Source organism: Denitrificimonas caeni (assembly GCF_905120345.1).
GTDB lineage: Bacteria > Pseudomonadota > Gammaproteobacteria > Pseudomonadales > Pseudomonadaceae > Denitrificimonas > Denitrificimonas caeni_A.
Genome location: NZ_CAJHOA010000001.1, coordinates 632,387 through 689,447, shown reverse-complemented (window position 1 = coordinate 689,447; position 57,061 = coordinate 632,387). Strand labels below are relative to the sequence as shown.

Genomic DNA, 57,061 nt, shown 5'->3' with positions numbered 1-57,061 from the left:
TTAGGGAAGCCGTGTGCACCTTTGGCATCAGAGCCGTGACATACCGAACAGTTAGAGGCAAATAAACGACCACCCATTTTCAGGGCTAGATCATCTTTTGCTACGTCTTCAATCGGCATTGCTGCGTATTTAGCAAAAATAGGGCCGTATTTTGCATCAGCCTTAGTTATTTCGCGGTCATACTGTTTAGTTGAGGTCCAGCCACCTTCGTAGCCTGGCAGAATACCTTTCCAGTTACCCATACCAGGATAAAGAACAAGGTAACCAACAGCGAAGATTATCGTACCGACAAATAGCATAAACCACCAGCGAGGTAGCGGGTTGTCATACTCTTCAATGCCGTCATAAACATGACCCACTGTTTGATCAGTAATGTCGCTGCGTTGCCCTTTACGCGTGGCAAAAATCAGCCACGCCAAGGCTAGTAAAGTACCGGTCGTAAGAATTACGACGTACCAACTCCAGAAAGAAGTCATTGGTTATTGCTCCTGGATGTGTCTGTATTCAGCTCGTTAGAAGGCGGCTCTTCGTCAGCGAAGGGTAAATTTGCAGCTTCATCAAAGCTGGATTTGCGCTTGCTGTTATAAGCCCAAAAAACCAACCCTATAAACGCTACAAAAATGAGCACTGTACCTAAGCCGCGAAGAGTTCCGATATCCATGAGCCTTACCGTTTATTCTTAATGTATGTGCCAAGAACTTGCAGGTAAGCCACTACAGCTTCCATTTCAGTCTTGCCCTTAACTGCTGCTACCGCACCATCAATATCTTCATCGGTGTACGGCACGCCCAACCAGCGCATGGCTTTAATTTTAGCCACAGTATCTTTGCCGTCTAAGGTGTTCTCTACTAACCAAGGGTAAGCAGGCATCTTAGATTCAGGCACAACGTTGCGCGGGTTGTACAAGTGAGCACGGTGCCAGTCGTCTGAGTAACGACCGCCAACACGAGCAAGGTCAGGACCTGTACGCTTAGAACCCCATAAAAATGGGTGCTCGTAAACGCTTTCACCAGCGACAGAGTAGTGACCGTAGCGCTCGGTTTCAGCACGGAAAGGGCGGATCATCTGTGAGTGACACTGAACGCAGCCTTCACGGATATAGATATCACGACCTTCCAGTTGCAGAGCAGTATAAGGCTTGAGGCCATCTACAGGCTCGTTCACCATGTCTTGGAAGAACAAAGGAACGATTTGTACAAGACCGCCAATACTGACTGCAATCACCATAAAGAGCGCGAGTAAACCAACGTTTTTTTCAACGCGTTCATGCTGTTTCATTAGTGGGCCTCTCCAACAGTAAAGCGCGCATGTGCAGTCGCTTTTTCAGTATCTGACGCGCGTACTGTGCGCCATGTGTTGTATGCCATGAAGAGCATACCGGTTAAGAAGAAGATACCGCCGATCATGCGTACTAAGAAACCATAGTGACCGGCTTCTAACGCTTCAACGAATGAGTAGGTTAGGGTGCCGTCTTGGTTAATTGCGCGCCACATCAGACCTTGCATAATACCGTTGACCCACATTGAGGCGATATACAACACCGTACCGATCGTTGCCAACCAGAAGTGGGTGTTAATCAGCGCAACACTGTGCATTTCTTCACGGCCAAACAGGCGTGGAATTAAGTGGTACAACGAACCAATGGTTACCATCGCTACCCAACCTAAAGCACCGGCGTGTACGTGGCCGACAGTCCAGTCAGTGTAGTGTGATAAGGCGTTAACAGTTTTAATCGCCATCATCGGACCTTCAAAGGTCGACATGCCGTAGAAGGCAAGCGATACAACCAAGAAGCGTAGGATTGGGTCGGTACGTAATTTATGCCATGCACCAGACAAGGTCATCATCCCGTTGATCATACCACCCCATGATGGGGCCAATAAAATCAAGGACATGGCCATACCCAGTGATTGTGCCCAGTCAGGCAGTGCTGTGTAGTGCAAGTGGTGCGGACCCGCCCAAATGTACACAGTGATCAATGCCCAGAAGTGCACGATAGACAAACGGTACGAGTAAATAGGACGGCCAGCTTGCTTGGGTACGAAGTAGTACATCATGCCCAAGAAACCTGTGGTTAAGAAGAAACCTACAGCGTTATGTCCGTACCACCATTGCACCATGGCATCTGTTGCGCCGGAGTACAGTGAGTATGACTTAAACCAAGTGACTGGAATCGACATATGGTTAACGATGTGCAACATCGCTGTCACGAGGATGAACGCACCGAAGAACCAGTTACCCACATAAATGTGTGATGTCTTACGTTTGGCGATAGTACCAAAGAAGACGATAGCGTAAGCCACCCACACAACAGTGAGAAGAAGGGCGATTGGCCACTCTAGCTCGGCATACTCTTTGGTGGTGGTGTAGCCCAACGGCAACGTAATCGCTGCTGAAAGGATAACTGCCTGCCAGCCCCAAAAGGTGAATGCAGCCAATCTGTCGGAAAACAGTCGGGCCTGTGAGGTGCGTTGAACCACATAGTAAGACGTGGCAAACAATGCGCTACCACCAAAAGCAAAAATAACTGCGTTGGTGTGCAAAGGACGGAGCCGGCCGAAGCTGGTCCATGGAAGGTTAAAGTTCATTTCTGGCCATACTAATTGGGCTGCAATTAGGACGCCAACACTCATACCTACGATACCCCAGACCACCGTCATAATGGCGAACTGGCGTACAACCTTGTAGTTATAAGCATTCTCTTGGATTGCTGTGCTCATGCTAAGACTTCCACGGGTAATGGATTGTTCGGAATTAAATCGCCGACAAGTATGAGGAAAGCATAAAGCCATTGCAATCAGTACGTCTTTTAACGTGACCGAGTACCGGATTTAAAACTACAAATCGATGTCTAACTTTGTTTTGTGTGCGGATCAACCAACGCAAAACGCGATTATGTGATTGTAATTTGCTATCAACTTGCTGACGCAACTCCTATCTTAGCGCAACTGACCCATGAATTAACACTCAGGCTTCGCAATACGACTATATATAATCTGTGATTGAGTGGCTAAGTACCTTGACCAAGGTCAGTAACGGAATCAAAAGTGCTGGCAATATGTCTCAACATATTGCCAGCACTGTGGCGCGTAATTACTCCTTGTCGTTCGATAAGCTGTACACATAAGCGGCAAGAATATGTACTTTATCTTTGCCGAGGTACTGCTCTTGCGCTGGCATTACACCATTGCGGCCATTACGAATAGTTTGTTGCAATTGTGTCATTCCTGAACCGTAAATCCAGCCAGCACTGGCGGTTAAGTTGGGCGAGCCTAATATTGCCATGCCTTCACCGTTAGCGCCGTGACAGGCTGAGCAGTTGGTCGTATAGATCTCTTTACCTGCGGCAGTATCTGCTTCGGTACCTTGAGGTAGTTGTAAGCCTGCGAGGTCTTTACGAACATAAGCTGCGACGTTTTTTACGCCCTCTTCACCGATAATTGCGCCCCAAGCCGGCATTACACCGTTACGGCCTTGCAAAATACTGGCTTGAATTGCAGCCGTATCACCACCCCAGCGCCAATGTTGATCGGCGAGGTTAGGAAAGCCTACTGCGCCTTTTGCATCTGATCCGTGGCAAATTGAGCAGTAGTTAGCAAACAGACGTGAGCCCATCTTTAGTGCTTGTGGGTCTTGGGCAACTTGCTCGATGCTCATTGCTGCATATTTAGCGAAGATAGGCCCGTATTTTTCATCGGCTTTATCCATTTCGCGCTCCCACTGCTTAGTGGACGTCCAACCGCCGTCGTAGCCGGGTAGAACGCCTTTCCAGTTACCCATTCCTGGGTAAAGAACGAGATACATCACTGCGAACAGCAAAGTGCCAACAAACAGCATAAACCACCAACGCGGTAGTGGATTGTCTAACTCCTGAATGCCATCAAATGCATGATCCAAGGTTTGATCGGTGGTGTCTGGGCGTTGCCCTTTGCGCGTTGCAAAAACCAGCCATGTCAACGCTAGTAAGGTGCCAGAGGTGAGTAGCGTAATATACCAACTCCAGAATGAGGTCATTGGTGAGTGCTCCTTGAATGATTTTGTACATCGGCAGTATCGTTACTTGGCTCGTCACCGAAAGGCAGCAGAGCTGCCTCGGCAAAGCTGTCTTTACGTTTACTGCTGTATGCCCAAAATACGAGGCCAATAAAAGCCACTAAAATTAAGATTGTGCCTAAGCCACGCAGTGTTCCAATATCCATCATCATTACCGTTTATTCTTGATGGACGTGCCGAGCACTTGTAAATAGGCGACCAATGCATCCATTTCGGTTTTGTCCTTAACTGCGGTCACTGCACCTTGGATATCCTCTTCTGTATAAGGAACGCCGAGCCAGCTTAATGCTTGCATTTTCGCTACAGTGTTTTTACCGCTCATCTTGTTTTCCACTAACCAAGGATAAGATGGCATTTTTGATTCAGGAACCACGTTGCGCGGGTTAAACAGGTGAGCGCGGTGCCAATCATCTGAATAACGACCACCAACGCGTGCTAAGTCAGGACCTGTACGCTTAGAACCCCATAGGAAAGGGTGGTCATAGACGCTTTCACCAGCGACCGAGTAGTGACCGTAACGTTCGGTTTCAGCGCGGAAGGGACGAATCATTTGTGAGTGGCAGCCGACGCAGCCTTCACGGATATAAATATCACGTCCTTCCAGCTGCAGAGCGGTATAGGGCTTTAAGCCTTCAACCGGTTCGTTGACTATATCTTGGAAAAACAGTGGCACGATTTGTACTAGACCACCAATGCTCACCGCTAAGACCATAAAGAGCGCCAGTAAACCGACGTTCTTTTCAAGTTTCTCGTGATTTTTCATTAGTGTGCTCCCTCTACAGAAAAGCGTGCTGCTGCTGCAACTTCTGCAGGTTTAGCTTGAGCAATAGTTTTCCAAACGTTCCAAGCCATCAGCAACATACCGGTAAAGAAGATTGTGCCACCGATTAAGCGCACCACAAAACCTGGGTGGCTGACGTTGATCGCTTCGGCAAACGAGTAGGTTAAGGTGCCGTCATCATTGATCGCGCGCCACATCAGACCTTGGGCAATACCATTGACCCATAGTGAAGCGATGTACAAAACAGTACCAATAGTGGATAGCCAGAAGTGAGTGTTGATCAGGCTGACGCTGTACATTTGTTTCATGCCGAATAAGCGCGGAATCATATGGTAGAGTGAGCCGATAGACACCATCGCAACCCAGCCTAAGGCACCTGCGTGGACGTGACCGATTGTCCAGTCGGTGTAGTGTGATAAAGCGTTTACAGTTTTAATCGACATCATTGGACCTTCGAAAGTCGACATGCCGTAGAACGCTAAAGAAACCACTAAGAAGCGTAAAATAGGATCGCTACGCAATTTATGCCAAGCGCCTGACAGCGTCATCATTCCGTTGATCATGCCGCCCCATGACGGAGCCAGTAGGATCAATGACATCACCATGCCGAGTGATTGCGCCCAGTCTGGCAAGGCGGTGTAGTGCAGGTGGTGTGGGCCGGCCCAGATATAAACGGCGATAAGCGCCCAGAAGTGCACGATAGATAAACGGTAGGAGTACACAGGACGTTCAGCTTGCTTAGGAACGAAGTAGTACATCATGCCCAAGAAACCAGCGGTCAAGAAGAAACCAACGGCGTTGTGACCGTACCACCATTGCACCATGGCATCAGTGGCACCGGCATACATGGAGTATGACTTGGTCATAGTGACCGGAACTTCCATATTATTGACAATGTGCAACATCGCCACTGTCAAAATAAAAGCACCAAAGAACCAGTTACCTACGTAAATATGTTTAACTTTACGCTTGACTAGAGTACCAAAGAAGACAATCGCATAGCTGACCCAAACGATGGCAATTAGGATATCAATTGGCCATTCGAGTTCTGCGTATTCTTTCGAAGAGGTAAAGCCTAATGGCAGGCTAATAGCGGCTAGTAAGATCACTAGTTGCCAGCCCCAGAAGGTAAATGCTGCTAGCTTTGGCGCAAAGAGCTGCGTTTGACAGGTGCGCTGTACGGCGTAATAAGAGGTTGCAAAGAGTGCGCAACCACCGAAAGCGAAGATCACCGCATTGGTGTGCAAAGGGCGTAAGCGACCATAAGAGGTCCAAGGAAGGTCGAAGTTTAATACGGGCCAAACCAGTTGAGCAGCAATCAGGATGCCAACAGCCATCCCAACAATGCCCCATACCACCGTCATGATGGCAAACTGGCGAACCACCTTGTAGTTGTAGGCGGAACTCGTTGTCGTGTTCATATTTGAAGGTTTCCATTGATGTTTTTGGGCAGATAATCAGCCGTCTTATGGACGTTAAGAGAGCTGTTGTCGGATAAAAGGATGGCTAAAGGCTAATGGCTGGGTATTGATAAGGGTCAACAGACGAATATTTTACTTTTTTGTATAGTGAGGGTGTGATGTCGGTTTTATATGAGAAAGCGCGTGATTCTTGTTGCACTTTGATATTGGCGCATGGTGCGGGGGCGCCAATGGACAGTGCTTTTATGGAGGCTATGACACAGCATTTGCTGCTGCTCAATATCAGTGTCGTGCGCTTTGAATTCCCCTATATGGCCCAGCGTAGGCTGGATGCTGTGCGTCGGCCGCCAAATAAAATGGATGTGCTACAAGATGTTTGGCGCGCTGTTTGCCACCAAGTGCGAACGCAGACCGACGAGCCTATTGTGTTGGCAGGCAAGTCGATGGGTGGACGAGTAGCCAGTATGTTGGTTGATGAGTTACAAGCAGGTGCGCTGATTTGTCTCGGCTATCCTTTCTACCCAATCAAGAAACCAGGCGCACCGCGTATTGAACACTTGATCAATTTACGTACACCTGCGTTAATTATTCAAGGTGAGCGCGATGCCTTAGGCTGCCGAGAGGTGGTGCAGGGCTATACCTTGTCATCGACAATAACGTTTGCGTGGATGGCCATGGCTGATCATGATCTTAAGCCTTTAAAACGCTCAGGTTTTAGCCATGAGCAGTATTTACAGCAGGCTGCTTTGAGCATTGCACGGTTTATAAAAGCTACGCTTAGCTAGGGTGGCTGCACTTTAGATTGGCTTTTCTGTGGTCAGTTGCTGCGCAATATGCAGCAGTTGTTCGCGCATCCAGCGATTGGCAGGGTCTTGATCGGCGCTGCTGTGCCAAAATAAATGACTTTCAATCGGTGCTACACCAGAAATGGGTAATTCTACGCTATGCAGTTGGTGATGCTGGGCAAAACGAGCTGGCGCGGTAATGGTTAAGTCGGTGCTTTGCAGCACGGTATGAGCCATTAAATAGTGTTGTGAGCGCAATACTATATTACGTTGCACCCCCATTTTCCCTAAAGCAAGATCGACAGGACCTAAGCCGCTGCGCCGTGAGGAAATATGGATATGCTGTGCAGCCAAATACTGCTTGAGAGTGATGGCTTTGTGCGCTGATAAGGGGTGATCTTTGCGCATGGCGCAGACGTAGCGGTCTTCAAGCAGTTTCGTATGCAGCAGTTGCGGATCGCTGTTGAGGGGGATATCGATGGCGAAATCAAGGTGACCTGCAGCCAACTCTTTGGCTGTTTCACGGCGACGAGCCAGTAAGCTTTCAATGCGTACATGCGGTGCAACCTTGCTCAAGCGCTGAAAGGTAGCCGGTAAGAGGATGTCTTCAATTAAATCAGTCATGCTTAAACGAAAAGTTTTGTTGGCTTGACTCGGGTCGAAGACGCGGCTGTCATGCACAGAAACACGTAGTAATTGTAAGGCGCCGCGCACGGGGTTAATAATGTTTTTTGCCAGAGGAGTCGGAATCATGCCCTGTGCGGTACGAATAAACAGAGGGTCATCAAAGGTGGTTCGAAGTCGCGCCAATGCATTAGACGCTGCGGGCTGAGTCATTCCCATGATTTGCGCCGCACGGGTTAGGTTGCCTTCGCTATAAATAGCGTCAAAAACAATGAATAAATTCAGATCAATCTTGGTTAAATTCATTTTTATTCCAAAGCAAAACGAGATGCGTGCGGGGCAGCTTTTACTGGGCTATATGCTGGCTTATTTGGGCATTTAGCGGTATTCGCATAAGTATGCAGTGGCGTAGGTTATTTTAATTAAGAAACTACTGTCAGCATCGACAGTAAAATGCTCGCCTGCAGCGAAGTTGCTCCAATGCTCTGCATTCGCCTGTTTTACCTCGGCACTGCCGCTGATAATATGCATAACTTCTACGCTGGACGTGCTGAAGGTGTATTCGCCGGGAGCCATGACACCAACACTGGCAGGGCCTGTGTTATTAGTAAAACTGATAGATTTTACAGCGCCATTGAAGTATTCATTAACGTTTAGCATGGGCAGTACTCTTGAGGGTAAAGATTTATAGCATAACCGTGCTGCGATCTGGCGTCACTGATTGTTGCGCGGTCAGTGGTTAATCCTGTAATGATGCTGCTCAGTACTCGATAAAACTAGGGGTGAAGTATGGCGCGTATTGCGTTTATTGGTTTAGGTGCGATGGGATATCCCATGGCTGGGCATTTGGCAAGTAAGGGGCATGAGGTCGTTGTCTATAATCGCACTCTAGCAACAGCTCAGCGCTGGCAGCAAGAGTACCCCGGAGAGGTGGCGCAAACACCTGCACACGCCGCATTAAATGCCGAGTTTGTGATGTGTTGTGTCGGCAATGATGATGATTTACGTGCAGTGACACTCGGTACTGATGGTGCTTTTATCTCGATGTCTGCAGGCAGTGTGTTTATCGATCACACCACAGCATCTGCACAAGTTGCAAAGCAGTTAGCCGCTGAGGCAAAGGTACGTGGCTTTGCTTTTTTAGATGCACCGGTGTCGGGTGGTCAAGCTGGTGCGCAAAATGGTGTATTAACCATTATGGTTGGTGGTGAGCAGCATGTGTATGAGCGCGTCGAGCCCATTTTGCAGTGTTATGCGCGTATGCAGCGCTTAATGGGAGAAGCGGGGAGTGGTCAATTGACCAAAATGGTTAACCAGATTTGCATTGGTGGGTTATTGCAGGGTTTATCTGAAGCGCTGCACTTTGCGCAAAGCGCAGGCTTGGATGCAGAAGCAGCGATGCAAGTGATTAGTAAGGGGGCGGCACAGTCATGGCAGCTGGAAAATCGTCATCAAACGATGCTAGCAGGTGAGTTTGATTTTGGTTTTGCTGTTGAGTGGATGCGCAAAGACTTTGCTATCGTCTTTGATGAAGCGCGACGCAATGGTGCATCCTTACCGGTGACTGCGTTGGTTGATCAGTTCTATGCTGATGTTGAGGCAATGGGTGGCGCGCGTTGGGATACCTCTAGCCTTATTGCACGATTAAAAGTGAATACATGATGAGCGTTGATAGCATGGTTGTCACAGCTCTGATGAAAAAGCGAGTGGTGCGCTAGTGGAATGTCGGGTGGGTTGTGGTGCCTGCTGTATTGCGCCGTCTATCCATACGCCAATGCCCAATATGCCGCAGGGTAAAAAAGCCGGTGAGCGCTGCTTTAATTTAAATGCAGAAAATTTATGTGACTTGTTTGGGCGGCCTGAGCGACCGGCATTCTGCGGGGTATTTCAGGCAGAAGTAAGTGTCTGTGGTTCGAATCAGGCTGATGCTATTCGTTTGCTAGGCTGGTTGGAGAATGCCACGGCAATAGCACGCTAAATCGTTCTGCCGATAGCATACAAAAAAGGCTGCTCATCACTGGGCAGCCTTTTTTTTGCACCTAAGACAAAATTAACGCTTGTCTAGTGGCGCGTAGTCGCGTTTGTCGTAGCCAGTGTAGAGCTGACGAGGGCGGCTGATTTTGTATGGACTGGAAAGCATTTCAGTCCAATGTGAAATCCAGCCAACAGTACGTGACAGAGCAAAAATTACAGTGAACATACTGGTTGGAATGCCGATTGCTTTCAGGATAATGCCTGAGTAGAAGTCGACGTTCGGGTACAGGTTACGCTCTTTGAAGTACGGATCGTTCAGTGCGTACTCTTCAAGTTTCATCGCTAAATCAAGCTTAGGATCATTAATGCCTAACTCTGCGAGTACTTCGTCGCACGTTTGTTTCATTACTTGCGCGCGAGGGTCGAAGTTTTTGTAAACACGGTGACCAAAGCCCATCAGTTTGAATGGGTCATTTTTGTCTTTCGCTTTAGCAATAAACTTCTCGATGTTGGATGAATCACCAATTTCATCAAGCATAGTCAGAACGGCTTCGTTAGCACCGCCGTGCGCAGGACCCCAAAGAGCAGCAATGCCTGACGCAATACATGCAAATGGGTTGGCGCCAGTGGAGCCGGCTAGACGTACGGTTGATGTTGAGGCATTTTGCTCGTGGTCAGCATGTAGAATGAAAATACGATCCATTGCTTTAACCAGAGACGGGCTGAAGCGCTTAATTTCTGCTGGCGTGTTAAACATCATGTGCAAGAAGTTCTCAGCGTAGCTGAGATCGTTGCGTGGATACATGATGGGCTGACCGATTGAATACTTGTAGGCCATCGCAGCAATGGTTGGCATTTTGGCAATTAAACGGTGTGCAGAAATCTCACGGTGTTTTGGATTGTTGTTGTCCAAAGAGTCGTGATAGAACGCAGATAATGCACCAACGATACCGCACATGATTGCCATTGGATGGGCGTCACGACGAAAACCATTGAGGAATGATTTCAGTTGCTCGTTAACCATCGTGTGTTTGCTGATGGTGTCAACGAACTCTTTCTTCTGTTCCGCAGTCGGTAGCTCACCGTGCAGTAACAAGTAGCAGGTCTCTAAGTAGTCAGACTTGGCTGCCAGTTGCTCAATTGGGTAGCCGCGGTGCAACAAAATACCTTTATCACCGTCAATATAAGTGATTTTTGACTCACATGCCGCTGTCGACATAAAGCCTGGGTCATAAGTGAAAAGATCGCTTGCAATCAGATTACGTACGTCAACTACATCAGGACCAATAGTACCGGTCAGTATTGGCAGCTCTACGGGGGCTTTGCCCTCGATGATTAACTGCGCTTTTTTGTCAGCCATTGTGGCCTCCTAGTTATGCTTGGAATCATCACGGCCCCCCACGCAGGGCCCGCGATATAATAGTGAGATAACAGCTAATGTCAATTTGTACTGCTTCTTACAGTGCAATCTTTGAAAGAACAATTATCTCGATCTAAAAATTTCACGTATAGATATTTACGCTAAATGTCAAAGGCGAGCAATGCGCATTTAGGCGAATGCATTTGCGTTGTCATTTTAGTGTTTTTTGCACTATACTCGGTTGCTGACCGACAGAGGCTTTTGCCTTGCTGACGGTCGTCACTCCGATGGTGACGGGTACTTCTTGTAAGTGCCTTCCCGACAACTCGCCCTGCAGTTTAGGGCTCTCTAAGTGTGAATACGCCGTGAATAGCCAACGACCTGTAAACCTAGATCTTAGGACTATAAAACTCCCAAATACTGCCATTTCTTCCATTTTGCACAGAATTACAGGTGTTATCCTGTTTGTAGGTATTGCTGTGCTGCTCTATGGACTCGATAAATCGCTTGTCTCAGAGCAAGGGTTTGCCGAAGTGAAAGAGTGCTTGACCAGTCCGCTGGCCAAATTTGTTGTTTGGGGTCTTCTCTCTGGACTGATGTACCACTTAACAGCTGGTATCCGCCATTTGATTATGGATTTGGATATCGGTGTATCGCTGGAAAGCGGTAAGTTAGGTGCTAATTTAGTCTTTATTATTTCAGCCATACTGATTGTATTGATGGGAGTCTGGATATGGTAACTAACGTAACGAACTTCTCTCGATCTGGTCTGTATGACTGGATGGCTCAGCGAGTAACAGCTGTGGTATTGGCTGCTTACTCCCTGTTCCTGTTGGGTTATATTTTAGCAAACCCGGGAATGGGCTATGCCGAGTGGCAAGGGCTGTTTGCAAACAGCTGGATGCGCATCTTTAGTTTAATGAGCCTAGTCGCACTAAGCGCACATGCTTGGATCGGACTGTGGTCTGTTACTACTGACTATCTAACGCCCATGACATTAGGCAAATGGGCAACAGGTGTTCGATTTTTAGTCCAAGCACTGTGCGGCGTAATTATGTTCGTACTGTTCGTCTGGGGCGTACAGATTCTGTGGGGAATTTGATTCATGGCCAGTATTCGTACAATTTCTTATGATGCCATTATTATTGGTGGCGGCGGCGCGGGTATGCGTGCGTCACTGCAGTTAGCTCAAGGTGGACATAAAACAGCCGTAGTAACTAAAGTGTTTCCTACGCGCTCGCACACTGTGTCTGCTCAAGGTGGTATTACCTGCGCAATCGCTTCAGATGATCCGAATGATGATTGGCGTTGGCACATGTACGATACCGTTAAAGGTTCCGACTATATCGGTGACCAAGACGCTATCGAATACATGTGTTCTGTAGGCCCAGAAGCTGTTTATGAGCTTGAGCATATGGGTTTGCCGTTCTCACGTACTGAGAAAGGTCGTATTTATCAGCGTCCATTCGGCGGTCAGTCGAAAGACTATGGTCGTGGTGGTCAGGCTGCACGTACCTGTGCCGCCGCTGACCGTACCGGTCATGCGCTGTTGCACACTCTGTATCAAGCCAACTTAAAGCATGGCACTACGTTCTTAAATGAATGGTATGCCGTTGACTTGGTCAAAAACGAAGACGGCGCAGTGGTTGGTGTTATTGCCATCTGCATTGAAACCGGTGAAGTTGTGCATATCCGTGCTAAAGCCGTTGTTTTGGCGACCGGTGGTGCAGGACGTATCTTTGCATCAACCACTAACGCACTGATTAACACTGGTGACGGTGTGGGTATGGCGTTACGTGCTGGTGTGCCTGTGCAAGATATGGAAATGTGGCAGTTCCACCCGACCGGTATTGCTGGCGCGGGTACCTTGGTAACTGAAGGTTGCCGTGGTGAAGGTGGCTACTTAATCAATAAGCATGGCGAGCGTTTCATGGAGCGTTATGCGCCGAACGCTAAAGACCTTGCTGGACGTGATGTTGTTGCACGTTCTATGGTTAAAGAGATTTTAGCGGGTAACGGTTGTGGCCCGAATGGCGACCACGTACTGCTGAAACTTGACCACCTTGGTGAGGAAGTTCTGCACAGTCGTCTACCTGGTATTTGTGAGCTGTCGATTACCTTTGCTCACGTTGACCCAGTGGTTGCGCCGATTCCAGTTGTACCAACCTGTCACTACATGATGGGTGGTATTGCCACTAACATTCATGGTCAAGCCATTGCGCAAGATGCAGAAGGTAACGATAACATCGTTGAAGGTCTGTTTGCTGTAGGTGAAGTGACCTCTGTGTCTGTACACGGTGCGAACCGTCTGGGTGGTAACTCACTGCTTGACTTAGTGGTATTTGGTCGTGCAGCAGGTATCTATCTTGAGAAGAGCCTGCGTGACGGTGTTGAAGCGCGTCCTGCTAGCGAGAGTGATATTGAGAGATCTCTTGCGCGTCTAGCTGCACTCAACGAGCGCACTACAGGCGAAGACGTTGCTCCTTTGCGTAAAGAACTGCAAAACTGCATGCAGAACTACTTTGGTGTATTCCGTACTGGCGAATACATGAAAAAAGGTATTGCTGAGCTTGCGACATTAGGTGAGCGCATCAAAAATGTGAAAATCAACGACAAGAGCAATGCATTTAACACTGCGCGTATTGAAGCTCTTGAGTTGCAAAACCTCTTTGAAGTGGCAGAAGCAACTGCGATTGCTGCAGAAGCTCGTACTGAGTCGCGCGGAGCACACGCTCGTGAAGACTACGAAAGCCGTGATGACGAAAACTGGTTGTGCCACAGCATGTATTTCCCGGCCACTAAAACTGTCGGCAAACGTGCAGTGAACTTCACACTTTCAGCTGCAGTTGAAAAAGATGCTGAACACTTCATACCTCAAGAACGTAAATATTAAGGGTTATTACGATGACGTTGCCTAAAATATTGCAAGTAAGCGTTTACCGCTACAACCCAGATGTTAACTCTGCGCCTTTCATGCAGGACTTCAATGTAGACATTGATGGCAAAGACATGATGGTGCTCGACGTTCTCGCTCTGATTAAAGAGCAGGATGAGAGTATGTCGTATCGTCGCTCATGCCGTGAAGGTGTGTGTGGTTCTGACGGTATGAACATTGCTGGTAAAAACGGCTTAGCTTGTATTACACCATTATCGACTGTAGTCAAAAATGGTAAATTGGTTATACGACCATTGCCTGGTTTGCCAATTATTCGTGACCTCGCTGTAGATATGAGCATCTTCTACAAGCAGTACGAAAAAGTTCAGCCATACTTGCAAAACGATACGCCTGCGCCAGGGATCGAGCGCTTGCAGTCGCCAGCTGATCGTGAAAAATTAGATGGGTTGTATGAGTGCATTTTATGCGCATGCTGCTCAACTGGTTGTCCGTCATTTTGGTGGAACCCTGATAAGTTCTTAGGCCCAGCAGCGTTGCTGCAAGCCTATCGTTTCTTAGCAGATACTCGTGACACTCAGACGCAAGAGCGTTTGGCGCGTCTCGATGACCCGTTCAGCGTATTCCGTTGCCATAATATTATGAACTGTGTCAACGTTTGTCCGAAAGGCCTTAACCCAACACGGGCGATTGGTCATATTCGTGAGATGTTGTTGCAAAGTGGTACTTAATTCATAACAATTAATGTTGTGAATTCTTTAGCCACTTATATGAGTACCTTCATATAAGTGGCTTTAAACGAAGAATTGCTTACAAAGCTTTCTTCAAAACGCAATTGACGACCAGCAGGGGCATCCGGGCTGGTACCCGGACTATCTGCGGGAATCGTAGTGGCTTTACCCAAGTCGCTGTTTGTGACTTAAGGCCATTAAGTTTCCATGCCGGTAGCGTCCCCCTTATCAAGGGTGACCTAGCATGCAAGAAAGCGTAATGCAGCGCATGTGGAGCAGCGCCCACCTATCCGGTGGAAATGCTGCCTATGTGGAAGAGCTATATGAACTCTACCTGCACGATCCGAACTCAGTATCGGAAGAGTGGCGTACTTATTTTCAAAAACTGCCTGCCGATGGTGGTTTAAGTACTGATGTGTCGCACTCTACAGTTCGTGATCAATTTGTCTTATTGGCGAAAAACCAAAGACGAGCTCAGCCAGTTTCTGCTGGCAGCATCAGCACTGAACATGAGAAAAAGCAAGTTGAGGTGCTCCGTTTAATCCAAGCCTATCGTATGCGTGGCCATCAAGCCTCACAGCTTGACCCGTTAGGGTTATGGGTACGCCCGATGCAGGCTGACTTGACTGTACAACATTACGGTTTAACCGATGCTGATCTCGATAGCGTGTTTCGTACTGGCGATTTAAATATCGGCAAAGAAGAAGCCACGTTACGTGAGATTCAGCAGGCATTGCAAGATACATATTGCCGCACTATAGGTGCTGAGTTTACCCATATCGTTGATTCAGAGCAGCGCCGTTGGTTCCAGCAGCGTCTGGAAAGCGTGCGCAGTCGTCCAGGTTTCTCAGCAGAAGTTCGTACGCATATTCTTGAGCGTTTGACTGCCGGTGAAGGTCTGGAAAAATACTTGGGCACTAAATACCCCGGTACTAAGCGCTTTGGTCTTGAAGGTGGCGAAAGTCTGATTCCATTAATGGATGAGATTATTCAGCGTTCAGGTTCGTACGGTGCCAAAGAAATTGTTGTAGGTATGGCACACCGTGGACGTCTTAACGTTCTAGTGAATACCTACGGTAAAAATCCTCGTGATTTATTTGATGAGTTTGATGGTAAACGTGTTGAGGGTTTAGCCTCAGGTGACGTTAAGTACCACCAAGGTTTTTCATCTAACGTCATGACTCCAGGTGGCGAAGTTCACTTGGCACTAAGCTTTAACCCATCGCACCTTGAGATCGTATCTCCAGTTGTTGAAGGATCTGTGCGCGCTCGTCAAGACCGCCGTAATGATCCCGATGGCGATAAAGTTGTTCCAGTGACTATCCATGGTGACTCTGCATTTGCAGGGCAGGGCGTAGTGCTGGAAACTTTCCAAATGTCACAAACCCGTGGTTTCAAAACGGGCGGTACCATTCGCGTTGTAATCAACAACCAAGTGGGCTTCACCACTAGCAAGCCTGAAGATACGCGTTCAACTGAATACGCAACTGATGTTGCGAAAATGATTCAGGCGCCTATTTTACACGTCAACGGTGATGATCCAGAAGCTGTGTTGTTTGTGACTCAACTCGCGATTGATTACCGTATGCAGTTTAAGCGAGACATCGTTATTGACTTGGTTTGTTACCGTCGTCGCGGTCATAACGAAGCGGATGAGCCGAGCGGTACTCAGCCATTAATGTATCAGTTGATCAGCAAGCAGCGCACAACACGTGAACTGTATGCTGATTCATTGGTTCAAGATGGCGTGCAAACGGTTGAGCAAGTTCAGGCGTTAAGTGATGAATATCGTACCGCGCTCGACAACGGTTTACACGTTGTACAAAGCTTAGTTAAAGAGCCGAACAAAGAGTTGTTTGTTGATTGGCGTCCGTATCTAGGTCATAAGTGGACTCCGCGCTTTGATACCCGCTTTGATCTGAAAACCTTGCAAGAACTTGCGCTTAAGTTACAAGAAACGCCGGATGGCTTTGTTGTACAGCGTCAAGTGGCTAAGATTCTTGAAGATCGCCAAAAAATGGCTGCCGGTGGCTTACCAATTAACTGGGGCTTTGCAGAAACAACTGCCTATGCCACTTTGTTATTTGAAGGCTATCCGATTCGTTTCACCGGTCAAGACGTGGGTCGCGGTACCTTCTCGCACCGTCATGCTACTTTGCACAATCAGAAAGATGGTGAAACTTATATTGGTTTGCAAAACCTTTATAAAGATCAGCCTCGCTTTGACTTGTATGACTCCTTCCTCTCCGAAGAAGCAGTTTTAGCATTCGAATACGGCTATGCCAGCACCATGCCTAATGCATTGGTGATCTGGGAAGCGCAGTTTGGTGACTTCGCCAACGGTGCACAGGTTGTAATTGACCAGTTTATTACCAGTGGTGAAACCAAGTGGGGCCGTTTATCTGGCTTAACGATGTTATTACCGCATGGTTACGAAGGACAAGGTCCAGAGCACTCATCGGCTCGTTTAGAGCGCTACTTGCAATTGTGTGCTGAGCACAACATTCAAGTATGTGTGCCGACTACGCCAGCACAGGTTTACCATATGCTGCGTCGTCAAGCGGTGCGTCCATTGCGTAAACCTTTGATCGCTTTAACACCGAAATCTTTGCTACGTCACAAGTTGGCTATCTCAACCTTGGAAGACTTAGCGGAAGGCACATTCCAGAATGTTATTGGTGAAATCGATACGTTGGATGCGGATAAAGTTGATCGTGTGGTGATGTGTAGCGGTAAGGTTTACTACGATTTGTTAGAAAAACGTCGTAATGAAGGCCTGGATAACATAGCGGTTGTACGTATTGAGCAACTGTATCCATTCCCTGAAGATGATTTAGGTGAAGAGCTGGCTAAATACAAAAACCTGAAGCACATTGTTTGGTGTCAAGAAGAGCCAATGAACCAAGGTGCTTGGTATTGCAGTCAGCACCATATGCATCGTGTCGCTCAGACCAATAAGCCAGGTATTCAGTTGCAGTACGCCGGTCGTATTGCCTCTGCCTCACCTGCGTGTGGTTATGCATCAATGCATGCCGAGCAACAAGAGCAATTGTTGCAAGAAGCCTTTACCGTTTAACTCAGCGAGAAAGCCGCACTGTCGATCAGTGCGGCTTTTACGTAACAACCGAATTTATAGGAACAGATTACTATGGCTATTGAAATTAAAGCCCCTGCATTTCCCGAGTCGATCGCTGATGGCACCGTTGCGACATGGCACAAACAAGTGGGTGACGCGGTTAAGCGTGATGAGCTGATCGTTGATATCGAAACTGACAAAGTTGTTATGGAAGTTTTAGCAGAAGCCGATGGCGTACTGACTGAAATCGTAGCGAACGAAGGCGACACTGTATTAAGTGCGCAGTTATTAGGCCGTTTAGACACTGAAGCAGTTGCTTCAGCACCCGCACCTGCAGCGGCTGCTGCAGCAGTAAGCGCAGCTGCTCCTACTGCAGCTGGCGATGACGCTATTTTGTCACCTGCGGCACGTAAAATTGCTGCAGAAAACGCACTGAACCCTGCTGCTATCCCAGGTACAGGTAAAGATGGTCGCGTAACTAAAGAGGATGCGGTTGCAGCAGTGGCTAACAAACCAGCCGCAGCTGCACCTAAGGCAGCTGCTCCTGCGGCAGAAGCACCATTGTTCGCAGCGGGTGATCGCGTTGAAAAACGTGTTCCTATGACGCGATTGCGTACTAAAGTTGCTGAGCGTTTAGTTGAAGCACAATCATCTATGGCGATGTTGACTACGTTTAACGAAGTCAATATGAAGCCAATTATGGAGTTACGTAACAAGTACAAAGACTTGTTTGAAAAGACCCATAACGGTGTGCGTTTAGGCTTTATGTCTTTCTTCGTTAAAGCAGCGGTTGAAGCACTGAAGCGCCAACCTGGTGTGAACTCTTCTATTGATGGTAAAGATATTGTTTACCACGGCTACCAAGATATCGGTGTTGCTGTATCAAGCGACCGTGGTCTAGTTGTACCGGTATTGCGTAACGCAGAGTTTATGAGCCTTGCAGAAATTGAAGGCGGCATTGCTAACTACGGTCGTAAAGCTAAAGACGGTAAACTAACTTTAGAAGAAATGACCGGCGGTACCTTCACTATTTCTAACGGTGGTGTATTCGGTTCTTTATTATCAACGCCAATCGTTAACCCACCACAAACAGCTATTTTGGGTATGCACAAAATCCAAGAGCGGCCAATGGCGGTAGATGGCGAAGTAGTGATTTTACCAATGATGTATTTGGCACTATCCTATGATCACCGTTTAATTGATGGCAAAGAAGCTGTGACTTTCCTTGTCACCATGAAAAACTTGTTAGAAGACCCAGCTCGTTTGTTGCTGGATATCTGATAATTCTGCAGCCGCTTATTTGTTAAGCGGCTGCAGTGCGTGGCTCTATGCCGCATAACGAGGAAATCTCATGAGTCAGAAATTTGATGTAATTGTCATTGGTGCCGGTCCTGGCGGCTACGTTGCGGCGATTAAAGCAGCGCAACTCGGTATGAAAACTGCCTGTATCGAAAAGTATCAAGACAAAGACGGCAAAATGGCATTGGGCGGTACCTGCTTGAACGTAGGTTGCATCCCTTCTAAAGCCTTGCTTGATAGCTCATGGAAATACCATGAAGCGACAGAAGGTTTTGCTGTACACGGTATTTCGGTAAAAGATGTTGCGATGGATGTTCCTGCAATGATCGGCCGTAAAGCTAATATCGTAAAAAACCTGACTGGCGGTATCGCTGGCTTATTTAAAGCCAACGGCGTGACCAGCATTGAAGGCCACGGTAAGTTACTGGCGAACAAACAGGTTGAAGTGACGGCTGCTGACGGCACAGTACAAGTGTACGAAGCTGAAAACGTTATTATTGCAGCGGGTTCACAGCCGATTGATATCCCACCTGCACCCGTTGATCAAGACGTTATTGTTGATTCAACCGGCGCATTAGAATTCCAATCAGTACCGAAAAGACTTGGCGTGATTGGCGCGGGTGTGATTGGTCTTGAGCTGGGTTCTGTATGGGCACGGTTAGGCGCTGAAGTGACTGTTATTGAAGCACAAGATAAGTTCTTGTCGACTGTTGATGAACAAGTCGCTAAAGAAGCATTGAAGATTTTTGCTAAACAAAAATTAGATATTCGTTTGGGCGCGCGCTTAACTGCGACTGACGTTAAAAACGGCGAAGTAACCGTTAGCTTTACGGATGCGCAAGGCGAGCAGCAAATGACTTTTGATAAGTTAATTGTTGCGGTTGGCCGTCGTCCAGTGACGACTAACGTACTCTCAGCTGACAGTGGCGTGACCTTGGATGAGCGTGGTTTTATCTACGTTGATGATATCTGTGCAACCAGCGCACCTGGCGTTTATGCTATTGGTGACGTGGTTCGTGGCCCTATGCTGGCGCATAAAGCGTCAGAAGAAGGCATCATGGTTGTTGAGCGTATTGCGGGTAAGAAAAACCAAGTTAACTACGATCTGATCCCTGGTGTTATCTACACTCACCCTGAAATTGCTGGTGTTGGTAAAACCGAACAGCAGTTGAAAGGTGACGGTGTTTCGATCAATGTTGGTGTGTTCCCATTTGCAGCGAGTGGCCGTGCCATGGCAGCGAATGATACCGCAGGCTTTGTGAAAATCATTGCTGATGCAGCCACAGATCGCGTACTCGGTGTACACGTGATTGGCCCAAGTGCTGCTGAGTTAGTGCAGCAGGGTGCCATTGCGATGGAGTTTGGTTCAAGTTCTGAAGATTTAGCGTTGATGGTGTTCTCACACCCAACCTTATCTGAAGCACTCCACGAAGCGGCGCTCGCCGTCAGTGGGCAAGCGATTCATATCGCTAACCGCAAAAAACGTTGATCAACAAACCGCCCCTTTTAAGGGGCGGTTTTGTATCTACCTTATATAAATAAATCTGCAATTATTTGGGTTTGCGAGCTGATTAAACACTTCAATAGCCGCTACACTCTATGCTCTAGGTAGATCACGCATTATCTAACATTAATGGTAGGGCCTTATGAATCTTCATGAATACCAAGCGAAACAGTTGTTTGCTGAATATGGTTTGCCAGTTTCGACTGGATTTGCTGTGGAAACAGCTGAAGCTGCTGCACAAGCCTGTCACGATATCGGTGGTGAGCGTTGGGTTGTTAAAGCTCAAGTGCATGCAGGCGGACGTGGTAAGGCCGGTGGCGTTAAGTTAGTGACTAGCCCTGAGGATGCTCATGATTTTGCTGCGCAGTGGCTAGGTAAACGCTTAGTTACCTACCAAACCGATGCGAATGGCCAGCCCGTCAGCCGTATTCTGGTTGAAGCCTGCACTGACTTTGTTAAAGAACTATATTTAGGCGCAGTGGTGGATCGTTCTTCACGTCGAGTTGTATTTATGGCTTCGACTGAAGGTGGGGTCGATATTGAAAAAGTAGCTAATGAGACGCCTGAAAAGATTTTGCGGGTGACAATTGATCCGACCATCGGCGCGCAGCCATTCCAAGGCCGTTATTTAGCTTATAAATTAGGCTTGCAAGATGATCAAGTTAAGCAGTTTACAAATATTTTCTTGAGTTTAGCCACACTCTTTGTTGAGCATGATGTGGCTCTACTCGAAGTGAATCCGTTAGTGATTAGAACCGACGGCCATCTGCATTGTTTAGATGCCAAAATTACTATTGATAGCAATGCTTTGTATCGTCAGCCTAAGTTGCGTGCGATGCGAGATCCTGGGCAAGATGATCCACGTGAAGCGCATGCAGCAGAATTTGAGCTGAACTATGTTGCTTTAGATGGCGATATCGGCTGCATGGTTAATGGCGCAGGCTTAGCCATGGGTACCATGGATATCGTGAACCATCATGGTGGTAAACCAGCAAACTTTCTTGATGTTGGCGGCGGCGCCACCAAAGAGCGCGTATCCGAAGCCTTTAAAATTATTCTTTCAGACAGCAATGTTAAAGCCGTTTTCATTAATATTTTTGGCGGTATTGTGCGCTGCGATATGATTGCTGAAGGCGTGATTGGCGCAGTTAAAGAGGTAGGAGTGAAAGTCCCAGTGGTGGTGCGCTTAGAAGGTAATAATGCAGCGCTTGGTAGCAAAGTACTCGCTGAAAGTGGACTGAATATTATTGCTGCTAGCAGTTTAAGTGACGCAGCAATCCGAGTGGTTGCAGCCGCCCGAGGAGAGCAGGAATGAGCATTTTAATTAACAAAGAGACTAAAGTGATTTGCCAAGGTTTTACTGGTGCGCAAGGTACTTTCCACTCTGAGCAAGCCATCGCCTATGGTACAAAGATGGTGGGAGGGGTGACACCGGGCAAGGGTGGAACTATGCATCTAGGCTTACCGGTATTTAATACTGTGCTTGAAGCTGTTGAAGCTACTGCTGCTGATGCATCAGTGATTTATGTGCCAGCACCTTTTTGTAAAGACTCCATTTTAGAAGCCGCTTTTGCCGGAGTTAAATTGATCATCTGTATCACCGAAGGCATTCCGACTTTAGATATGCTGGATGTGAAAGTTAAATGCGATGAGTTGGGTGTGCGTTTAATTGGTCCAAACTGTCCAGGCGTGATTACCCCAGGTGAATGCAAAATTGGTATTCAACCGGGCTTTATTCATATGCCAGGTAAAGTAGGTATTGTTTCCCGCTCAGGTACGCTCACCTATGAAGCTGTCAAACAGACCACCGATGCCGGTTTTGGTCAGTCCACCTGTGTTGGTATTGGTGGTGATCCAATCCCTGGCAGCAGTTTTATTGATATTCTGAAAATGTTTCAAGCCGATCCACAAACTGAAGCCATTGTTATGATTGGCGAGATTGGTGGGAGCGCTGAAGAAGAGGCTGCTTCTTTTATTAAAGCGCATGTGACTAAGCCGGTGGTTGCGTATATCGCAGGAGTGACTGCACCAGAGGGCAAACGTATGGGCCATGCTGGTGCGATTATTTCTGGCGGCAAAGGTACCGCAGACGAGAAGTTTGCCGCCCTACAGGATGCAGGGGTGAAAACCGTGCGTTCATTGGCTGACATTGGTACTGCATTGGCTGAGATCACAGGCTGGAAACATAAGTAAATTTTATGAGGTTTGAAAAGCCACCTTACGGTGGCTTTTTTATTGAGTAAGTGCTTGATGATTTATAGTTTTGATTAATGCAGTTTCTTGATAGCTGCCATTCAAGCGTAACCATTAAATTGTTTCTTGCAAAAATAGGCCATGTTAATAAAACTCACTGATGGAACGTGTTTTAGAGACGACACGAATTGCAGTGGCATCGCAGCGCTAGAATTGAATACGACTGGAAACGTTTCTTGCAGTCGTAGTCGCAGGTGAATAGGCATGCTTTAATAGTTGAATTAAATATCAAGTCAAGGCAATAGCATCACTTGATAGCAGGCGGTATACACTCGCACACGCTACTGCTCGAGGCGTTCTGTAATATAAAGTAATTGAATTAAGTTGGTGTGCGATAAACAATGAAAATTGACCTGATGACTGTGACTGACAACGATGTAACATGCGCGACTTGCAAGGCGAATTGTTGTCGCTTAGAGGTTATGCTTATTACGGATACAGGTGTGCCGGAAAGGTATGTTGAGTTCGATGCTTGGGGCGGTATGAGCATGGCCCGCTTAGATGACGGCTGGTGTGCAGCTTTGGACCGATCGACGATGCTCTGTAGTATTTATGATAAACGTCCGTGGATCTGCCGTGAGTTTGAAATGGGCGGTTATGAATGCCTCTCTGAAAGAAGCGAGTTCTAAGATCAGAGAAGCGCTTGCTGCAAATTAGAGTTGTGTAAGAATTGATAAAAAAAATAGAGTTTGCTTCGTTCCATATTGATGTCGTTTCGCAACTTGACCTCAACGCACTACTGCAAAATATCATTTATAAAGCCACTATAGTTGATAAAAGAGACCTATATGGAATTAAGTACTTGGTTGGTTTATATAAGTGTTATTAGTGTATTGATCTGTAGTCCAGGCCCTTCTGCTGTATTGTGTATGTCTAATGGTTTGCAGTACGGTAACAAAAAGACTATTCCAACCATTCTTGGAGGAGCAATTGCTGCTCTGCTACTGATGACAATTTCAGCGGTTGGGCTTGGGGCTGTTTTAGTTGCCTCTGAAACACTGTTTTTTTTAATAAAAATTATTGGTGCGCTTTATTTGGTTTATTTAGGCTGGACTGCTTGGCAAAACACTAATGTTAAGTTGGTCGGTACGGCAGTTAATAAGCGTACATTAGTAAACTATTCGTTTTTCTCCTTATTTCAAAAAGGATTCATGGTCGGTATTAGTAACCCTAAAGATTTATTGTTCTTTATCGCGTTATTTCCGAGCTTTATGAGTGCCGACTTACCACAGATTCAGCAGTATGTAGTGCTGGCGTGTACTTGGTTTGTCATCGACTGTACGTCGATGTTTATGTATGCAAGACTTGGGTCAAAAATTAGCCCTTGGCTTGCTGAAACCAATAGAATGAACTTAGTGAACCGTTCTGTAGGTAGTCTCTTTATTGTTTTAGGAAGTGCGTTAGCGATCTCTACAGGTATCAGTAAAAAAATATAAAAATCACTTAATCAAACCCTTATCACAGGTAAAGGTAGACGCAATGATAGCTGTTATTTTCGAGGTGTTTCCTGCCGAAGGAAAAGCAAAAGAGTATTTAGATATAGCTGCTGAGCTAAAACCGCAATTAGAAAAAATTGATGGCTTCATTTCGATAGAGCGGTTTTCGAGTCTTGCGCATGAAGAAAAAATATTATCTCTTTCGTTTTGGCGTGATGAAGAAGCCATTAGCGAATGGAGAAACTTAGAAACGCATCGTCTTGCACAAGAAAAAGGGCGAGACGGGGTGTTTAGTAATTACCGTTTAAGAGTTGCAAGCGTTAATCGTGATTACGGGATGGAGAGCCGAGAGCAAGCTCCGTCTGATAGTTTGGACATTCATGGCTAATCTAACAGTCGATAACGTTACTCTAATTTATATCTGTAGGTAGGGTGTTAAGAGTCTACAAATCCAACACAACCCCCCACACTACAGACTAAATTGTCTGGAATACGTCCTAATATTTTCCAGTCTGGAGCTTAAGCGTGTTTTATAAGGTTTGCGATGAGTAATCAATGGTGTCTTTCACCCGTGTCTGTTGCTCGATAGTGGTGCAGTGCGCGATAACAGTCCAGTGACCGGTATCAGTCGCAGTGCGCGTTTTCTCAATCAACGGATCATGGTCGGGACGCAGGGATATTGCGCCTCCGAGGATCAAGCCTAAGAAGGAGAAGAGAAAACCCAGAGCGATAAATGTAAACATCGGACTTGAACGCGTCATGACCGGGCCAATGCTGACTAGAATTGCTGCGATTAATAAACCGAGCACCAAGCCCCCTATACCAAGCACTGTATGCGATTTGACTAAGGTTCGGGCGATACCCTTGCTCTCGGGTTCAATTTTTCGAGCCATATTCGGGTCGTAGGGCTGCACAATACGAATCTGATTGCGCGGTAATTCAGCGTTATCGACCAGTAACTGCGCTGCGCGATCAGCCGACTCTTGGCTGTTATATTGCGCGCTAACTTTGTGAGGAAATTTTTCCCCTAGTAATACATCATGCTCAGACATTCCATGTACCTCATATCGTTGATAACTACAGCATCTGGATAGACGCATCTGTGTGTATCAATAGTATAGACACGCTAAAATGTGCTGAGTTCAAACTCTGCTATTGAGATAGCCACCTGTGCGGTAGTATTTATTCAGTATTCTCTGAGTGCTTAAATTTGATCCTTCTGTGTTGGATCAATCAGCTGAGTGGGGTTTTACATTGAATGTTACTTTTTTGGCGAATTGTTTAACTTGGTGTTAAACACATATTAAATGGAGAGATGAGCAATGATGTTAGAGTCTTACTCGGTAGCCTTTTGGGGCATATTGTTAATAATATTAACTGTAATTGTACAAAGTGTTGTTGCTGCTACTTCAAAAGCTGCACAACCAGGCGCTATACCTGGAAAGATAGACCCATCCTTAAGCCATTATTCTTTTGTTTTTCGTTCAAATCGAACCTTTGCTAATTCATTAGAAAATATTACTGTCATGCTTGGTGCTTCATTTTTAACAATTTTGCTAGGAGCAAACGTGTTTTGGACTGGAGTTATTATTTGGATTATGGTGTTATCTAGAATTATGCATATGGTTCTCTATTATTGCATTGCAACAGAAAAGAACCCGAGCCCAAGAAGTTATTTTTACTTAATCGCTTTGCTAGCTAATATTGTCTTGATAGGTTTATGTGCTGTGACTCTTATCTGACCCGAATCTCGCAGGTGGTCGTTAGCAATGTGTTCAGTTTAACTTTGCTATATATGGCAGTAAACCCACCACTCGTTACAGTTAAGATTGAGGTGTAAGTGGATGTGTTTTCTGCTCTTAAAGAGTCTAGAGTGCCATTTGATAAGTGATAAGATCTGATTAACTCCGACACTTTTTAACCCTTGGGGCAATATGTGCGCCCGGTACTGGAACGCAGCTACTTAGGTTCTTTAATGACTATAACGTTGTGTCCTTGATGCTTGAGTTGGTTATTCAGCTGGCTGAGAATGGCTCTTGGCAACTGTGCGTTATTCTAGGTTTTACTCGCGATGGTAATCAGAGTGGCGTGACCTGTGAACTCTCGCTTAGCTTTTAATTAAAGATCAGCTACGCAGCTTGATAGTGAGTAATGTGCCCGAGTCATCGATTTCCAGTCGATGCTGTCGACCTGCGAGTAGAGCCATCGATGCAGCAAAGGCCAGAATAGATAGCAATAACCAAGTAATGCCTTTGATGCCAATATTAGCATCAAGCATTAGGCCAACAACCAATGGCCCCAGCGCTGCCAAAGTGTAACCACCACCTTGAACCAGAGCGGAAAGTTCGCCAGCGATCTTGCTATTGCCACTGCGCAGTACGATCAGTGTCAGCGCCAGGCTGAATGAGCCTCCCTGACCAAGACCGAGCAGTATAGCTCCGGGCCAACGCAGTGAACTAGGACCGAGCAATACCAGTAAAAGACCGATGCCAACGAGGCTTAGCATGGCTATTAGAGCGGGGCGTTGATCTTTATTCAGCCGTGCAAGCCAAGGTGCGGCAATGGCCGAGAAAAGCTGCGTCAAGATTGATGCGCTCATCAGCCAGCCGGCTTCGCCTTCACTGTAACCTTGCCTAACCAGCAATGTCGGAAGCCAGCCAAAAACGATATAAGCAAGAGAGGATTGACTGCCCATGAATAACATGACTTGCCAAGCGAGCGGGCTGCTGAGTAGAGCACGAGCGTGACCATTTGAAGCGCTAAGCTGAGGGTCTGGCGGCGGTTGCGGCATCATCCAGCACCAAGTAATGAGTGCAGTTATTGCTAAGCTTGTCCAAGACATCAGACTGAGCGACCAACTGCCAAGTGCATCTGCTAATGGAATGCTGAGCCCAGCCCCTAAAGCGCCACCTAAACATAACGCCATGGTATACACGCCGGTCATCAAGTCAGCGCTATCGGCTAATTCACGTTTGAACAGTGCAGGTAGTAACGTACCGAGGATGCCTATGGATGCGCCAATCAGTAGCGTACCTATAAAAAGAGTGGGTGCATGGGTCAGTCCACGTAGGGCAAGCCCGAAACTAAGGATAATAAGACCCAGCGCCAGACTACGTTCAATACCCAGTCGTCGAGCCAGCCAAGGGGAAAAAGGAGCAAACAGCCCAAGGCAAAGCACCGGCAGCGTAGTCAATAATGACAGCGACAGTACCGATAGTTCACCTTCACTTGCTATCCGAGGAAGGAGCGGGGCGAGCGACGATAATGCGGGGCGCAAGTTGAGGCCGACCAGTATCATCAAAAAAATAAACTTTAGACGATTAGGACTTTTACGACTGAGAGTCATGGGCAACATACCACTGCATTAGCTCCTGATAATAGTTGAGCTATTTAACCAAACACTCAAAAAATACGCGTTAACGCGTGCAGCTTAACTTTATGTTAGACCTGCACTGCAACAGGATGCTTGATTATTGTTTGCTGCGCCAGCCCTATTAGGGTTAACCGATCAAGGCAATTGCGAGTGGATTGACGGCTTAAAAATCGACCTTACCACGCAACGACTTGGTCATGCCGCGCTGTGTCTTTTGGTCTGCTCGTTTGCGTCGAGCGTTCTTGCTCGGCTTAGTGGGTCTCCTGGTTTTGCTAATGTAGGTGGCCGCTACTATAAATTGCTGCAAGCGCTCAAAGGCATCGATTTTGTTTTTTTCTTGGGTGCGAAATTGCTGCGCTTTAATGACCAACACGCCTTCTTTAGTAATGCGACTGTCTTTGCTTTCCAATAACAGCTGTTTTTGAAAGTCGCTTAGACTTGACGCATTGATATCAAAGCGTAAATGAATGGCCGACGAGACTTTGTTAACATTTTGCCCGCCCGCACCTTGGGAGCGTATCGCGCTAATGTCTACCTCATGGTCTTCAAGGCTGAGGGTGTTGCTTATAAAAATCATGGTAGGTTTTTGTGCAAAAGAGTCAATGTAGGCTGGCTATCATAGCCTATTATAAAACAGGCTGTTAGCGTGAGAGCTGACGCGAAGCTGTTTCAGGTTAGCATCAGTAAAATATTTGAACGGTAGAAACTAACGGGTTATGTGCTATGACCATCAGGTTTGGCGAGCTGTTTTTATCGTTTAAGGCCGCGGTAAAAGTGCAAATAATCTAACTTTTATTTGTACATTGTGCCTAGTGCTTTAGACTTGTGCGCTTAATTCGATATATAAGCTAAAGGACACCCATGAATACCACAACAGCGACATCATCCCGTTTTAGTGGGCGTGATGTGTTTGCACTGGGTTTTATGACTTTTGCACTGTTTTTAGGCGCTGGAAATATTATTTTTCCTGCCGAGTCAGGTTTAGCTGCAGGTTATACCGTGTGGCAGGCAGCCTTAGGCTTTTTGATTACTGGTGTGGGTTTGCCGCTATTGACGGTGGTCGCTCTTGCGCGAGTAGGAGGGGGCATCACTGCGTTAACACAGCCGTTAGGTAAGGTCGCCAGTGTAGTCTTGGCCGTGGCGGTATATTTAGCGATCGGTCCGTTTTTTGCAACACCACGCACTGCTGTCGTGTCTTATGAAATTGGTGTTGTGCCTTTTTTCGGTAACAGTAACAGTGGCTTGTTAATTTATTCGACGGTTTATTTTGCTTTAGTTCTGTATTTGGCAATCACCCCAAATAAAATAATTGATCGCATTGGTACGCTGATTACCCCTATTTTACTCTTGGCTTTAACGGTACTCGGTGGTGCTGCGTTTTTCAAGCCTGCGGGTAGTGTGGGTCAAGCATTGGCGATTTATCAGCAGGAAGCGTTTTTACAAGGTTTTTTACATGGTTATTTGACCATGGATGCGCTGGGTGCATTGGCGTTTGGTGTGGTGATTGCTAGTGCTTTACGCAGTAAGGGGGTGCAGTCTGAGCGCTTGGTGACACGTTATTCTATCTATGCTGGACTGATTGCTGCGATAGGTTTGTCTGCGGTTTATCTGTCGTTATTTTATCTCGGCGCTACCAGTCAGGGGATTGCTAGTGAAGCGCAAAACGGTGGACAGATTTTAGCGCTGTATGTGCAACATGTGTTTGGACCAATCGGTAATCTATTGTTGGCGGTGGTCATTGCGTTAGCCTGTTTAACCACGGCGGTGGGTTTGTTGGTGGCCTGTGGTGAGTTCTTTAGTGAGCTGCTGAAGGTTGCTTACAAATATGTGGTGATTTTTTTTGTTGTGTTCAGTTGGTTGGTTTCTAATCAAGGTTTAGAGCAGCTGATTAAAATATCGATTCCGGTGTTGACGGGATTGTATCCGTTGGCGATTGTCTTGGTGGTGCTCAGTTTGTTGGATCGTTACTGGCGTTCAAGTGCCTTAGTCTTTCGCGGCACAATGCTGGTGACCTTGATCTTTGGTGTCGTCGATGGCTTGGTTGTTGCTGGATTTTCAGCATGGGTGCCAGAGATGTTTAATCGCTTACCTTTGGCTGAGCAACAGATGGGTTGGTTATTACCGGCCAGTATTGTGCTGTTGTTGTTAGCGTGTGTGGACCGCTACTTAGCACCGACACAGATCGATTACACTAAGACATAATCAGAGGTCCGAGGTTGCTGTGTGCTCGGTAAACGCAGCAACCTCGGGTTGTTTATTCTTCGTTTATACGCGCTGGCAGATTTTTGAAGGCGGTTAAAGCGCGTTGACGACTGGCAGATAAATCCACAATCGGTTTAGGGTAATCGGCGGTACCGAACAAACCACTGAGCAGTTTAGGCTGGTGAATTTCTTTAGCGCTGAGTTGTTTAAGCTCAGGTATCCAGCGTCGAATAAAGTCGCCATTGGGATCAAACTTCTTTGATTGACTGACTGGATTAAACACGCGGAAATAGGGGACTGAATCGGTTCCCGTCGAGGCGCTCCATTGCCAGCCGCCATTATTCGCTGCTAAGCAGCCATCAATCAGGTGCTGCATAAAAAAGCGTTCGCCTTCACGCCAGTCGATTAATAAGTTTTTCGTCAAAAACATCGCTACGATCATGCGCAAACGGTTATGCATCCAACCGGTTGCCAGTAACTGACGCATGGCTGCATCAATAATAGGAAAGCCTGTGCGACCTTGCTGCCAAGCCAGTAAGTCTTTTGCGGCATCACGCCATGCTAAAGCTTCTGTTTCAGATTTAAATGCGCGATGTCGCGATACCTTCGGGTAGCCGACTAAAATGTGTGTATAAAACTCACGCCAAAGCAGCTCGTTTATCCAGGTCACGACACCTTGCTTGCCTGAATCAAACTCACCTTGATTGGCCGCTAGTGCGGCATGCAAACATTGGCGAATCGATATCACACCCGCGACTAAGTAGGCGGATAGCTGACTGGTGCCTGGCTTAGCAGGGACGTCTCGTTGCTCTAAGTATCCATCAATAGCTGCGGCCGCGAAGGTGTTTAAACGCTGCTGAGCGGCGTGCTCGCCAGCAGGCCAGAGCGCTTGCTGCTGGGCATCGATGCTGGCAAACCCCGCGACGTTGCTGGGGATCACATCACTGACAAGAGTAAGAGGCGATTGTGGCTGGGGTGTCGCCAGCCGCTCGGGTACATAATCGTGTAAACGCTGATAGCAGACTTTTTTAAACTGGCTGAATACTTTGAAGTAGGTGCCTGTTTGTGTCAGTACGCTGCCGGGTTTAAACAGAACTTGATCGAGATGGCTATGAAATAAAATACCTTGATCAACCAGTTGTGTACCGACAGCGATATCGCGTTGGCTTTCATGGATGCCGTATTCGTTATTGCTATGCACTGCGCTAATATTTAATTTCTCGCATAACTGCAGCACAACGTCAGGCACCTGCTGCCATTGATCAACGTGACGAATCAGCAAGGGTACATTCAGTGTCGCGAGGTTTTTTTCTAGCTCAGCTAGGTTGCGCAGCAAGAAATCAATTTTACAGGCCGCATCATTATGCGCTTGCCACTGGCCTGGACTGACTATGAAAACCGCAATTGTAGGACCTGCTTGTAAGGCTGCATGCAACGCCGTGTTGTCAGCGATACGCAGATCATTACGAAACCAAATGAGTTGCTGCATGCTGAAGTCCTTAATTGTTTTGTAAAAGATTGAGACGTAGCAAGCTTTGAAAAGCGTGCAAAGGATCAGTGGCACAGGTCAGGCGAGTGAACTCATTCAGCTCTTCGCGATGAATTGTGACTGCTTGCCCAAACAGCACAAGCGGGCATTGCACACCGTTTAATAACGTATGTAGTTGTTCAAGGTTAAGGCTATGGCTGCCGTAGAGCAGCACAGCACGCGCCTCCATCTGCTTAACCGCTAGCGCCAGGTCAGGTGACGGGATAGGCCATTCCAAGACCCGTATTGGGTATTCAGAATAGCTGGCCAACCAGCCTGCTAGCCAGAGATCAGGCTGCATGTTTTGCTCAGAGAGGCTCACTACAAGCAGTGGCGCATTGTTGTGCAGACGGTTATTTTGTACGATACGAGAGGCCAACTGTGTGCGCAGCCAGGTCATAAAAAAGATCTGCTCGACCCGGGGGCCTTCGGCTACTGTGCCGTATTGCTGGAGTTTTTCAATCAGAGGGAGTAGCAAGTATTGGCATAAGGTTTCTGGCGGATATAAGGCTGAGGCTTGTTTAAAACCTTCATCAAGCTTACGTTCCGCGAGTTGCTCGATCCATTGCCACCACTGCTCTTGCTGTATGCGCCACGGTGAGTCTTCTGTGGTGGTGGGAAGTGTTTGCTCTTCTAGCAATCGCTTAACTTGGCTAACGGCTACGCCGCGTTCAAGCCAATCGAGGACCTTACGAATTTTATCAATATGCTCAATGGTGTAGAGTCGGTGACCTTTAGCGCTGCGCAGTGGCTTGATTAGCCCGTAACGACGTTCCCACGCTCGCAAGGTCACTGGATTAATTCCCGTTTGTCGAGCCACTTCACGGATCGGGAACAGTGGCTCATTGTTGTCTACACGAGGTGCTGGAGTGCTGAGTATCGTTGAGCCACTCATAATGCATTCCGCAGACTGAGGTTTTCAGGATGAGGTTGCAAGTATACTTGCTCAGCAATATAAGGGGACGGATGCCGGTTAAAGTGATGCTTGAGCAAGGTCAATGGCACGATCAAAGGGACGATACCGGTGCGGTATTGACTGATTAAAAACTGTAATTCGCGTTTCTCATCGGCACTCAGCGAGTGCTTAATATAGCCGCTGATATGTTGCAGAACATTGGTATGCGAGCCGCGATTGGCTATTTTTTTCAGTGCTGACATAAATTGACTAAAGTATTGCGTCGCTAAGATACCCAAGCGCAATTGCTGGTTATTGGCTAATAAACGTCCTAACGCATTACAGTCTGAAGGGCTGTTAGCCATCAACTGATACTTATAACGGGCATGGAAATCATAGAGTTTTTTGCGCGTTAAACCGCTGCTTAATAGTTCCTGCCACTGGGCATACGCAAAGACACGAGTGATAAAGTTTTCTCGTAACACTGGATCATTGAGACGACCGTCTTCTTCGACGGGTAACAGCGGTTGCGCGCGCATCAGAGCGGCTGCGAATAAACCGACACCGCCATGTTCAGCAGTGTGACCGCTGTATTGATAGACCTTCACTCGCTCCATGCCGCAAGAGGGTGATTTTTGCATCAAGATAAAGCCGCACAGATCAGTCAGTTCTGCAGCGGTGCGTTGGCCGTAGGCGGTTAAAGCATCGGTGACATCCAATTCTGTGTTGACTGTACCAACGGCGCGAGGATTGTTGGTCTCGCCGACTAAACGAATCGGCTCGCGTGGTGTGCCAAGACCAATAGCTTGTTCTGGACACACGGAGACATATTCAAAGTATTGGCTCAGCACTGTTTTACACAGATGTGATTGTTTGTGGCCACCATTGAAGCGCACCGGCTCACCCAGTAAACAAGCACTGATGCCGACTTTAATTGGTTTATTTGAAGTGCTCATAATAGGACTTTACAGGCAGTAGAATATGCCTATAAGAATATAGTTATACTTGTACAAGTCAAATGCTTTGTATAGGTATTTTTTAAACGTCTACAATATGATATTCACATTGGCGTTTGTATAGCCCATAAAGGAGGAAACATTACGGTGTTTAAAGATGCATCAGGCGATTGATTCACCTCTAGCAGTCCCGCACTGGCCTAGATAAGCCAGCGCGAGAGGGGGTTTATACTGTGCAAATAATTTATTCTGGTTTCGTGGCTTCGTGCAGTTTTGCTTTTGCAGCATCAACAGCATCTTTACTGTTTTGTTTGATTTCAGCTGCGTTTTCTCTCACGTTTTCTTTTGCATCTGCAGCAGTATTTGCGATGTCTGCTTTAGCTTCAGCTGCGGCGTCTTTGCTAGCATCAACTGCATCACCAAGATTTTTTTCTACCTTTGCTTTAGCTGCTTCGCTTTCACTAATGATTTCATCAAGCTGCTCTTGTGCTTCTTCAGCATGCTCTTCACGAACTTCTTCCAGGTCACGAATTTCTTCTTTAACTTTTTCGGTAGCTTTTTCGCTCGCTTCAGTGAGTTGCTCAGACTTTTGATCAATGGCTTCTTTAGTTTCTTTAGCCGCTTCTTTTACAGATTGAGTCGCGTCAGATAAGGACTCTTTAGCATTGCCGAGTTTATCTTTTGGCTCACTATCACACGCAGTTAATCCAAGTGTAGCTGCGAGTAGAAGGGCGGTAACGAAAGGCTTATTCATAGATCCATCTCCATTATATCTTTTGGGCGTAACGGTATTTGAAAATAAATACGCGTCTATTATTGCACATCGTGAGTGCGATGACTTAAGTCGGCTGGAACGGTGTCATTGTCTTTTATGAACACAGGTTACTTTAAAAGTTCTGAGTCGACATGACTGGGCTGCTATACGCCGCGCATTCGCTTAGAGCGGCGACAAACGGTTGTTTTTTTAACAACAACCCCCATATCCACTGCATCGCCTGTATTGCATGGCATGTTTAGTGGATATGGAGTTAATAAAGATGGCTGTTGAAGCACAAAAAGAAACGCTAGGTTTCCAGACTGAAGTTAAACAACTGCTACATTTAATGATTCACTCGTTGTATTCAAATAAAGAGATTTTTTTACGCGAGTTGATTTCTAACGCATCTGATGCGGCTGATAAAATTCGTTTTGAAGCTTTATCTGCACCGGCCCTACTTGAAGGCGATTCTGAGCTAAAAATTCGCATCAGTTTTGATAAAGAGGCCAATACCTTAACCATCGAAGACAATGCTATCGGTATGAGTCGTGATGATGTGATCAATCACTTGGGTACTATTGCTAAGTCAGGCACTGCTGAGTTTTTCAAAAACTTATCGGGTGATGCTAAAAAAGATTCACAGTTGATTGGTCAGTTTGGTGTTGGTTTTTATTCAGCATTTATTGTCGCTGACAAAGTTGAAGTGTTCACCCGTCGTGCTGGCGCGCCTGCTTCAGAGGGCGTGCTGTGGAGTTCGCAAGGTGAAGGTGAATTTGATATTTCCAGTATTGAAAAAACTGAGCGTGGCAGCCGTATTGTGCTGCATTTGAAGAAAGAAGAAAGTGAGTTTGCCGATGGCTGGCGCTTACGCAATATTATTAAAAAATACTCTGACCATGTTGCTTTACCTATTGAGTTGCCAAAAGAGGCATCGGCTGAAGAGACTGATGCTAGTGCAGACGTCGAGTGGGAAGTGGTCAATCGTGCTAGCGCATTATGGACACGCCCACGTACTGAGGTTAAGGATGAAGAGTATCAAGAGTTTTATAAGCATGTATCCCATGATTTTGAAAACCCTTTAGCTTGGAGTCATAACAAAGTTGAAGGCAAGCTTGAGTACACCTCGCTGCTGTATGTGCCAACCCGCGCACCCTTTGATTTATACCAACGTGAAGCGCCGCGCGGCTTAAAGCTCTATGTGCAGCGCGTGTTTATCATGGATCAAGCGGATGAGTTTTTACCGCTGTACCTGCGTTTTACTAAGGGTATCGTTGATTCCAATGATTTGTCGTTGAACGTCTCTCGTGAAATTTTACAGAAAGACCCAGTGATCGAAAGCATGAAGTCAGCGCTGACTAAGCGTGTGCTGGATATGCTGGAGAAAATGGCTAAAAACAATCCAGAAGATTATCAGACGTTCTGGACAGCCTTTGGTCAGGTACTCAAAGAAGGTCCTGCTGAAGATTTCGCTAATAAAGAAAAGATTGCCGGTTTATTACGTTTTGCTTCAACTCATAGTGGTAGTGATGAGCAGAGTGTTGCGCTCAGCCAATATATTGAGCGAATGAAAGAAGGCCAAGATAAGGTTTACTTCCTCACTGGTGAAAGCTACGCACAGGTTAAAAACAGTCCACACCTTGAAGTGTTCCGCAAAAAAGGCATCGAAGTTCTGCTGCTGACTGATCGTATTGATGAGTGGCTCATGAGCTACCTGACTGACTTTGACGGTAAAAGCTTTGTCGATGTTGCGCGTGGTGATTTAGATCTGGGCGCATTAGATACTGCAGAAGACAAACAAGCGCAAGATGACGTGGCAAAAAGTAAAGAAGCGCTAGTAACACGTTTGAAAACTGCGCTGGGTGATCAAGTGGCTGATGTGCGTGTCTCGCATCGATTAACAGATTCACCGGCTATTTTGGCGATTGGTGAGCAGGATCTTGGTTTGCAAATGCGTCAAATACTGGAAGCCAGTGGTCAAAAAGTGCCTGACTCTAAGCCTATCTTTGAAATCAACCCTGCACACAGTTTGGTTGAAAAACTCGATGCTGAAACCGATGAGCAGCGCTTTACAGATCTATCGCTGATCTTGTTTGATCAGGCTGCATTGGCGGCAGGCGATAGCTTGAAAGATCCATCAGCCTATGTACAGCGTTTGAATAAGCTCTTGGTTGAGTTAAGCCGCTGAGTCTTTAGCGACAGTAATAAAAAAACCGCGATTGATTCGCGGTTTTTTTATCTGAAATTTAGGCCGATAAGGCGGTAAAGCTTTGCAGGCAAGAGCGGCTTATTGAGCGAGCACCGTGACCAGTTTGGTTGAATTAATTAAGTTGTCAGCAACAGGGCAGCGCGCTTCGATCTTATCGAGAAAGGCCTGTTTAGCCACATCATCAAGGTCGGCATCAATCGTCACCTTTAAACGCATTTCTTGAAAACCGGCGCGTGCAGTGGTTTCACGACCGAGCAGGCAGTCTGGATCATAATCGGCTTCCACTTCGAAGGTCATACCATGCAAAGTGATTTTTTCTTGGAACGCAATAATACGACCCAAGCTGCCCACGCAGCCCGCATAGGCAGCGAGGATTAATTCAGGTGGCGCCACACCTAAATTGGCACCGCCGGCATTTTTAGGCTGATCCATGTAGATTTTATGTTCGCCGCACATGATTTCGATGGTCATGCCTGCACCCATATGACCTGTGGCGCGTAATGTTTTCAATGCCATGCTTGATAGCTCCTGAGTTGATTATTAGCAAACTAAAGTGGTTAGCTATAAAAAACTATATAATACAGTATATGCATATAAAGTATATTAATGACTATCAAGTCAGGCCTAGGCTGGTTAGCTGCGACCTTTGACCGTTTTGTTATTCACGCTGCCTTGCTCAAGGATAATTTGATATTCCTTGCCGTCTTTTTCGACTTGTTGCAAACGCACCAGCAAGTAATCCCAATCTTTGGCAAACCAGAGTACGGTAATGCGCTTGCTTTGAGTAGGGTCACGGACACGCTCAACTTTAATTGCATCGACTGTACCGACCATGGTTTCGACACTGTCTTCACCTAAAACGCGGAAGTCATAGGTTTCCAGTTCATCACCATCCAGTACTTGGTAGGACATGCTGGTTTTGCCTGCAGCGATATCACGCTGTAAAGCTAACTGATAGGAGGATTTGTCTTGTACGCCCTGAATCAGAGTGACGTTAATCGGTGTGCCGCGATCGCTACCTGTGGCGCGCTGGGTGTTCCAGTCAAAATCTTGTTTGATTTTTTTAGACTTGCCCATGCCGGTACGTGCATAACGGTATTTATGAGGTTGTACCTCGCCATTAACGACGCTTAACCAACTGGTTTCATTGAGACCTGCGACCAGCATTGAGGCAGAGAAATCCAGCTTCCAAGTACCGTCTGTTTGTATTTGTAAACTGCGTTCAGCTTTGCCACTAAAGGGCAGTTGTTTCCAATCAGCTGTATAGCTGGCGGAAAATGGCTGCAACTCGGCAGCCATTAGACTCGCTGGCAACGCGAAAGTAGCCAGAATAAAAAGTATCGCGCGGCGCATGCGGTATTCTCCTAAAGTTGGAACTGAAAGCCAGAACTGGCTAGGGGTTGTCCATCAAGTTGAGCACCTTGCTCATTCAAACGCAGACGTCCTTCAGCAAACCAGCGTACCGCTAACGGATAGATATGATGCTCTAAAGCGTGCACTCTTTGCGCTAATCGTTCGGCGTTGTCGTTGGGCTGAATTGGCAGTGCTGCTTGTATGACTACAGGGCCGCCGTCGAGTTCCTCGGTGACAAAGTGCACGCTGCAACCGTGCTCTGCGTCGCCCGCATCAATCGCGCGCTGATGAGTATCAAGACCCTTGTGTTTAGGTAGTAGCGAAGGGTGGATATTCAGTAAACGCTGCGCATAGTGGCGAGTAAACTCTGGCGTTAAAATACGCATAAAACCAGCCAATACCACTAGGTTAGGCTGGTACTGGTCAATCACTTGCATGAGTGCGTTATCAAAAGCCAAGCGATCGGCAAAATCTTTATGATTGAGCACATGTTGCGCAACACCCGCTTGTTGCGCGCGGATTAAGCCATACGCATCGGCACGATTACTCACTACCGCGCAGATATGCGCGCTAGTGAGGTCAGTCAAATCATCCATAATGGCTTGTAGGTTGCTGCCTGATCCGGAGATCAGGACAACAATATTGCAGATTGTTGAGTCAGTCATTAATGGCTTTTTAGGTTGTTAAGAATAATACGTTCAGCGTTGTCACCGGCCGCTTGAATATGACCGATCACCCAAGGTTTCTCACCCGCTTGCTGCAAGTGCTCCAATACCGTGGCTTGTTGCTCAGCAGCAACGCAAATCACCATACCAACACCGCAGTTGAGAACGCGGTGCATTTCAACTTCGTCAACGTTGCCTTGCTCTTGTAACCAATCAAAAACTGCAGGACGGGTCCAGCTCGCAACATCAATTACTGCTTGTGAGTTCTCAGGCAGAACGCGTGGGATGTTTTCCAGCAAGCCACCACCAGTGATGTGTGACATGGCTTTGACTGCACCCGTTTCTTTGATCAGCTTAAGCAGCGGTTTCACGTAAATACGTGTCGGTGCCATCAGTAAATCGCTGAGTGCTTGACCATCCAATTGTGTGGTCTGGATATCAACCTGAGCCACTTCAATGATTTTACGAATCAGCGAGTAGCCGTTGGAGTGTGGGCCTGATGAAGGCAGGGCAATCAAGATATCACCAGCAGCAACTTTAGTACCGTCAATGATTTCTGATTTTTCAACTACGCCAACACAAAAACCCGCTAAGTCGTAATCTTCGCCGCTGTACATGCCTGGCATTTCTGCGGTTTCACCACCAACCAATGCGCAACCTGCTTGCTCACAACCTTCACCAATCCCCGTTACTACTTGGGCGGCGATATCAACATTGAGTTTGCCGGTCGCGTAGTAGTCTAAGAAAAATAAGGGCTCAGCACCGCTGACGATAAGGTCGTTGACACACATAGCAACCAAATCAATACCAATTTTTTCGTGCTTATTGAGGTCAATGGCTAGACGCAGTTTAGTGCCCACACCATCGGTGCCAGAGACTAAAACTGGCTGACGGTAGCCTTCAGGAATCTCACATAAAGCACCAAAGCCGCCAAGACCACCAAGGACTTCAGGACGTGCAGTGCGCTTAGCAACGCCTTTAATGCGTTCAACGAGTGCTTCGCCAGCGTCGATATCTACACCAGCGTCCTTGTAGCTTAAAGAGGTTTTATTGTTGCTCATGAATTGGGCCTTTGCGAAGTATGCGAAAAATGCGTTTAATTGCGCGATTTTATCAGGCTTCAAGCCCAGCGGCCATCATCGGATCGAAAAGTGAGGATTAATCTGAGCAAAGGGTTGTTATCTGTCGCATAAAAAGTACAAATCAACTGGTTTTGATTCGCGTGTGTTGCGTACTAAAGTTCGACACGTGCGGGCTGATAGCCTTGCTGACGATAGCGAATAAAGTTTTGTCGGCTGATCTTCAGTAATTCAGGCTCTTGATTAACAATTTCAATCACGCGACTAAAACAGTCGAGATGGCTAGAGAGCTCACTGTGCAGATTAATCAAAATACCAGAGTTAAATACGGGTCGTTGATTAACCCCGAGGATAACGGGCGCTTGAGCAGACTCAGTGTAGGGTTCATGGGGGACAAAAGTATGACGACGAAAAGTCCAGAGTAACTCATCCAGTTCGCTTTGCTGCGCCGTATCAGTACAGCGGATAAACGTCATAAAGCCTGCACGCCAGGCTTTATGCGCCAACCGACAGGCCGCAGTTAAGCGGTCCGCCGGTTGAGTAGAGGGTAAAACGTAAAACTCTACTTTCACTGCACGCGATCCAATAGGTATTGGCTCAGTAAAGGTACCGGACGACCGGTTGCGCCTTTTTCTTTACCGCCGCTGATCCACGCCGTACCAGCAATATCCAAATGTGCCCATGGGTAGTCTTTAGTGAAGCGCGAGAGGAAGCAACCGGCAGTGATGGACCCAGCTTTAGGGCCACCAATATTGGCAATATCAGCAAAAGGACTGTCGAGTTGCTCTTGGTAATCATCAAATAAAGGTAACTCCCAAGCGACATCGCTGGCTTTTGTACCGGCGCTGAGTAGGCTTGCAACGAGCTCTGGGTTATTCCCCATCAAACCGCTGGTATTGCTGCCTAAAGCAACGATACAGGCACCGGTTAAGGTGGCGACGTTGACCACTGCTTGAGGGTTAAAACGTTTAACGTAGGTCAGTGCATCGCAGAGGACTAAACGGCCTTCAGCGTCGGTATTGAGAATTTCTACCGTCAGTCCGCTCATCGTGGTGACGATATCACCCGGACGAGTGGCGCCACCACTGGGCATATTTTCCGCACAGGTCAACACGCCAATCACGTTGATGGGCAGTTGCAGTTCGAGCAGTGTCTTAAAAGTACCGAGGACACTGGCGGCGCCGCCCATATCGTATTTCATTTCGTCCATGCCAGCACCAGGTTTGAGACTGATACCGCCGGAGTCAAAGGTAATGCCTTTGCCGACCAGTACATAAGGCTGCTGTGACTTATCAGCGCCTTGGTAGTTCATGATAATCATCCGCGGCGGTTGATCACTGCCTTGCGCCACGGCCAGTAGCGCACCGGCACCTAATGCTTTCAGTTGTTTTTCTTCGAGCACTTCAACGTCGAGTTTTTTGTGCTGTTTAGCCAGCTGTTTGGCTTGCTCCGCGAGGTAGCGAGGGTGACAGATATTGGGTGGCATATTGCCTAAGTCGCGGGTAAAAGCCATGCCAGCAGCAATTGCCTTGCCATGTTCGCAAGCGCTGCTTACTTGATTTTGTTGTTCTTTAGTGCTGACAAAAGTGATTTTTTTCAGCTGCGTGGCGGGCGCTTTCTCACTTTTGAATTGATCGAAGACATATAAGCCATCCGCCAAACATTCGCTGATTAGGCGCGTGCTGGCATAGGCATCACGATCTTTGATGGTCAGTTCAGCAAAGGCCAGGGCAGCATCTTTAATCGACAGACTTTTAAAAATATTTAATACAGAACTGATTAATTTGCGAACGCTGCGGTCAGAGAGGTGTTCGTCTTTACCGATGCCCACCAGAAGCACACGTTGTGCTTTAAGGTTGGCCAGGTTATGCAGCAGTAATGTTTGACCGAGCTTACCTTTAATATCACCTGCTTTTAGGTGAGCAGTGATCGCACCGGCGCAAAGGTTATCAATGAGCTGGCCTTGAGTGTCAAGTTGCAATTGTTCGTTAACGGTTAACACCAGTGCGCTGGTTTTTAGTGTTTCAACTGAACTGGATTTGACTAAAAAGTCCATTCTCAATGATCCTCAAGACAAAGATAGATAGATACAGGATAATACTGTTTGTTTGTGTCGCTGTGTATATACAGTGCCATACTGTATGCGATTAGTGTGAGCCGCGATAGGCGGTTTTGACAAGCTTGGAGCCTTTACTTGATAGTTTTTCGTTACCTTTCTCGAGAAGTATTACTGGCGGTGAGTGCCGTTAGTACGGTTCTGCTTGTGATTATTATGAGCGGACGTTTCATTAAATACTTAGCGCAAGCAGCGCAAGGTGTGCTCGACCCTGGCGTCTTGCTGATGATTATGGCGTATCGCATTCCAGGTTTTTTACAGCTGATTTTACCCTTGGGTCTGTTCTTGGGGATTTTGCTCGCCTATGGGCGTCTGTATCTTGAGAGTGAAATGACCGTGCTGACTGCCACCGGTATGAGTGAGCAGCGTTTGTTGTCTTACACAATGGTACCGGCATTATTAGTAGCGCTGGTGTGTGCTTGGCTCAGTTTTGTTCTAACCCCGCAAGGTGTGCAGAGTGTGGCGCAGATTTTAAATGAACAAGATGCGCTGACTGAGTTTGATACCTTGGTGCCAGGGCGCTTTCAGTCGATGCGGGGTGGTTCACGGGTGACTTACACGCAAGAGTTATCCAGTGGTCGCGATGAGTTGCAAGGTGTTTTTATTTCCGAGAAGCGTGAGCAACGTAACGCGTCCAGCGCAGAGAATGCAATTACCATGTTGGTCGCAAAAACCGGACGGCAAGAGTTACAACCCGATGGCAGTCGCTATTTAATTTTACAAGACGGTTATCGTTATGACGGTACGCCGGGTGAAGCTGACTACCGTGTTATTCATTACGAAACCTATGGTGTTTTGCTGCCTAAGCCTTCAGTCGAGGTGAGTGTGGGTGAGCGTGAAACCATGAGTACTGTCGAGTTGATAGGTAATCCAGATGTCAAAATGCAGTCTGAATTGCAGTGGCGCTTATCTTTTCCGATTTTGGTGTTAATTGTTACCTTGATTGCTGTGCCGTTATCACGGGTTAATCCAAGGCAAGGACGGTTTTTGAAGCTGTTGCCGGCTATTTTATTGTATATGGCCTATTTGTCGTTATTGGTGGCTGCACGCAGTGCTTTGGATAAAGGTACGTTGCCGATTGCCTTAGGTTTGTGGCCTGTACACGGATTGTTTTTATTGATTGGTTTACTGCTGGTGTATTGGCAGCCAATACAGTTACGTCTAGCGCAGTGGCGTGCAGAAAAGGAGACGCAACATGCGTAGGCTCGATCGGTATATTGGTAGCAGTGTGTTTTTAGCGATCATCGCGGTGTTGGGCGTGATCACTGCTTTGGCCTTATTGTTCGCCTTTATTGATGAACTCAATGATATTGGCGGGGCGTATAGCATCTGGGATGCGGCCAGTTATGTCGGTTTGACTGCACCGCGACGTATTTACGATATGTTGCCGATGGCCGCCTTGATTGGCTGCTTAGTGGGCTTGGGTACGCTGGCCAGTAACAGCGAGCTGACGGTGATTCGAGCTGCTGGAGTCTCTATTCGTCGAATTGTCTGGGCGGTGATGAAACCGATGCTGGTGTTGATGCTTATCGGCTTGTTGATTGGCGAGTATTTAGCGCCGTGGACATCCAGTATTGCGCAGGCCAATCGCTCCTTGGCGCAGTCTGTGGGCAAGGCACAAAGCTCGAAACACGGTTTATGGCATCGACAAGGAAATGAGTATATCCATGTCAATGCGGTGCAGCCGGGCGGCAAACTGATTGGCGTGACGCGCTATGAGTTCGATGCTGATCAGCGTCTATTGCGCTCAAGCTTTGCTCAGCAGGGTCTCTATCAAGACGGCTATTGGCAGCTTGAAGATATTGTTTATACCGAACTGCAGGAACGTAGCAGTCGTGTCAAGCAGGCTGCAAGTGAGCGTTGGGATGTAGAAATAAGTCCACAACTGCTCAATACCGTAGTGATGGAACCCGATAGTTTGCCGATTAGTGGATTATGGCAGTATGCCCATTATCTAAAAGAGCAGGGTTTAAATGCTAATAGCTATTGGCTAGCATTTTGGGTCAAAGTCTTACAGCCTTTAGTGACTGCAGCGCTGGTGCTGATGGCTATTTCTTTTGTCTTTGGTCCGCTGCGTTCAGTGACCTTAGGTCAGCGTGTGTTTACCGGTGTCGTGGTTGGTTTTGTCTTTCGTATTGCTCAAGATTTACTCGGTCCAGCCAGTTTAGTCTTTGGTTTTTCTCCTATTGTAGCAGTTGCTTTACCGGCCTTAATTTGTGCCAGCTTTGGTTTTTGGTTGTTACGCAGGGCAGGCTAAAGGCTTAAATATCGTCTGGATGATTGCCAATTGTAGACGGCGTGGTTAAAGTGTTGCCCCGTTTTATCTGTCGGGTCGACACTTATCATGACACCACTTGAAAGCTATCAGAAAGATTTACAGCGCGCTGATTTTTTCCGCGATGCTGCACAAGAAAATGCCGTGCGCCATTTACAACGTCTTTATGATGATTTAGTGGCCGGGGCACCAACGAATGGTCTGTTTGGTCGCTTGTTGGGGAAAAAATCAGTACAGCCCATTAAAGGCCTGTATTTCTGGGGTGGTGTGGGCCGCGGTAAGACCTATCTAGTCGATACTTTTTTCGATGCATTACCCTTTGAACAGAAAATGCGTACGCACTTTCACCGCTTTATGAAGCGCGTGCATGAAGAGTTGCGCACCCTCGAGGGTGAAAAAAACCCTTTGGTTATTGTGGCTCAGCGCTTTGCTAAAGAAGCACGAGTGATCTGTTTTGATGAGTTTTTTGTTACTGATATCACCGATGCGATGATTTTAGCCGGCTTGCTGGAAGAGTTGTTTAAAAACGGTGTCAGTCTGGTGGCTACCTCGAATATTGTGCCTGATGGTCTCTATAAAGATGGTCTGCAACGCGCACGCTTTTTGCCGGCCATTGCTTTACTAAAACAGTTTACCGAAGTGGTCAACGTTGACAGTGGCATTGACTACCGTTTACGTGCCTTGGAGCAGGCTGAGCTGTATCACTACCCACTCAGTGACGCTGTTGAGCAAGAGCTGGATAAGAGTTTTCGCAGTCTCTTGTTAGAGAACTGTAAAATTCTTGAAAATGAGCCATTGACCGTTGAAAATCGTACCATTGTTGCGCGTAAAATCGGTAATGATGTGGCTTGGTTTGATTTTCGCGCTTTGTGCGATGGCCCGCGCAGTCAGAATGACTATATTGAACTGGGCAAAATTTACAGTGCGGTGATTTTGTCCAATGTTGAGCAAATGCATACCGGCAATGAAGATATTGCGCGACGTTTTATTAACTTGGTCGATGAGTTTTACGATCGCAGCATCAAGTTGATTATTTCTGCAGAAGTGCCGTTAAAAGATTTATATGTCGGTAATCGCTTGCAGTTTGAGTTTCAGCGCACTTTAAGCCGCTTGTTAGAAATGCAATCGCATGAATTTTTAGCGCGACCGCATAAATTCTAGTGGTGTATGCTGCTGTGCACCGATAACTACAATAAGAGCAGAAGCAATGAAACGGGCGACTCAATCCGATCTGCTATTGATTGTGGTGACGCTGATTGCGGCAATCAGCTGGATGTTTTCTAAAGAAGCCATTGCCTTAATGCCGCCACTGCTTTTTATGGGGTTGCGCTTTTTACTGGCTGCGGCTTTTTTAGCCTGTATTGGTAGTCGACAGCTACGCCAACTCACCCGTGAGCATATTGTACGCAGCGCGCGTGTCGGTATCGTGTTTGGTGTGGCGATGCTGTTCTGGGTGTTGGGCCTGGCGCATAGCGAGACGATGGGCGAGGGTGCATTTTTAACCAGCTTAGGTGTGCTGTTGGTTCCTATTGTCGCCCGCGTTTTTTTTGCCGAACCAATGCCGCGTAGTACCTGGTTAGCCTTACCCGTTGCTCTGCTGGGTATGTTGCTCTTGTCGTTAGCTCATGGCTTTAGCATCAGTTGGGGACAAGGGTTTTATTTGATTGCAGCCGTAGGTCTGGCGGTTTTTTTTACTTTAAACACCCGCGCAGCCACAGTGTCAGTGCGCAAAGCCTCACACCGACAGACGGCCGCTGAACTTAGCGCTGTCGATTCTTTAGCGCTGACTATCATTACTCTAACCTCTGTCGGTCTGGTGACCTTATTGGTGTCATTGCTGATTGAACCTTGGGATAGCACGGCGGTGCAGTGGTCACCGGCCTTGTTTGCTTGGTTATTGGCCAGTGCCTTAATCGGTACAGCAGCACGATTTTGGTTGCAAACTTACGCGCAAAGTTTAACCACACAAACCAGTGGCGCGGTGATGTTGATCCTTGAGCCGATTTGGGTGGCGTTATTTGCGGCACTATGGTTTACAGAAAGCCTTTTGCTTTTACAATGGATAGGCTGTCTGATGATATTTCTAGCGCTGTTAGTGAATCGTTGGCAAGTTTTGCGTTCTATTCTCACTCGGCGTGGCCTTTAAACGTAAACGTATTGAGTTATCTGTCCATGGCGCAAGGGTTAAATAGCTGTTGCTGCTAGACTGTGGCGACAAGAAGCGGTTGCCGTGAAGGCACAGGCTGTTTAAGGTAGGCACTTTGCTGGGTTTAGTCGTTTTAGAGAGAATAAAAATGCGATTTTTTATAGGCATGGTTGCCGTACTAGTAGCTTTTGTAACGGTCACTGCTAATGCAGAGTCAGTGGCGGGTTTATACCAAGTCCGTGAAGAATTGGACAGCCAAGAAAGTGAAATGCGTGATGCTGGTTTGCAACAGGCTTTTGCCACCTTAGTACAGCGTTTAACCGGGACAGCCGATGCTGCACAGTCACCGCAACTGGCTGAGTATCGTGCTGATCCGCAATCGCTGATCAGTCGCTATGGTTACGAGGGTAATACACTTATTGTTAGTTTCGACCCGCAGAGTGTGCAGTCCGCTCTGCGTGAGGCACACTTACCGATTTGGGGCAGTAACCGGCCAATGGTGCTTGCTTGGTGGTTGGTGGAGGACCTACAAGGCACGCGATTAATCAGTGATGGACAGCCGGGCACAGAAGAGTTCTATAGTGCTGCACGGTATTATGGTGTACCGGCGCGTATGCCTTTAGGCGATTTAGACGAGCAGTTATTAGTCACTGCTGATGCGTTGGACAACAGTGAGCAGATTCTTGAGTCAGCTGAGCGCTATAACGCGGATGTTGTGGTGATTGTTCAGCAACAGCTTGACGGTGAGACGTTGCATGCACAATGGCAGTTGTGGGTTGGCGATGAGCAGCAACAAGGGCAAGTCAGTGCCGATAGCCAGTCAGCCGTGGCTCGCGATGTCTTTGCTCAAGTCAATCAACGTTTAGCTCAGCGTTTTGCAATTAAGCCCGGCCAAGGTGAGTCGTTAATCGTGCAAGTGTCCGGTGTTGATTTAGAGCGCTTTGTTTTAGTGGAGCGCTTGTTAGAGCCTTTTGCTGCGCAGCTGCAGAGAGTGAGTGATGACTCTGCACAGTGGTCGATGCGCAGCACAGTTGAGCACGTACGCGCACAGCTGGCTTTGGGGCATTTACAAGAACAAAGTGCACCGCCGCCCGCGCAAGAGATCAGTGTAGACGACGTAACAATGGCACAGACGAGTGCTTTGACTAAAGCTCAAGCAGACACTCAAACTCTGTATTTCAGTTGGTAATCATCGAGACCACAGACTATGGCACAAAACCTTAAAAGTTGGTTACTGCTTGCGGTGCTCGGCCTGGTGTTGCTGACGTTCTATCAGCTGCTGCCCATTCTTACGCCGTTTCTGGTCAGTATTTTGCTGGCTTATATGGGCGACCCTATTGTCGACTTTTTAGAGCGCCATAAGTTTTCCCGCACGTGGGGGGTGATCTTAGTCTTTGTCCTGCTCAGTTTGATTGTGCTGATATTGCTCTTGGTATTGGTGCCGATGATTGGTCGGCAGTTGGTCAGTCTCTATGAGCTCACCCCGCAGCTCATAGATTGGTTGCAGGGCAGCGTTGTGCCTTGGTTGCAAGCGCAGCTGGGCATTAATGCTGATGCCAGTAGCTTGAATAAAGTTAAAGAATTGTTTAGTGATAATATTGGTAAAACTACCGACTTTGCCCAGCTGTTGCTCAGTCAGGCGACTGCTTCTGGTTTGGCTTTTTTAGGCTGGCTGGCTAATATGCTGCTGATTCCGGTGGTGACCTTTTACTTGCTGCGAGATTGGGATGGCTTAGTGGCTAAACTACGCGGTTTGTTACCACGGAAAAAAGAAGCGACCACTGTACAGTTGATTGCTGAATGCCATGAAGTACTGGGTGCCTTTATGCGTGGCCAGCTGCTGGTGATGCTCGCGTTAGGTATCGTTTATGCCGTTGGCTTAATGGCGCTTGGTTTAGAGTTAGGCTTACTGATTGGCTTGCTGGCAGGACTGGCCAGCTTGGTGCCTTATATGGGCTTTGCGGTAGGTATTACTGCAGCCTTGATGGCAGGTCTATTCCAGTTTGGTATAGACCTGTATCCGCTACTTGGCATCGTAGTCGTGTTTAGTGTCGGTCAGTTACTGGAAGGGATGTTGTTAACACCTTTATTGGTGGGTGACCGCATTGGTTTGCATCCGGTTGCAGTAATTTTTGCAATCTTAGCTGGTGGTCAGTTGTTTGGCTTTACTGGTGTCCTGCTGGCGCTACCGGTGGCAGCAGTGATTATGGTTTTGCTCAGACATCTGCATGAGCAGTATAAAGAATCGAATATGTATGGGCAGCCAAGTGAGAGTAGCGCGCCCGTTCATCCTAATCAGGTTGAGCAGACAGTAGTCTGTGATCAGTCTATAAATGAGTCGATATGAAACCCACCCAACTATCACTGGGCATGCGTCTGCGCGATGATGCGACCTTTGCCAATTATTATCCCGGCGCCAATGCGGTGACTTTAGGCTATGTCGAACATGCCTGTGAAGCAGAAGATCAGTGGATGGATGGTGTGCTGTATATCTGGGGTGGCGCAGGAGTCGGGCGCAGTCACTTATTGCAGGCGGCCTGTTTGCGTGTTGAGGAGCGTGGTGGGCGTGCGTTGTATTTGCCCTTGGCCGATCTTGTCGAGCATGGTCCGCAGTTACTGGATAATGTTGAATTCTGCGATTTGGTCTGTCTGGATGATCTGCAGGCAGTACTGGGCCAGCCGCACTGGGAAGAAGCGCTGTTTCATGCCTTTAATCGGATGCGTGATGCCGGTAAACAGCTATTGATTGCCGCGGATGCCGCACCGCGTAAATTAGACATTAAGCTGCCTGATTTACAGTCACGCTTAAGCTTAGCGCTGGTGTTCCAGCTGCATGAGCTCAGTGATGATGATAAATTACGTGCTTTACAGTTACGCGCTTCGCGTCGCGGCTTACAGTTACCCGATGATGTTGGACGGTTTATCTTAGCGCGCTCGGTGCGCAGTATGACTGTGTTATTTGACACCTTAGAGCAACTGGATCGCGCTTCCTTGCAAGCGCAGCGTAAGCTGACCATTCCTTTCTTGAAGGAAGCGTTGGGCTGGTAGCCATTCAGTGGCTGCATATCTGTTAAAGTTCGCAGTCCATTATTGAGAATTGAAATTCATGAGTACAGAACAACAGAGTGCCAGTACCTCTGGGGTGAAAATTTATTTGCGCTTGTTGGGTTATATCAAACCCTACATCGGCATGTTTATCATCAGTATTATCGGCTTTTTGATCTTTGCCTCAACCTCGCCAATGCTCGGTTATGTGTTGAAGTACTTTGTCGATGGTTTAGCCAATCCTGATGCGGTGCTGTTTCCGAATATCCCCTGGCTGGCTGATGTGCGTTTATTGCAGGCTGTACCTTTACTGATTGTCATCATTGCGTTGTGGCAAGGGATCGGTTCGTTTTTAGGTAACTTTTATCTGGCCAAGGTCTCTTTAGGTTTGGTGCATGATCTGCGTGTACAGCTGTTTAATAATTTACTGACTTTGCCCAACCGCTATTTTGACAATAACAACTCTGGCCACTTAATCTCGCGCATTACTTATAACGTCACCATGGTGACTGGCGCTGCAACTGATGCGGTGAAAGTGATAGTTCGTGAAGGCATGACCGTAGTGTTCTTGTTCTGCACTTTGTTGTGGATGAACTGGAAATTAACCTTGGTGATGGTCGCTATCCTGCCGATTATTGCCTTAATGGTCAGCAGTACCAGTAAGAAATTCCGTAAGCAAAGTAAAAAGATTCAAGTGGCAATGGGCGATGTCACGCATGTCGCTTCAGAAACTATTCAAAATTACCGTGTGGTACGCAGCTTTGGTGGCGAGCGTTACGAGCAGTCGCGTTTTTTACAATCCAGTAGCAGCAATACCGACAAACAACTGCGCATGATTAAGACTAATGCGGTGTATACGCCGTCGCTGCAGTTGGTGATTTACTCAGCGATGTCGGTGTTACTGTTTTTAGTGTTGCTGCTGCGAGGTGATTCGTCGCCGGGTGATCTGGTGGCTTACATTACTTTAGCCGGATTATTGCCTAAGCCCATTCGTCAGTTGTCTGAAGTCAGTTCAACCATCCAAAAAGGTGTGTCAGGCGCAGAAAGTATTTTTGAACAATTGGATGAAGAGCCAGAAAACGATTGTGGTCGCCGCGAATTGACACAGATTGACGGAAAGCTGGAAGTACGCGACCTGTCTTTTACCTACCCCAACACTGCAGCACCCGTGCTACAAAACATCAGTTTTACTGCGGAAAAAGGGCAGATGGTGGCTTTAGTTGGACGTTCAGGCAGTGGTAAATCGACCTTAGCCAACTTGATTCCGCGTTTTTATGAGCACCAGCAGGGTCAGATTTTGCTGGATGGTATAGCGATTGAAACCTTTACCTTAGCTAACTTGCGCCGTCATATGGCTTTAGTGACGCAGCAGGTGTCGTTGTTTAATGACTCTGTTGCAAAAAATATTGCCTATGGTGATCTCGCTGATGCCTCTTTGGATGAGATTAAAGTAGCTGCTGAAGCGGCCTATGCTGCTGAGTTTATTGAGCGTATGCCGCTGGGTTATGACACCTTGGTCGGCGAAAATGGTGTGTTGCTATCCGGTGGCCAGCGTCAGCGCTTAGCCATTGCTCGAGCGTTGTTAAAGAATGCGCCGCTATTGATTCTCGATGAGGCGACCTCGGCTTTAGATACTGAGTCGGAGCGTCATATTCAGGCCGCTTTAGATCATGCGGTACAAGGCCGCACCACTATCGTGATTGCCCACCGTTTATCGACCATCGAAAAAGCAGATTTGATTTTAGTGATGGATCAAGGGCGCATTGTTGAGCGTGGTAATCACAAGGAACTGCTGGCGCAAAAAGGTTATTACAGCCGTTTACATGCGACTCAGTTTCAAGAGCTAGATCCCGCGCAGGAGACTGAGGCATGAGTGCTACAACGACTTACCAGTTAAGCGATTTGCTGTATTTGATGGCGCGCTTACGTGATCCAGAAGGTGGTTGCCCATGGGACTTACAGCAAGACTTTGCCAGCATCGTGCCGCACACCCTTGAAGAGGCCTATGAAGTCGCGGATGCGATTGAGCGTGAGGATTTTACTCATCTGCCCAGTGAGTTAGGTGATCTACTGTTTCAAGTGGTGTATTACAGCCAACTGGGTGATGAACAGCAGTTGTTTGACTTCTCTACGGTAGTGCATAGCATTACCGAAAAACTGGTGCGTCGGCATCCACATGTGTTTGCTGATGGCCAGTTATATGGCGCAGTGCAAGCCTCGGGTGTCAACACTGAGCAGATTAAAGAGCGCTGGGAGGAGATTAAGCAACAAGAGCGTGTTGAGCAGGCTGAGCCTGAGCAAACCGTCAGCGCCTTGGCCGATATTCCACTGAATATGCCAGCATTAAGTCGCGCACTGAAAATCCAAAAGCGTGCTTCAAATGTAGGTTTTGACTGGAGCAGTTTGCCGCCAGTGCTGGATAAAGTCAGCGAAGAATTGCAAGAAGTGCGCGAGGCGATTGTCAGTGGCGAACACGCTGCTATCAGTGAAGAGCTGGGTGATTTATTGTTTGCCACGGTCAATGTTGCACGGCATTTAAATATCAACCCAGAAACTGCATTGCGTGCGGCTAATATTAAATTTGCTCAGCGTTTACAGCATGTTGAGCAGCAGACCCAAGAGCTGGGTGTGTCGATCAGTGATTGTACAGAGGCGCACTTAGACGCCTTATGGAACGTAGCTAAACAGGCGCTGAGCAAGCCGCAATAATCGCGGTGGTGAGCGTGCTGTGTTTTTTTAAATGATTAAAGACAGGTTTAGAATCACATGAGTTTATCTTTGCGCGATCAAATGCTTAAAGCCGGACTGGTCAATGAGAAACAAGCCAAGCAGGCGGGTAAAGAGCAAAAAAGACAACAACGCCTTGAGAAAAAAGGTGCGGTTGAAATAGATGACAGCCAGCGTCAAGCCGCTTTAAAAGCTATGGCTGAAAAGCAGCAACGCGATCAAGAGCTCAATCGTGAGCAGCAAGAGAAAGTTGAGCGTAAAGCCTTTGTTGCGCAAATTCGTCAACTGATTGAAGGTTCACGTTTGCCTAAGTTAGACAGCGAAGACTATTACAACTTTGTTGATCATAAAAAAGTGAAGCGTATTGCCGTCAACGATATGGTACGCAATAAACTCAGCAGTGGCAGCTTAGCCATTGTCAAGCATGGCGGTGGCTATGAAATTATTCCTCGTGATGTCGCGTTGAAAATTCAAGAGCGTGATGAGCGTCGTATTGTCTTGCTCAATGTGGCGAGTGAAGACGTCAGCGAAGATGATCCGTATGCGGCGTATCAAATTCCTGATGACTTAATGTGGTAAGTTTGGATAAGCAATAAGCCACAGGCGCAGATTTCTTTGGGACTGCGCCTGTTTTTTTTGCAGTATCACAGCGGTATCCGTACCGGGTTTTAGCGCGCTTTACGCAGCCAATACAAAGCGCTCAACTTGAGTGCAATTGGCACGCCAGCATACATCCATAATAAGCCTTGTAAACTCAGCGCACTGTGTTGCTCCCAGCCGAGCCAGCCCAGCATGGGTAGTGCTAAACCCACCGCCAATGCTAAGGAAAGTTTAGTCAGCATGCCCCATACGGCAAATAATAAACCGCTGATACTGCCATTTTTATCTGATAAGTCTTGGGCAATATCGGCTTGAATTGAAGAGGGCAGAGCGACATCGGCCGCTACACTTAAGCCTGAGAATAGACAGATCGCAGCAAAGCCCCAAAGATTGCCCGGCGCGATGCTAAATACCCAAATGAAGCTTAAGCAGGCGCTGATCATTGAAAGACGCCAAGCGGAGTATTTGCCGATTTTTTTTGATAACCACACCCAGAGTGGTAAGGCCAAGATGCCGCTAAGAAAAAAGCCTAACAGCAGTAGACCCATATAATCATTCAGCTGTAAAACGTGCTCAACAAATAATAAAAATAAGGTCGCAGGTAGGGCGTTGGCTAAACTATTAAGGCCATACGCTGGCAGCAAAGTACGGCTGCTGTGATCAGTGCAAATTAAGCGCCAAGTTGTAGCGCTCAATAAAGCATGTGTCTGTCGCACGGATTGATGCTGGATCAGACGTAAGCGCCATAGCATTAACGCCAGAGAGAGGGTCAGGCTGATACTGACTAACGGATACAGCATGCTAAATAGCTGGCGGTAATCTTGGCTGTTATCGAGTAAAAATGGCAGCACTAACACAGTGATGACACCAACCACAGCAAAGCCTTCGCGGGTTGCGGTGTAGTGGGTCTTTATATGAGCAACAGCACTGACTTCAGCGCTGAGGGCTTGATAGGGGATCATCATTAAAGTCCAGGCTAAATACACCCACATAGCCCATACCAATAGATGTACAGCACTGGCCTGTGCTGGCAGGAGTAATTGCCAGAGGCCAAAGAGTAGTAATAACCAACCCAGCACTATCAACAGGTAGCGCCCACGGCGTCCGCTGTAGTCACACAGCCAGCCGACGACCGGATCAGTAAAGATATCACTGATGCGCGCCAGTAGCAGCATGCTGCCGACGACAGCCAGCTGCAATCCCATCTGATGGTAATAGGTCGGCAAATACACATACAGAGGAATGCCCAGCATTGCCAGCGGCCAAGATACCAGTCCATAAATAAGCGGCTGACTGCAGGCGCGGTACTTGCTCATCAGCAGCTCAGACGTTTATTGATCAGAGCAATTACACGACCAAGTAATGGTACTTTTGCGTACACATATTCACCGCTATCCCAGTAATCAATGTGGCTGCAAACTTGGCCTTGTGGATTGATTTCAATTTTGCTGACACCTTGAATCAGCTGGCTATCACCCTTTTCTTTTAGTTTAAAAGTGAATTGCCATTCTAGAAAACCGCTGTGCAGGTTGCCGGCAAGATCAATAATATGAAACTGTGGTTCGAGTAAGGTCGCAAACATATGCTGGAAAATATGTTGCAGATGCGGCAGACCACGAACGGCGTTGAACGGATCTTTAAAGTACACATCGCTACTAAAAACCTGTAAGAACTCCTCTTCAACTGTTTGTCTGCTTAAGGATTCAAAGAGTTTTTTATACGTCTCCAGTACCTGATCAATATTCGACATGACTAAGTCCTTAACATCTTTCGAGTCAGTGCTAATGACCATGAGTAGGGCATAAATCTAAGTAGGCTGAGCACCATACGTAAATGCCAAGGAAAACAAATTTCAAACGCTGTGCTGTGATCTAGCGCTTTGGCAATCTGTTGTGCTGCTTGTTCGGGTTCGAGTAGGCCTGGCATAGCAAAAGCGTTTTTTTCCGTCAGGCGTGTACGTACAAAGCCATGGTTAATAATTTGCAGTTGAATATTTTGCTCAGCAAGCTCGGGCTGCAAGGCTTGAGCTAAATTGACCAGCGCGGCTTTCGGTGCTGAATAACCACCGCCATAGGGCAAACCAAAATACGAAGCGAGGCTGGCATTCCAAACCCAACGGCCATGGCCTTGAGTATTAAAATGTTGTTGTAACGGTAGTATCAATGCAACTACCCCCAGATAATTAGTTTGATTCATCTTTAAAAAATCGGACAAATTCCACTGCGCAGCGGTCATGGGGTGATAGGTGCCAACATTGTAAAACCAGATGTCCAGCCCATCGAATATTGACCACGCCTGTTCTGCTTGTTCTGCGCAGCCTTGTGCATCAGCTACATCAATATTTAAGCATTGCAACTGCTCGCCATAGCGTTGCTTCAGCATCACTAAGTCTGCTGATGACTCCGTGTGTCGCGCCGAAGCAATTACTCGATGGCCTTGTCCAAGCCAGATTTTTACCAGCTCTAAACCGATGCCTTGTGACGCGCCGACCAACCAAATACGTTGTGAAATATTTTTTTTCATAGGATTACCTTGTGCAGGCGTATAGCTTGTGTATAAATAATATATAACAAATTCGCGCAAGGTGTCAGGAAAATGTTCGACCCTCATCAAAGATACAAAGTGGCAGTGATTGGCAGTGGTATCAGCGGCACCAGCAGTGCGTGGTTTCTGAGCCAAAAACATGACGTCACTTTATTTGAGAAAAATTCAAGTTTGGGTGGGCACACCAATACCATTGATGTCACGTTGCGCGGTGGCGAACAGATTCCTGTGGATACAGGTTTTATTGTCTATAACGAGCCGAACTATCCTTTGCTTAAAGCTATGTTTGCGCATTTACACGTTGCTACGCATCCGACTGATATGAGCTTTGCAGTATCGATTGATCAAGGTCGATTGGAGTATGCGGGTAATAATCTCAATACTTTGTTTGCGCAGCGCAAGAACTTATTTTCACCGCGACATTGGCGCATGATTGCCGATATTCTGCGTTTTAATAAATTGGCTAAAGTCGATCTTGTACAAGGTTTATCCGAACAATTAACGCTTGGTGACTACTTGCTTAAAAATGGTTTTGGCCAAGCCATGCAGCAGGATTATTTGTTACCTATGGCCGCGGCAATTTGGTCATGCCCAACCGGCACCATGCTGAAGTTTCCGGCGCAAAGTTTTTTACAGTTTTTTGCCAATCATGGCTTACTCAACGTCAATGAGCGGCCGCAATGGCGCACGGTAATCAATGGTGCTCGCACCTATTTAGAGAAAATTCTCGCACTCAAAACCTTTGCTGTGTATCAGCATGGCGTGACCGGTGTAACGGTGAGTGAGACGCCAGAACAGACCGTTCTTTTACGTACTAGTGATGGTCAAAATCATGCTTTTGATCAGGTTATATTTGCCTGCCATGCGGATGAGGCGTATGCCTTACTCAATGATCAGCACTTTGCTCTATTGAAGAGTTTTACCTATCAACACAACCAAGCGTGGTTGCATACCGATATCACACAAATGCCAGGTAAAAAACGTGCTTGGGCATCTTGGAACTACCTCAGTGGCGAAAATTACCGTGCCGAACGCGCAGTAGCTGTCAGTTACTGGATGAATGCGTTGCAGCCGCTCAATACCTCAGAAGATATCTTCGTTACGCTCAACCCTATTGTTACGCCGCGTGCTGATTGTGTGCTTAAAACTATTGATTACCAGCATCCTGTCTTTGATACCCAAGCCATTCAAGCGCAGGCGCAATTACCCAGTATTCAAGGGCTAAAAAGCTGTTGGTTCGCTGGCGCTTACACCGGGTATGGGTTCCATGAAGATGGTTTAGCCAGTGCTGTTCGTGTCGCTAAGCTGTGGCAGGTTGCTTTGCCGTGGGAGGCATCATGAGCTCAACACTCTACATAGGACAGGTCGCCCATGCGCGCCGGCAACCGGTTGAGTATCGTTTTGCCTATCGTACTTTGAGTATCAAAGTGGATCTGGACTGTATTACAGAAGAAACGCAAAAACTGCGCTGGCTCAGTCTCAATCGATTTAACTTAGTCAGTCTGAATTATAAAGACCACGGCCCGCGCGATGGCACCCCTTGGCGGCAGTGGGTGGATAACTTTCTGGGTCTGTACGGTATTGCTCGCCCGGCGCGGGTAGAACTGATCTGTTATCCACGCATTCTTGGTTACAGCTTTAACCCGCTGTCAATGTGGTACGCCTATAACGCCGAAAATCAGCTGGTAGCGATTATTGCTGAGGTCAGTAACACTTTTGGGCAGTGGCATCACTATGTACTCAAGCTGTCTGCTAGCAACCTCAACAGTTTCCAAGCTGAGGCTGAGAAGGTGTTCCATGTCTCGCCCTTTATCGAGATGGATGCACGTTACCATTTTCGTTTTGGTCTACCGCTGGACAAGGTGTTTACCAGTATTCGTGAAACACGCCAAGACGTTGAGTTTTTTACCGCGAGTGAAGCGGGACGAGTGCTTGATCTGACGGATCGACACTTACTGAAACAGGTTGGTTTCGCACCGTTAAGCATGCTCAAAGTGATTGCTCTGATTCATTGGTGGGCATTAAAAATCGTCCTCAAAGGTGGCAGGTTTCACCGCACGCCTAAGCATTTAGAAAGTATTCAATACAGTCATTCGGAGATGGAATCATGTTAATGCGTGCGCATATATGGCTGCTGGGTTTATTCCATGCGCCTAAGTTAGCGGCTTGGTTGCTTAAATACCTGCCTTTTGAACGTATTGAGTATGGCTCGCTGACGGTGAGCATTGGCGGGCAAGAGCGTCGTTTTAGTGGCAAAAAATCGGGTGTGCATGCTGAGCTTATTATCAAGCAACCGTTAAAATTTATTTGGCTATTTAGCAGTCAAGGAGAGCTAGGTTTTGCCAAAGCCTATGCTGATCAGCTGATTGATACACCATGTCTGTACACCTTGTTGCGCTTAGGT

The 57,061-nt window shown here is 47.2% G+C and carries 58 protein-coding genes (2 of these 58 cut by a window edge); 31 read left to right on the top strand and 27 right to left on the bottom strand.

Annotated elements, in window-relative coordinates:
* The 8 genes from ccoP (JYJ62_RS03180) to ccoN (JYJ62_RS03145) form a co-directional block, all read right to left on the bottom strand.
* A protein-coding gene (gene ccoP / locus JYJ62_RS03180; protein ID WP_205340725.1) for a cytochrome-c oxidase, cbb3-type subunit III crosses the window boundary here: on the bottom strand, positions 1–476 show its 5' portion. Its footprint begins 439 nt before the window's first position; the window shows 476 of its 915 coding nt (coding positions 1–476); it begins with the start codon at positions 474–476; its stop codon lies beyond the left edge, outside the window.
* Complete coding sequence (locus JYJ62_RS03175) at positions 473–661, bottom strand: cbb3-type cytochrome oxidase subunit 3 (RefSeq protein ID WP_205340724.1); 189 nt, start codon at positions 659–661, stop codon at positions 473–475. Before JYJ62_RS03175 ends, ccoP (JYJ62_RS03180) begins: the two co-directional genes overlap by 4 nt.
* Positions 662–666: 5 nt before the next feature.
* Positions 667–1,278 (bottom strand): cytochrome-c oxidase, cbb3-type subunit II, encoded by a 612-nt coding sequence (gene ccoO, locus JYJ62_RS03170; RefSeq protein WP_205340723.1) that lies wholly within the window; start codon positions 1,276–1,278, stop codon positions 667–669.
* Positions 1,278–2,720, bottom strand: coding sequence for a cytochrome-c oxidase, cbb3-type subunit I (gene ccoN, locus JYJ62_RS03165; RefSeq protein ID WP_205340722.1), 1,443 nt, complete (start codon positions 2,718–2,720; stop codon positions 1,278–1,280). The genes ccoO (JYJ62_RS03170) and ccoN (JYJ62_RS03165) overlap by 1 nt, the downstream gene beginning before the upstream one ends.
* 373 nt (positions 2,721–3,093) lie before the next feature.
* On the bottom strand, positions 3,094–4,014 hold the full coding sequence (gene ccoP / locus JYJ62_RS03160) for a cytochrome-c oxidase, cbb3-type subunit III (protein ID WP_205340721.1): 921 nt from the start codon (positions 4,012–4,014) through the stop codon (positions 3,094–3,096).
* Positions 4,011–4,199 (bottom strand): cbb3-type cytochrome oxidase subunit 3, encoded by a 189-nt coding sequence (locus JYJ62_RS03155; RefSeq protein WP_205340842.1) that lies wholly within the window; start codon positions 4,197–4,199, stop codon positions 4,011–4,013. Before JYJ62_RS03155 ends, ccoP (JYJ62_RS03160) begins: the two co-directional genes overlap by 4 nt.
* Before the next feature lie 5 nt (positions 4,200–4,204).
* Positions 4,205–4,816, bottom strand: coding sequence for a cytochrome-c oxidase, cbb3-type subunit II (gene ccoO, locus JYJ62_RS03150; RefSeq protein ID WP_205340720.1), 612 nt, complete (start codon positions 4,814–4,816; stop codon positions 4,205–4,207).
* On the bottom strand, positions 4,816–6,255 hold the full coding sequence (gene ccoN / locus JYJ62_RS03145) for a cytochrome-c oxidase, cbb3-type subunit I (protein WP_205340719.1): 1,440 nt from the start codon (positions 6,253–6,255) through the stop codon (positions 4,816–4,818). The genes ccoO (JYJ62_RS03150) and ccoN (JYJ62_RS03145) overlap by 1 nt, the downstream gene beginning before the upstream one ends.
* Positions 6,256–6,413: 158 nt before the next feature.
* Between ccoN (JYJ62_RS03145) and JYJ62_RS03140 the strand changes: the two genes are divergently transcribed.
* Positions 6,414–7,040 carry an alpha/beta fold hydrolase gene (locus tag JYJ62_RS03140; protein ID WP_205340718.1) on the top strand — a complete coding sequence of 209 codons (627 nt, stop codon included), beginning with the start codon at positions 6,414–6,416 and terminating at the stop codon, positions 7,038–7,040.
* A 12-nt stretch (positions 7,041–7,052) separates the two neighbouring features.
* Here the strand turns inward: JYJ62_RS03140 and JYJ62_RS03135 are convergent, their stop codons facing one another.
* Positions 7,053–7,970, bottom strand: coding sequence for a LysR family transcriptional regulator (locus JYJ62_RS03135; protein WP_205340717.1), 918 nt, complete (start codon positions 7,968–7,970; stop codon positions 7,053–7,055).
* Between the two features lie 72 nt (positions 7,971–8,042).
* Positions 8,043–8,324, bottom strand: a complete 282-nt coding sequence (locus tag JYJ62_RS03130) for a pyrimidine/purine nucleoside phosphorylase (RefSeq protein ID WP_205340716.1) — start codon at positions 8,322–8,324, stop codon at positions 8,043–8,045.
* Between the two features lie 129 nt (positions 8,325–8,453).
* Here JYJ62_RS03130 and JYJ62_RS03125 point away from each other — a divergent pair, with 129 nt between their 5' ends.
* Both JYJ62_RS03125 and JYJ62_RS03120 read left to right on the top strand, forming a co-directional pair.
* Positions 8,454–9,326, top strand: coding sequence for an NAD(P)-dependent oxidoreductase (locus JYJ62_RS03125; RefSeq protein WP_205340715.1), 873 nt, complete (start codon positions 8,454–8,456; stop codon positions 9,324–9,326).
* A gap of 55 nt (positions 9,327–9,381) precedes the next feature.
* Complete coding sequence (locus tag JYJ62_RS03120) at positions 9,382–9,642, top strand: YkgJ family cysteine cluster protein (RefSeq protein WP_205340714.1); 261 nt, start codon at positions 9,382–9,384, stop codon at positions 9,640–9,642.
* Between the two features lie 72 nt (positions 9,643–9,714).
* On the opposite strand, the gene gltA is transcribed toward JYJ62_RS03120, so the two are convergent.
* A complete protein-coding gene (gene gltA, locus JYJ62_RS03115) occupies positions 9,715–10,998 on the bottom strand; it encodes a citrate synthase (protein ID WP_205340713.1) in 1,284 nt (427 codons plus the stop codon).
* Positions 10,999–11,363: 365 nt separating this feature from the next.
* Between gltA and sdhC the strand changes: the two genes are divergently transcribed.
* From sdhC to JYJ62_RS03055, 12 genes are all read left to right on the top strand, one after another.
* Positions 11,364–11,738 carry a succinate dehydrogenase, cytochrome b556 subunit gene (gene sdhC / locus JYJ62_RS03110; RefSeq protein ID WP_205340712.1) on the top strand — a complete coding sequence of 125 codons (375 nt, stop codon included), beginning with the start codon at positions 11,364–11,366 and terminating at the stop codon, positions 11,736–11,738.
* Positions 11,732–12,100, top strand: a complete 369-nt coding sequence (sdhD, locus tag JYJ62_RS03105; protein WP_205340711.1) for a succinate dehydrogenase, hydrophobic membrane anchor protein — start codon at positions 11,732–11,734, stop codon at positions 12,098–12,100. The genes sdhC and sdhD overlap by 7 nt, the downstream gene beginning before the upstream one ends.
* A 3-nt stretch (positions 12,101–12,103) precedes the next feature.
* The gene (sdhA, locus tag JYJ62_RS03100) at positions 12,104–13,891 is read left to right on the top strand and encodes a succinate dehydrogenase flavoprotein subunit (protein WP_205340710.1); all 1,788 of its coding nucleotides are present in this window, start codon (positions 12,104–12,106) and stop codon (positions 13,889–13,891) included.
* Between the two features lie 26 nt (positions 13,892–13,917).
* Complete coding sequence (locus tag JYJ62_RS03095; protein ID WP_205340841.1) at positions 13,918–14,622, top strand: succinate dehydrogenase iron-sulfur subunit; 705 nt, start codon at positions 13,918–13,920, stop codon at positions 14,620–14,622.
* A 244-nt stretch (positions 14,623–14,866) separates the two neighbouring features.
* A complete protein-coding gene (locus JYJ62_RS03090) occupies positions 14,867–17,698 on the top strand; it encodes a 2-oxoglutarate dehydrogenase E1 component (RefSeq protein WP_205340709.1) in 2,832 nt (943 codons plus the stop codon).
* Between the two features lie 72 nt (positions 17,699–17,770).
* Positions 17,771–18,979: a dihydrolipoyllysine-residue succinyltransferase gene (gene sucB, locus JYJ62_RS03085; protein WP_205340708.1), complete on the top strand. Its 1,209-nt coding sequence runs from the start codon at positions 17,771–17,773 to the stop codon at positions 18,977–18,979.
* Between the two features lie 70 nt (positions 18,980–19,049).
* Positions 19,050–20,486 carry a dihydrolipoyl dehydrogenase gene (gene lpdA, locus JYJ62_RS03080; RefSeq protein ID WP_205340707.1) on the top strand — a complete coding sequence of 479 codons (1,437 nt, stop codon included), beginning with the start codon at positions 19,050–19,052 and terminating at the stop codon, positions 20,484–20,486.
* A 157-nt stretch (positions 20,487–20,643) separates the two neighbouring features.
* The gene (gene sucC, locus JYJ62_RS03075) at positions 20,644–21,816 is read left to right on the top strand and encodes an ADP-forming succinate--CoA ligase subunit beta (RefSeq protein ID WP_205340706.1); all 1,173 of its coding nucleotides are present in this window, start codon (positions 20,644–20,646) and stop codon (positions 21,814–21,816) included.
* Entirely contained in the window at positions 21,813–22,694 is an 882-nt protein-coding gene (gene sucD, locus JYJ62_RS03070; RefSeq protein WP_205340705.1) for a succinate--CoA ligase subunit alpha, read from the top strand. The genes sucC and sucD overlap by 4 nt, the downstream gene beginning before the upstream one ends.
* A 401-nt stretch (positions 22,695–23,095) precedes the next feature.
* Positions 23,096–23,383 (top strand): YkgJ family cysteine cluster protein, encoded by a 288-nt coding sequence (locus JYJ62_RS03065; RefSeq protein WP_205340704.1) that lies wholly within the window; start codon positions 23,096–23,098, stop codon positions 23,381–23,383.
* Positions 23,384–23,542: 159 nt separating this feature from the next.
* Complete coding sequence (locus JYJ62_RS03060; protein ID WP_205340703.1) at positions 23,543–24,190, top strand: LysE family translocator; 648 nt, start codon at positions 23,543–23,545, stop codon at positions 24,188–24,190.
* A 43-nt stretch (positions 24,191–24,233) separates the two neighbouring features.
* The gene (locus JYJ62_RS03055; protein ID WP_205340702.1) at positions 24,234–24,578 is read left to right on the top strand and encodes an antibiotic biosynthesis monooxygenase family protein; all 345 of its coding nucleotides are present in this window, start codon (positions 24,234–24,236) and stop codon (positions 24,576–24,578) included.
* Between the two features lie 142 nt (positions 24,579–24,720).
* Here JYJ62_RS03055 and JYJ62_RS03050 read toward each other — a convergent pair whose 3' ends face one another.
* Positions 24,721–25,242, bottom strand: coding sequence for a hypothetical protein (locus JYJ62_RS03050; protein ID WP_205340701.1), 522 nt, complete (start codon positions 25,240–25,242; stop codon positions 24,721–24,723).
* A 270-nt stretch (positions 25,243–25,512) separates the two neighbouring features.
* Here JYJ62_RS03050 and JYJ62_RS03045 point away from each other — a divergent pair, with 270 nt between their 5' ends.
* Positions 25,513–25,932, top strand: a complete 420-nt coding sequence (locus tag JYJ62_RS03045; protein WP_205340700.1) for an MAPEG family protein — start codon at positions 25,513–25,515, stop codon at positions 25,930–25,932.
* A gap of 383 nt (positions 25,933–26,315) precedes the next feature.
* On the opposite strand, the gene JYJ62_RS03040 is transcribed toward JYJ62_RS03045, so the two are convergent.
* Both JYJ62_RS03040 and arfB read right to left on the bottom strand, forming a co-directional pair.
* A complete protein-coding gene (locus tag JYJ62_RS03040) occupies positions 26,316–27,536 on the bottom strand; it encodes an MFS transporter (RefSeq protein ID WP_205340699.1) in 1,221 nt (406 codons plus the stop codon).
* Positions 27,537–27,726: 190 nt separating this feature from the next.
* Positions 27,727–28,140, bottom strand: coding sequence for an alternative ribosome rescue aminoacyl-tRNA hydrolase ArfB (arfB, locus tag JYJ62_RS03035; protein ID WP_205340698.1), 414 nt, complete (start codon positions 28,138–28,140; stop codon positions 27,727–27,729).
* 284 nt (positions 28,141–28,424) lie between these two features.
* On the opposite strand from arfB, the gene brnQ reads away from it, so the two are divergent.
* On the top strand, positions 28,425–29,765 hold the full coding sequence (gene brnQ / locus JYJ62_RS03030) for a branched-chain amino acid transport system II carrier protein (RefSeq protein WP_205340697.1): 1,341 nt from the start codon (positions 28,425–28,427) through the stop codon (positions 29,763–29,765).
* Positions 29,766–29,817: 52 nt separating this feature from the next.
* On the opposite strand, the gene phrB is transcribed toward brnQ, so the two are convergent.
* The 4 genes from phrB to JYJ62_RS03010 form a co-directional block, all read right to left on the bottom strand.
* On the bottom strand, positions 29,818–31,254 hold the full coding sequence (gene phrB / locus JYJ62_RS03025) for a deoxyribodipyrimidine photo-lyase (RefSeq protein WP_205340696.1): 1,437 nt from the start codon (positions 31,252–31,254) through the stop codon (positions 29,818–29,820).
* A 10-nt stretch (positions 31,255–31,264) separates the two neighbouring features.
* The gene (locus JYJ62_RS03020; protein ID WP_205340695.1) at positions 31,265–32,188 is read right to left on the bottom strand and encodes a MerR family transcriptional regulator; all 924 of its coding nucleotides are present in this window, start codon (positions 32,186–32,188) and stop codon (positions 31,265–31,267) included.
* The gene (locus JYJ62_RS03015; RefSeq protein WP_205340694.1) at positions 32,185–33,144 is read right to left on the bottom strand and encodes a YbgA family protein; all 960 of its coding nucleotides are present in this window, start codon (positions 33,142–33,144) and stop codon (positions 32,185–32,187) included. The genes JYJ62_RS03020 and JYJ62_RS03015 overlap by 4 nt, the downstream gene beginning before the upstream one ends.
* A 244-nt stretch (positions 33,145–33,388) precedes the next feature.
* Complete coding sequence (locus tag JYJ62_RS03010) at positions 33,389–33,898, bottom strand: hypothetical protein (protein WP_205340693.1); 510 nt, start codon at positions 33,896–33,898, stop codon at positions 33,389–33,391.
* A gap of 283 nt (positions 33,899–34,181) precedes the next feature.
* Here JYJ62_RS03010 and htpG point away from each other — a divergent pair, with 283 nt between their 5' ends.
* Positions 34,182–36,086 carry a molecular chaperone HtpG gene (htpG, locus tag JYJ62_RS03005; RefSeq protein ID WP_205340692.1) on the top strand — a complete coding sequence of 635 codons (1,905 nt, stop codon included), beginning with the start codon at positions 34,182–34,184 and terminating at the stop codon, positions 36,084–36,086.
* 99 nt (positions 36,087–36,185) lie between these two features.
* Here htpG and JYJ62_RS03000 read toward each other — a convergent pair whose 3' ends face one another.
* The 6 genes from JYJ62_RS03000 to JYJ62_RS02975 form a co-directional block, all read right to left on the bottom strand.
* Positions 36,186–36,623 carry an OsmC family protein gene (locus JYJ62_RS03000; RefSeq protein ID WP_205340691.1) on the bottom strand — a complete coding sequence of 146 codons (438 nt, stop codon included), beginning with the start codon at positions 36,621–36,623 and terminating at the stop codon, positions 36,186–36,188.
* A 117-nt stretch (positions 36,624–36,740) separates the two neighbouring features.
* Entirely contained in the window at positions 36,741–37,460 is a 720-nt protein-coding gene (locus JYJ62_RS02995; RefSeq protein WP_205340690.1) for a DUF3108 domain-containing protein, read from the bottom strand.
* Positions 37,461–37,471: 11 nt separating this feature from the next.
* Entirely contained in the window at positions 37,472–38,125 is a 654-nt protein-coding gene (purN, locus tag JYJ62_RS02990) for a phosphoribosylglycinamide formyltransferase (protein WP_205340689.1), read from the bottom strand.
* A complete protein-coding gene (gene purM, locus JYJ62_RS02985) occupies positions 38,125–39,186 on the bottom strand; it encodes a phosphoribosylformylglycinamidine cyclo-ligase (RefSeq protein WP_205340688.1) in 1,062 nt (353 codons plus the stop codon). The genes purN and purM overlap by 1 nt, the downstream gene beginning before the upstream one ends.
* A 173-nt stretch (positions 39,187–39,359) precedes the next feature.
* Complete coding sequence (locus JYJ62_RS02980) at positions 39,360–39,776, bottom strand: DNA polymerase III subunit chi (protein WP_205340687.1); 417 nt, start codon at positions 39,774–39,776, stop codon at positions 39,360–39,362.
* Positions 39,773–41,260 carry a leucyl aminopeptidase gene (locus JYJ62_RS02975; RefSeq protein ID WP_205340686.1) on the bottom strand — a complete coding sequence of 496 codons (1,488 nt, stop codon included), beginning with the start codon at positions 41,258–41,260 and terminating at the stop codon, positions 39,773–39,775. Before JYJ62_RS02975 ends, JYJ62_RS02980 begins: the two co-directional genes overlap by 4 nt.
* Positions 41,261–41,398: 138 nt before the next feature.
* Here JYJ62_RS02975 and lptF point away from each other — a divergent pair, with 138 nt between their 5' ends.
* The 10 genes from lptF to JYJ62_RS02925 all read left to right on the top strand — a co-directional run bounded on the left by lptF (position 41,399) and on the right by JYJ62_RS02925 (position 52,092).
* Entirely contained in the window at positions 41,399–42,523 is a 1,125-nt protein-coding gene (gene lptF / locus JYJ62_RS02970; RefSeq protein ID WP_205340685.1) for an LPS export ABC transporter permease LptF, read from the top strand.
* On the top strand, positions 42,516–43,577 hold the full coding sequence (gene lptG, locus JYJ62_RS02965; protein ID WP_205340684.1) for an LPS export ABC transporter permease LptG: 1,062 nt from the start codon (positions 42,516–42,518) through the stop codon (positions 43,575–43,577). The genes lptF and lptG overlap by 8 nt, the downstream gene beginning before the upstream one ends.
* An 87-nt stretch (positions 43,578–43,664) precedes the next feature.
* A complete protein-coding gene (gene zapE, locus JYJ62_RS02960; RefSeq protein WP_205340683.1) occupies positions 43,665–44,756 on the top strand; it encodes a cell division protein ZapE in 1,092 nt (363 codons plus the stop codon).
* 46 nt (positions 44,757–44,802) lie between these two features.
* Entirely contained in the window at positions 44,803–45,741 is a 939-nt protein-coding gene (locus JYJ62_RS02955; protein ID WP_205340682.1) for a DMT family transporter, read from the top strand.
* 148 nt (positions 45,742–45,889) lie between these two features.
* Positions 45,890–46,930, top strand: a complete 1,041-nt coding sequence (locus tag JYJ62_RS02950) for a DUF2066 domain-containing protein (RefSeq protein WP_205340681.1) — start codon at positions 45,890–45,892, stop codon at positions 46,928–46,930.
* Positions 46,931–46,948: 18 nt separating this feature from the next.
* Positions 46,949–48,088 carry an AI-2E family transporter gene (locus JYJ62_RS02945; RefSeq protein WP_205340680.1) on the top strand — a complete coding sequence of 380 codons (1,140 nt, stop codon included), beginning with the start codon at positions 46,949–46,951 and terminating at the stop codon, positions 48,086–48,088.
* Positions 48,085–48,789 carry a DnaA regulatory inactivator Hda gene (hda, locus tag JYJ62_RS02940; protein WP_205340679.1) on the top strand — a complete coding sequence of 235 codons (705 nt, stop codon included), beginning with the start codon at positions 48,085–48,087 and terminating at the stop codon, positions 48,787–48,789. Before JYJ62_RS02945 ends, hda begins: the two co-directional genes overlap by 4 nt.
* Positions 48,790–48,847: 58 nt before the next feature.
* Positions 48,848–50,659, top strand: coding sequence for a lipid A export permease/ATP-binding protein MsbA (msbA, locus tag JYJ62_RS02935; protein WP_205340678.1), 1,812 nt, complete (start codon positions 48,848–48,850; stop codon positions 50,657–50,659).
* Positions 50,656–51,495, top strand: coding sequence for a nucleoside triphosphate pyrophosphohydrolase (gene mazG / locus JYJ62_RS02930; protein ID WP_205340677.1), 840 nt, complete (start codon positions 50,656–50,658; stop codon positions 51,493–51,495). The genes msbA and mazG overlap by 4 nt, the downstream gene beginning before the upstream one ends.
* Positions 51,496–51,552: 57 nt before the next feature.
* Positions 51,553–52,092 (top strand): DUF2058 domain-containing protein, encoded by a 540-nt coding sequence (locus JYJ62_RS02925; RefSeq protein WP_205340676.1) that lies wholly within the window; start codon positions 51,553–51,555, stop codon positions 52,090–52,092.
* Positions 52,093–52,181: 89 nt separating this feature from the next.
* Here JYJ62_RS02925 and JYJ62_RS02920 read toward each other — a convergent pair whose 3' ends face one another.
* From JYJ62_RS02920 to JYJ62_RS02910, 3 genes are read right to left on the bottom strand one after another with little or no spacing between them, the layout of a single operon-like run.
* On the bottom strand, positions 52,182–53,429 hold the full coding sequence (locus JYJ62_RS02920; protein ID WP_205340675.1) for an MFS transporter: 1,248 nt from the start codon (positions 53,427–53,429) through the stop codon (positions 52,182–52,184).
* Positions 53,429–53,863, bottom strand: a complete 435-nt coding sequence (locus tag JYJ62_RS02915; protein ID WP_205340674.1) for a nuclear transport factor 2 family protein — start codon at positions 53,861–53,863, stop codon at positions 53,429–53,431. Before JYJ62_RS02915 ends, JYJ62_RS02920 begins: the two co-directional genes overlap by 1 nt.
* A 2-nt stretch (positions 53,864–53,865) precedes the next feature.
* Complete coding sequence (locus tag JYJ62_RS02910; RefSeq protein WP_205340673.1) at positions 53,866–54,636, bottom strand: SDR family NAD(P)-dependent oxidoreductase; 771 nt, start codon at positions 54,634–54,636, stop codon at positions 53,866–53,868.
* A gap of 72 nt (positions 54,637–54,708) precedes the next feature.
* Between JYJ62_RS02910 and JYJ62_RS02905 the strand changes: the two genes are divergently transcribed.
* The 3 genes in view from JYJ62_RS02905 to JYJ62_RS02895 are tightly spaced (each overlapping or abutting the next) and all read left to right on the top strand, a layout consistent with a single transcriptional unit that may run on beyond the window.
* On the top strand, positions 54,709–55,998 hold the full coding sequence (locus tag JYJ62_RS02905; protein WP_205340672.1) for an NAD(P)/FAD-dependent oxidoreductase: 1,290 nt from the start codon (positions 54,709–54,711) through the stop codon (positions 55,996–55,998).
* Complete coding sequence (locus JYJ62_RS02900) at positions 55,995–56,771, top strand: DUF1365 domain-containing protein (RefSeq protein ID WP_205340671.1); 777 nt, start codon at positions 55,995–55,997, stop codon at positions 56,769–56,771. The genes JYJ62_RS02905 and JYJ62_RS02900 overlap by 4 nt, the downstream gene beginning before the upstream one ends.
* A protein-coding gene (locus tag JYJ62_RS02895) for an SAM-dependent methyltransferase (protein ID WP_205340670.1) crosses the window boundary here: on the top strand, positions 56,771–57,061 show its start. It continues 921 nt past the right edge of the window; the window shows 291 of its 1,212 coding nt (coding positions 1–291); its start codon is at positions 56,771–56,773; the stop codon falls past the right edge of the window. The genes JYJ62_RS02900 and JYJ62_RS02895 overlap by 1 nt, the downstream gene beginning before the upstream one ends.

Coding starts and splice junctions, on each gene's coding strand:
- JYJ62_RS03175 (WP_205340724.1), bottom strand. CDS start 661: ATGGATATCGGAACTCTTCGCGGCTTAGGTACAGTGCTCATTTTTGTA.
- ccoO (WP_205340723.1), bottom strand. CDS start 1,278: ATGAAACAGCATGAACGCGTTGAAAAAAACGTTGGTTTACTCGCGCTC.
- ccoN (WP_205340722.1), bottom strand. CDS start 2,720: ATGAGCACAGCAATCCAAGAGAATGCTTATAACTACAAGGTTGTACGC.
- ccoP (WP_205340721.1), bottom strand. CDS start 4,014: ATGACCTCATTCTGGAGTTGGTATATTACGCTACTCACCTCTGGCACC.
- JYJ62_RS03155 (WP_205340842.1), bottom strand. CDS start 4,199: ATGGATATTGGAACACTGCGTGGCTTAGGCACAATCTTAATTTTAGTG.
- ccoO (WP_205340720.1), bottom strand. CDS start 4,816: ATGAAAAATCACGAGAAACTTGAAAAGAACGTCGGTTTACTGGCGCTC.
- ccoN (WP_205340719.1), bottom strand. CDS start 6,255: ATGAACACGACAACGAGTTCCGCCTACAACTACAAGGTGGTTCGCCAG.
- JYJ62_RS03140 (WP_205340718.1), top strand. CDS start 6,414: ATGTCGGTTTTATATGAGAAAGCGCGTGATTCTTGTTGCACTTTGATA.
- JYJ62_RS03135 (WP_205340717.1), bottom strand. CDS start 7,970: ATGAATTTAACCAAGATTGATCTGAATTTATTCATTGTTTTTGACGCT.
- JYJ62_RS03130 (WP_205340716.1), bottom strand. CDS start 8,324: ATGCTAAACGTTAATGAATACTTCAATGGCGCTGTAAAATCTATCAGT.
- JYJ62_RS03125 (WP_205340715.1), top strand. CDS start 8,454: ATGGCGCGTATTGCGTTTATTGGTTTAGGTGCGATGGGATATCCCATG.
- gltA (WP_205340713.1), bottom strand. CDS start 10,998: ATGGCTGACAAAAAAGCGCAGTTAATCATCGAGGGCAAAGCCCCCGTA.
- sdhD (WP_205340711.1), top strand. CDS start 11,732: ATGGTAACTAACGTAACGAACTTCTCTCGATCTGGTCTGTATGACTGG.
- sdhA (WP_205340710.1), top strand. CDS start 12,104: ATGGCCAGTATTCGTACAATTTCTTATGATGCCATTATTATTGGTGGC.
- JYJ62_RS03090 (WP_205340709.1), top strand. CDS start 14,867: ATGCAAGAAAGCGTAATGCAGCGCATGTGGAGCAGCGCCCACCTATCC.
- sucB (WP_205340708.1), top strand. CDS start 17,771: ATGGCTATTGAAATTAAAGCCCCTGCATTTCCCGAGTCGATCGCTGAT.
- lpdA (WP_205340707.1), top strand. CDS start 19,050: ATGAGTCAGAAATTTGATGTAATTGTCATTGGTGCCGGTCCTGGCGGC.
- sucC (WP_205340706.1), top strand. CDS start 20,644: ATGAATCTTCATGAATACCAAGCGAAACAGTTGTTTGCTGAATATGGT.
- sucD (WP_205340705.1), top strand. CDS start 21,813: ATGAGCATTTTAATTAACAAAGAGACTAAAGTGATTTGCCAAGGTTTT.
- JYJ62_RS03065 (WP_205340704.1), top strand. CDS start 23,096: ATGAAAATTGACCTGATGACTGTGACTGACAACGATGTAACATGCGCG.
- JYJ62_RS03060 (WP_205340703.1), top strand. CDS start 23,543: ATGGAATTAAGTACTTGGTTGGTTTATATAAGTGTTATTAGTGTATTG.
- JYJ62_RS03055 (WP_205340702.1), top strand. CDS start 24,234: ATGATAGCTGTTATTTTCGAGGTGTTTCCTGCCGAAGGAAAAGCAAAA.
- JYJ62_RS03050 (WP_205340701.1), bottom strand. CDS start 25,242: ATGTCTGAGCATGATGTATTACTAGGGGAAAAATTTCCTCACAAAGTT.
- JYJ62_RS03045 (WP_205340700.1), top strand. CDS start 25,513: ATGATGTTAGAGTCTTACTCGGTAGCCTTTTGGGGCATATTGTTAATA.
- JYJ62_RS03040 (WP_205340699.1), bottom strand. CDS start 27,536: ATGACTCTCAGTCGTAAAAGTCCTAATCGTCTAAAGTTTATTTTTTTG.
- arfB (WP_205340698.1), bottom strand. CDS start 28,140: ATGATTTTTATAAGCAACACCCTCAGCCTTGAAGACCATGAGGTAGAC.
- brnQ (WP_205340697.1), top strand. CDS start 28,425: ATGAATACCACAACAGCGACATCATCCCGTTTTAGTGGGCGTGATGTG.
- phrB (WP_205340696.1), bottom strand. CDS start 31,254: ATGCAGCAACTCATTTGGTTTCGTAATGATCTGCGTATCGCTGACAAC.
- JYJ62_RS03020 (WP_205340695.1), bottom strand. CDS start 32,188: ATGAGTGGCTCAACGATACTCAGCACTCCAGCACCTCGTGTAGACAAC.
- JYJ62_RS03015 (WP_205340694.1), bottom strand. CDS start 33,144: ATGAGCACTTCAAATAAACCAATTAAAGTCGGCATCAGTGCTTGTTTA.
- JYJ62_RS03010 (WP_205340693.1), bottom strand. CDS start 33,898: ATGAATAAGCCTTTCGTTACCGCCCTTCTACTCGCAGCTACACTTGGA.
- htpG (WP_205340692.1), top strand. CDS start 34,182: ATGGCTGTTGAAGCACAAAAAGAAACGCTAGGTTTCCAGACTGAAGTT.
- JYJ62_RS03000 (WP_205340691.1), bottom strand. CDS start 36,623: ATGGCATTGAAAACATTACGCGCCACAGGTCATATGGGTGCAGGCATG.
- JYJ62_RS02995 (WP_205340690.1), bottom strand. CDS start 37,460: ATGCGCCGCGCGATACTTTTTATTCTGGCTACTTTCGCGTTGCCAGCG.
- purN (WP_205340689.1), bottom strand. CDS start 38,125: ATGACTGACTCAACAATCTGCAATATTGTTGTCCTGATCTCCGGATCA.
- purM (WP_205340688.1), bottom strand. CDS start 39,186: ATGAGCAACAATAAAACCTCTTTAAGCTACAAGGACGCTGGTGTAGAT.
- JYJ62_RS02975 (WP_205340686.1), bottom strand. CDS start 41,260: ATGGACTTTTTAGTCAAATCCAGTTCAGTTGAAACACTAAAAACCAGC.
- lptG (WP_205340684.1), top strand. CDS start 42,516: ATGCGTAGGCTCGATCGGTATATTGGTAGCAGTGTGTTTTTAGCGATC.
- zapE (WP_205340683.1), top strand. CDS start 43,665: ATGACACCACTTGAAAGCTATCAGAAAGATTTACAGCGCGCTGATTTT.
- JYJ62_RS02955 (WP_205340682.1), top strand. CDS start 44,803: ATGAAACGGGCGACTCAATCCGATCTGCTATTGATTGTGGTGACGCTG.
- JYJ62_RS02950 (WP_205340681.1), top strand. CDS start 45,890: ATGCGATTTTTTATAGGCATGGTTGCCGTACTAGTAGCTTTTGTAACG.
- JYJ62_RS02945 (WP_205340680.1), top strand. CDS start 46,949: ATGGCACAAAACCTTAAAAGTTGGTTACTGCTTGCGGTGCTCGGCCTG.
- hda (WP_205340679.1), top strand. CDS start 48,085: ATGAAACCCACCCAACTATCACTGGGCATGCGTCTGCGCGATGATGCG.
- msbA (WP_205340678.1), top strand. CDS start 48,848: ATGAGTACAGAACAACAGAGTGCCAGTACCTCTGGGGTGAAAATTTAT.
- mazG (WP_205340677.1), top strand. CDS start 50,656: ATGAGTGCTACAACGACTTACCAGTTAAGCGATTTGCTGTATTTGATG.
- JYJ62_RS02925 (WP_205340676.1), top strand. CDS start 51,553: ATGAGTTTATCTTTGCGCGATCAAATGCTTAAAGCCGGACTGGTCAAT.
- JYJ62_RS02920 (WP_205340675.1), bottom strand. CDS start 53,429: ATGAGCAAGTACCGCGCCTGCAGTCAGCCGCTTATTTATGGACTGGTA.
- JYJ62_RS02915 (WP_205340674.1), bottom strand. CDS start 53,863: ATGTCGAATATTGATCAGGTACTGGAGACGTATAAAAAACTCTTTGAA.
- JYJ62_RS02910 (WP_205340673.1), bottom strand. CDS start 54,636: ATGAAAAAAAATATTTCACAACGTATTTGGTTGGTCGGCGCGTCACAA.
- JYJ62_RS02905 (WP_205340672.1), top strand. CDS start 54,709: ATGTTCGACCCTCATCAAAGATACAAAGTGGCAGTGATTGGCAGTGGT.
- JYJ62_RS02900 (WP_205340671.1), top strand. CDS start 55,995: ATGAGCTCAACACTCTACATAGGACAGGTCGCCCATGCGCGCCGGCAA.